Source organism: Microcoleus sp. Z1_A1 (genome assembly GCF_036700305.1).
Taxonomy (GTDB): Bacteria; Cyanobacteriota; Cyanobacteriia; order Cyanobacteriales; family Microcoleaceae; genus Microcoleus.
In genome coordinates this window covers 70,659-115,133 of the sequence record NZ_JAUBOR010000012.1, presented here as the reverse complement: position 1 = coordinate 115,133, position 44,475 = coordinate 70,659, and the positions used below count along the sequence as shown (strand labels likewise).

Sequence of the window (44,475 nt, the reverse complement as noted above, 5' to 3'; positions counted from 1 at the left end):
CCCTGGCGGGCCCCGATGGTGGCGGGGTTTCAACCCCTGGCGGGCCCCGATGGTGGCGGGTTTTCAACCCCTGGCGGGCCCCGATGGTGGCGGGGTTTCAACCCCTGGCGGGCCCCGATGGTGGCGGGTTTTCAACCCCTGGCGGACTCAGACGGTGGCGCGTGAGACCCAGACGCATCTGCATCAAGCCCGATCGCCCCTAAGCTATTGACAAATAAAACATTAAATGATATATAAGGTTGAATTTACTTAGTGTTTTAAGTATTTCACAAAAATTTTTAAAAAACAAGAGTTGACATACAATTTAACCCATGATATTTTTGAAAAAATAACCTAATTATATAAAAACCGCCCATGACAACCAACCCAGCGGATGACCTCGCTATAAAGATTTTAGAAAAAGAAAATAGCGACAGACAGGAAATCGCACTTTTATTAGATAATTATTTAGGAAAGGACGATCGCATTTTCGTCCAAAAAACCCAGATGGGAAACAGCGAAGCATACATCGGTTCAGTCACCCTAGAATGGTTAGACTCTCGCGTCCGTTTCGCCTCGCAAATGCCGCTTTTCCGCCAAAAATTCGACCTCCAAACGAACAACATCGTCCGCGACGACGAAACCATTGACGAAATTATCCAGCGTCCCTTAGATTGGTCGCGGCAAGCCACCCTCACTCAATATTTAGCAGCCCGAAAATCGCACAAATTCCCCGCAGTTTTAGTAGTCGTCAGTCCCCCGTGGGTAGATAATCCTCTAGCCGAGGAATGGGATAAAAATGGCGTAGCAACCAAATCCGCGACTGAATTTACATCCTTTGATAAAAACGAGAACTTAGGGCTTTTGAATGTCTCTCAAAAAGTCTCTATTTTTGCCTTAGACGGCCAGCATCGGCTGATGGGAGTTCAAGGTTTAATGAGTTTAATTAAAACCGGAATCCTGCAAAGATACAACAAAAATAAAAAACCTGTCGGCGCTGCAATTACTCTGGAAGATTTAGCAGAAGAGTATCAAATCGACCCCGAAACAGTGTATAAATTAGCTCACGAAAAAATCGGAATTGAGTTTATCCCGGCGGCGGTAGCGGGGGAAACGCGACAGCAAGCACAACGGCGCGTGCGATCGATCTTTGTGCACGTTAACCTAATGGCCGTAACGCTGAGTCAGGGCCAGCTAGCATTATTAAACGAGGACAACGGATTTGCGATTTGCGCCCGCAAAATTGCCGTCACCCATCCCTTATTAAAAGAACAAGATGACAGAAACCCCCGCGTCAATTGGGACAGCGCCACAGTCGCAGCAAAATCAACTGTGTTAACCACATTGCAAGCGCTGCAAGATATGTCCGAACGGTATTTAGAATACAAATTCCCCCATTGGAAGCCGGAACGAAAAGGTTTAATTCCCATGCGTCCCGAAGATGAAGAACTAAAAGAGGGAATTGAAGAGTTTAAAAAATTGTTCGATCATTTAGCAACTTTACCCAGCTATCAAAGAATTGAAAGCGGCGAAGAAACGACAGAATTGCGCCGATTTAGTTTTGAAAAGCCAGGGGGCGAGGGAAATATTTTGTTCCGTCCCGTCGGTCAAGTTGCTTTAGCTAATGCTTTGGGAATTCTAGTATTTAGAAAGAAACTTTCCCTGAAATCTATTTTCGACAAACTCCGCAGGTACGATGTCGATGAAGGATTTAGCCACATGGACAATCCAGAGTCTGCGTGGTACGGGATTTTGTACGATCCGAACAAAAAGCGAATGCTAGTTTCTGGAAAGGATTTAGCGACGAAGTTAATTGTATATTTGGTGGGGGGAATTCAGGACGATATGGAGCGAGCTCATTTGCGGCAAGCGGTAGCGGAAGCGAGGACTTTTGAGGATAAAGCTGTTAGTTTTAACGGCCGATTTGTGCAGCCGCAAGAGGTAGGATTGCCACCAGTGCTTAGCTAAGTTTTTATTGGGCAAAGCCCACAGCGACGAAGACTGATAAAGTAGGAAACAAATTGGTTTTGTATAATTGAATCTGCACGTTACCTAGAACCACATTATGACCATCGCTGAACAGATTTACGCAATCGTCAAAACCCTTCCCAAAGACCAAGCCAGCGAAATTCTCACTTTCGCTGAATTCGTTTGTGCCAAGCACCTGAGCGCAAACCAACCAACAGACACCGTAGACTCTCTGATTCCTTGGAATGAACTTGTTTTTTCCCTTGCTGGAACTTGGGCAAAAGATTTTCCATCCCTAGAAGATATTCGTGCTGAATCCGGACAAGACATCCTGCGGGAGAGTCTGTAAATGTACGTTTTGGATACCAACACCTTGATCTACTATTTCAAAGGTCAAGGACAAGTTGCTCAAAATCTTGCGAATGTTTCTCCCCTGGAAATAGTCGTTTCTACGAGCGTCCTTTTTGAGTTGCAAGTCGGCATTGCTAAATCCAATTCGCCCGCAAAACGCACCCAACAACTTCAGCAATTTTTGAGCAGAGTTAACGTTATTCCTTTCGATCGCGATGCAGCTCTTGCGGCTGCTACAATTCGCGCCCAGTTGGAGCAACAAGGTACTCCCATCGGCCCGATCGATGTTTTGATTGCAGGGACAGCCGTAGCCCTGCAAGCGACTCTCGTAACCCACAATGTCAAGGAATTTTCTAGAGTTTCGGAACTCGCAATCGCAGACTGGTATTGACTAAAAAACTTCTCACAATCTGGCTTCCTTTAACAAAATAAGTTCGGCTCCTACAGGCAAATGATCTGACTCCGTTGCCTCCAAAACCGAACTAGATTTAGCGCCCCAATGCTTTGAATACCAAATATAATCAATCCGGCAAACGGGATAATTCAATCTCCAATTTAACCTTTTTACCAATAAGTTAAGTTCCCAACCGTGAGGCCAGGTAAAACCAAACCCAAATCCAGATTTTCGGAAAGAATCTTGCAAGACTTTCTTTACCCTGTAATAGTCTTGAGTTTCGTCTGTCATATTAAAATCGCCCGCGACGATGACTGGCAGAGTTTCTCGCTCAACTCGCTGCACTAATTCTTGAATTTCAGGCGATCGTTTGCCATATATGTAAACAGGAAGTTTGAAAAAACGCAATTTTCTAGCTCTGGTCAACCACGGCCCGGTAGCTTGCATATTATAAATCACTACTTCTTGTTCGTTAAATTTAATAATTGCCCGCTGCTGCGTTTCTGGATGGCCGGCTAAGTGCAGTATTTCGCTGGAGACAATCGGATATTTACTGAGAATTCCTACAGGGGGATTGCCAATTTGATAGGGGTAGTCTGCTTTTAACCAGGTGAAAGCTCTTTCGGTATGTTTACTAACGATTTCTTGTAAAAATATAATATCGGGTTTTTGATTCTGAATCAGTTTAGCTAAACTTGGCGACTGAGTTTTATACCAATGGACGTTATGGGATAAAATTTTGATGCTGGGGTGCGAATCTGTGATGTTTATTGGTGTGGGAGAAAAGTATTTAATGTGCAGCCAACTTATTAGGATAATGCAGGCGATCGCCGAAATAATAGTGAACCATCTTTTTTTGATAATTGACAATCCGATGATGGGAAGCAGGAAAGTTGGGAATAAAATTAAGGGAATAAAAGTGGTAATTAAGGCAATAACTCCTATTCTATCCCAAAGGATTAGTTTGAGAATGAAATAGCAGATCATGAATACTGAGTAGCCGTAAGCGAAAAATTTGGCAGATTCCTTAAGCCCTTTCTTTACGATCTCTGCTAGTACATACTTCATTGGGCACCTATTAAAATAAGAACTTGCTTAAATCGAATTCTTCATTTGACCGATGTTGGTTGTCTCTTTCAGAAATCAAAACCAACAACAGGCGATCGGTATAATCCGCCGCACCCCGCAACTCTTCTCGCAATATTTCCAGTCCACCATTAGCATATTCTTCAAAAATTTGCAAGCGTTCTGCTTCCAATTTTTCGTCGAGATGGGAGAGAATTTGAGGATTTTTGGTTTCGGCGATCGCAATTAACTTAATCGCCATATCGTAACCCCTGGATACAAAAATATCAACATCTATCGCCCCTGGTTCTCGTTTAGAAATTTCCCCCAAAGGCGATCGTTTTTTCCGCTGCTTTCCCAAGGATGCGGCGAAGGCGATGACATCGGCGTAAGTCTGGAAAGGGCCAGTGTGGTTATCCGATAAAGTTAATGATTTGACTAACTCGGCTTTATCTTTAGCAATTCTAATTTTGTTAGCAGCCATTGCCATAATATCTAGTTTCTAACTATTATAAATCTCGCCAATATCCAACACTGGGCGCAGGGCCAATTCACAATGTCCGCAACAACATAATTTTTTGTGCAAAACCTCCTCTTGCTTCCCGCCGCTTCATTTGTTCCGCCAAAAGTCGATCGCCCGAAATGCCAAAACTCGCCATCACCGCATCTATCACCTCATACAAATCCGCCAATTCCGCCACCAAATCTTCCTCGTGGGCTTCTGCGGCTTCCCCCGCTTCTTCAATCAATTTCTGCAGCAAAGCTTGACGGTATTCTGCCTCCGACAAAATTACAAACTCGCATTCATTCCCGCTTTTACGAATAATTTCAGGAATGCGATCGCGCACCAACTTATGATACTGCTTTTTCACGTCAAACTCCCTTCAACCTTGACTAAAAGTTTGAATCAACCAGCGATTAATTTCCCCATCATCTTGCGTTTGACTGCGATTCAAAGCTTCCTCAACTAACCGGATTTCCAGCCCCGGTAAAACCCGCGACTCTTGAATTCTCCCGCTACCTCCGCCATTAATCGCAAACGCAAAAACCTCCCGCGTGTTTGCACGTTCAACCCAATATTCACTAATTCCTGCATTTTCGTAAAGCAACCGCTTACTGCCTAAATCATCGTTAAAAGAAGATGCACCAATTTCTATTATCAAATTAGGCGGATCGTATAGATTTAAATCAACAGCAGAATTGCTATCATCAGGAGGCACTCTTAAATCTGAACCAATGTAGTAAGCTAAATCAGGTTGAAACTCGCCGATACCTGCTTTGCGAAAACTGGTGTTAGTAAACTGAACTACTCGGATATTTCTCAATGTTGCAAACAGAATAACTACACAGGCCATAATTGAATTTTGACGCCCGTGCAATGGCCCTACTGGTGACATTTCTACCCTCATGTGTTCTTGATAGTAATAAAACTTGCCCTTTTCCCATGCTGAATCCTCAGCAAAATTTAGAAACTCTTCCCACGTCGCCTTCACCCAAATATCCGTTTCCAAAACCTGCGTAATTGCCGAATTAGAAGCCATAATCCACCTCTACAATTTCCGTATATTCAAATTCATTTGGACTGCGCTTAACTAAAGGATAGCGCGTCCCGCCAAGTTCGATCGCATCTTCTTCACAATCAGCTTTCGGAGAATTGTACACCAGCACGTATTCCCTGCCGGTGCAACTTTCCATTTCTTGAGCAACTTCTCCGCGCCACTGAGTTTTTGTTACCAAAACTACCAATTGATTCGCCAACTTCGGCAGCTTATTCGCGATTTGCTTGCGATAAATCTCGTCCAAACTGCCAAAGGGAGAATCCATCACAATTGGAAACGTACTGCTATCCGGGCCCATCAAAGTATTCTTTTGACTCCACTCCCGCACGCCCTCAATAATTCCCCCGATAAACGATAAACTGAGAATTTGATTTTCTCCCGTAGAAGCGGCCACCAATGATTCTTTACCAGAGGTATTTTCTACTAGAGTCAGTTCGTATTTATCGCTCAGTTTTGGGATATAAGGAGTAAAAGAAATTTGACTAAAAATATCTTGCACCCGCTTTTCCAACTGAGAACAAAACTGTTTTTCTAAGCGATCTCGCACTTCAGTTAGGCGATCGATCGCATCCTGAGTCGCAGCAATCCGGCGCTGGGCTAATACTTGCCTTTGCTCATTCAGTTGCTGCTTATCGATTTGCTTGTCCAAAGCCGACACCTGCACATTCAAACTCTCAATCTGCTGCTGATTAGAGCCTGTTTCCCGGTGCAAATCGCCAATTTTTGCCTCAATTTCATCCAAGCGCTTTTGCAAGCGGCTGACATCCTCGTCAGGAAAATTTCGCAGCTTGTTGTGAATATCGTCTAACTGATTTTCCACCCGAGAAAGTTCGGTTCTGTCGCGGCTGATATTGCCTTGGTGTCGGTCAATTTCCTCCCAAAAATCAGCCACTTGTTTATCAATTTCATTTACCCGATCGCTAATCCGAATAGTTGTTTCTTCCACATCGCCAACACCCGCCTTATCCATCCAACCGCTAACCTGTTGGCGAGACTCAGAACCCTCCACTAATTCCGCACCGCAGATACACCGCTGCTGCGCTAATAACTCTTCCAAAAACGGCCGCTGAATCCCCGAAAGCAACGAGCCGCCTTCCCGCAAACCTTCAACAATTACTTTAAATTCAGCCGCAGCCTCTGACAGAAATACCCCATAACCCCGCATAGAGATTGAGCGTTTGAGAGCATCTGTAGCCTGTACAATTTGTTGCTTCAATAAACTTTTCTGCATTTCCAATTCGTCTCGCAACTTTTGTAAATCCGCAGCACCGCTAAGTTCCAATAAGTTACCATTAACTGCTTTTTTTAACTCCCCTTGGTTGACCAATTCCTGCTCGATTTCTACTTGTCTGCTCGAAAGTTGCTCAGCTTCTTGCTCAATTTTTTGCTTGTCTTTTAAAAGTTTCTTCGTTTCAGCATTCCCAATTATATTTAAATCTGTCTCTAGAGATTTTTTTGCTTCTAGTAAATGCCGGAGCGATCTATTCAACACTTCAACTCCCAGCAACTCCTTAGTAGCTTCCGCAATTTCTGCCTTCTTGTCATAGCGGACAATTTGCTCGATTCGCTCCCCATCAAAAAAGAAATATTTATGTAAACTTTCCGGCAAAATCCGCCCGATAATATCATCGGGATGCTGATCCGGCTTCAGCCACAGACCGTTATCTTTTGCTACATTCAGAAACAATTCAGCCTTACCATGTTCTACAGTATTTTCACTTTTATAAGCACGACAAATGCGTCTTGCTTGGTAGCGCGTGCTGTCATGTTCAAACACAATTTCCGCCCAACAACCTACGGCTTTTCCCATTTCCGCCTCAGCCAAAGCGCGCTTGTTTACTAATTGTTCTTCTGCCGCAAAAGCCGCGCTAAATCTTCCGTAAAGTACCCACGTAAAGGCATTCATTAAGGCAGTTTTTCCCGCGCCATTATTCCCGTGAATTACTGTAATATTTTGCCCGCCCCAAGCTAGTTTAATTTCGGGAGTTTTGCCGTAAAATTGACGAAAGTTGCATAGAGTAATTGAGATTAACTTCATACAATTGCTTCCTTAATGATTTTTAAAATGTCATCGTTAATGTGGCGAGGAGCTCTCATGTACAGTTTATCTTTTTCAATTTCCAATACCCGCTCAATAATTTGTCTAACTTCCGGTGGCGCGCTAGTAATTGGTTGCTGTACGTCGCTGAATTCCTGATGAGTTTGATAAGAAGAACGCTTTTCTGCTAAAATGCTTGTCGGTACGGCTGCGATCGCACTATCTTCATATCTAAATGCCATAATCAGATTTTCATTCAGATTTTCCGTCATATTTTTTTTGCAAATATTAAAATATACAGGGCCTAGGCTCATGGGCGAGAAACCCGGTTTCTACGAGTTTTGCGAACACTCACGAGAAATCTACAAAGAAACCGGGTTTCTGAACTATGCGTGCGATCGCGAACTAAACTAGCAACTCAAACTACGATCGAATAATTCTCTATTCTAAAACATAAACCGAACCTTAATAAATGTCAAATGTCTAATAGCCCGTAACGCCTCTGAATTTGAAGCAATTTCACTCTAGCTTCCCCAGCATTGTCAGCTAAATCGGCAAATTCCAAGAACCGTTTCAACTCTTTTCGTAGCAAATTGCGCTCGACTTCTAAGGTTTCCCGACCTAAATCTGGAGGCAAAACTATCATGTCAAATAAAGTTGCCCTTTCCTTCCCCGGATGCGGCCGCAAAATCCGTCCCCGGCGCTGAATAAACTGGCGCGGATTGCTGCTGCTTGCTAAAATTACAGCATTGCGAATTGCAGGAATATCCACGCCTTCATCCAAACACCGAATCGCTACCAAACCTTGCAATTCTCCACTCTCAAATTGCTGGCGCAATCGTTCTCTTTCTGCTAAAGGAGTTGCCGCAGTATAAGTATTAACTCGGTAGCCTAATTCGGAACCCAATAACTTGGCGGTTTCTGTTAGTTGGCGGTTGTTATTTCGGCGCGCACTTCCTTCGATCGCACCGTCGCCGCAGTAAAATAAAGTATGGGCTGTGTCGAGACGGTGAATCATTAATTCTCGCAACGCTACTAATTTATTAGCCGCAGCCCCAATTAACCGAGCTCGCTGCATTAATAAAGTTGTTAAAGCATCGTTTTCTTCTACTTTTTCATCGCCCCAAAGCGCCCAGCCAATCTTTTGAGTTAAGCGGGAATATTTGCGGGTTTCGGCTTCGGTCAATTCTACTAAAATTGGATAGTATAAATAATGTACTAAGGCTTTTTGGCGGATGGCGTCGGCTAAGGTAAGTTCCGGCTGCAAAACCGGGCCGAAATAATCTAAAATAGCTTCAGTTCCTTGTTCGTCGAAATGCCTTTCTGGGGTGGCGGAAAGGGCGAGTCGCAGTCCAATATTGCGCGGCAAACTTTCTCCTAAACGGGGCGCGCCTAAGTTGTGAACTTCGTCTCCAATAATCAGGGTTTTTTCTGGGAAATAGCGCAGTTGCGATCGCAAACTATCTCCCATTAAGGTAGCATTGGTAGTGATGATTGTGAGAAATGCCCGCTCGCCAGAGCGCACTTCATACAAACCCGCAGCCAGCTTATTCTGCCAACTGCGGGCGCTATCAAAAGCCAAAATAGGTTTTAAACAAAATTTCTCGGATTCCCGCGCCCACTGATTCACCAGGTGGCAGTAAGGGCAAATTACGAGCAGAACTTGCAGGTTAATTTTATTGTATAATTCAGTGGCGATCGCCAGCGCAGTAATCGTCTTGCCACTACCCGTCGCCATCTTCAGCGTACCGCGTCCCTGATTCGCAAACCAATTAGCCACCGCCACTCGCTGATACTGTCGCAATTGCAGCGATGGCGGCATCTTCGGAAATCCAAATTGCGAATTATTAGCCGTTGAGCGATTCACCTTTAAATGCCGTTAGATGCAAAATTCCCTATACTCAACTTTAACTCACGGGCGATCGAAACTTAACAGCGCAAACAAATCATCGGCCGACAGTTGCAAATCCGACAGCACATCGAGCACAGGTAAAATATCCTGATTCTCTTTCGCCTCTGGTTGCTGCTGCGGTTTAAAAACCAGAACTAATTTTTCTTCCGGGTCAATCAACCAACCCAGTTTAGCATTGTGATTTAAGCAAAACAAAATATTATTAATGACCCGAGTTGGATTTTGATCCGGCGATAAAATCTCAATTGTCCAATCCGGGACAATTTTAAACCTGTTTTCTATTTCTCCATCAGCATTGAGAAGAATGCGCGACCACTCAAACACTGCTATATCTGGAACAATAGAACGTCCTCCAAAAGTGCAGCGCAATTCAGAAAAAGCAAAAGCTAACTTTTGCGGTTCTCCCACCTGATTAATTCTATTCCCAAAACGTGTTTGCAACGTGCTGTGTTTTCCTTGCGGCATAGCTTTTTGATAAATTTGACCGTCAACATACTCGCTAGCAGGCTTAGTTTCTGGAAGCAGCAGAAACTCTTCGAGAGAAATCTTGGACGGAGACTGAATTGACGTTACCATAAACAATTAACCCCTCAACAACTCAACTGCCGTCTTAAAAAGGATTCATATCGCTGTCAGTTTCCCAATCAGCACAACTCTCCGATTCCACACCAGTAGGGTGCATCGCACAAACCAACAAATTGCCACCGTAAACTTGACCGTGATAGTTGCGACAACCGCGACAAGCCGGCTGCTGCGTCGGTGAAGGGTCTACATAAGTCACCATCGACAAATCTATCTCATCAAACTCCGGGTCGAAGTCGCGGCAAATTTCAATTATCGGTTCGATAAATTCATTAAATAAACCGTCAAATTCATTGAAATAACCGTCAATGTCGTTAATCAGATTATTTTGTACTTCTTCTGTAAACTCTTCCGACATTTTTGCCAAAACGTCCAGCATTTCGACAAACTCTTCGCCCATTTCGCTGAAAAAATGCTCTACTTCAGAAACAGCATTTTCCATTACTCCAAAAAAATCTTTAGACCAATCTTCCATGAATTTGACAGTTGGCTATTACAAAATATTTTACAGACAGGTGGAGCCAGCCTCATGCGAAGCGATCGCACCTACTTTCAATTCTATTACCTATTGCCTGATATCCGTCCACATCTGACAGGGGAAATATTCAAAAAGGGAACTCAAGATTATTATCCTGAGTTCCCTTCCTGCTTTGCTGAGCGAGCTTTTTCCTGCTTAATCCCGCTTCAGCCGCCGCAATTCCTCTTGTAAATTCTGCACTTGTTCGCGGAGCTTGTCTACGCCGCCTGTCTCTTTAGCATCTTTTGCCGAGACATCTTCTTCCTCAGAAACAATTTCAATCCGCCGAGGTTCAGCGGGTTTTTCGTTCCCAGCCGAGGCTACGGGAGGCTGCTGCTGAGCCTGTTGTACCATATCGTCAACAAAGCGGCGAGCTTCTTCCGTGGACATCTCGCCCCGCTTCACCAATTCGTCTGCCAGCTTTTGGGCTTCAGTGCGTAATTCAGTTAACTTGCTGCCAGCTTTTTCACCAGCGTAGGAAGCTAGCCCGACACCAAGGTAAACTGCTTTCTGTAAAATATCTCCGAAACCAGGCATAGGAGCTACACCTCAAAAAACTGGGTGAACCGGAGACCACGCCTATTACAAGCATCCCGTGTTGCTGCTACCTTCCGGTCCTGACAAGATTTGGGCGTTGGAATCGCGTGGGTCCAGTTCATTTATGAGTATAACACAGTTATTTATTCTTCAACCACACACCAGTGATAAATTTCATAAATAACGCAACCGTTCTTCACCAGCGGGTCTTCAGCGACGATCGCCCTCGCCTCATCCATCGAACCCGCCTCAAACAGCAACATACCGCCGCCCCGCCGCCCCCAGTAGCCAGTTTTCGCTCGGTGTCCTTTAGAAATCAACTCTCGGACATAAGCTCTGTGAGCTGGCACGTATTGGTCAAAGACAGGCTTTTCGACAATTCCTTGCTCAATTTTGACAAACCAAGGCATTTTAAATTTTAGATTTTAGATTTTGGATTTTGGATTGTAGATTGGGAATGGAGTTTTTGGTACAAGCCTTGAGTAAATACTCGATTTTCCATACTCCGCCATTTCTTCCTCACTGCGATGTTATCCCATGAACCCGTCAAAACAGCGATTTTTTATTGCCCTAGTGCCGCCTCCCGATATTGAACAACACATTACTGAGATTAAACTATATTTTGCGGAACATTACAACAGCCGCGGTGCTTTGAATTCCCCGCCGCACATCACGCTGCAACCTCCTTTTCACTCGTTAGCGGAGGATGTTGCCAAATTAGAGGAAAGTTTGAACCAGTTTTCTGCAAATCGGCGGCCCATTCCCGTTACTCTATCCGGTTTTGCTGCTTTCACGCCCCGCGTCATTTACGCTGATGTTTTCAAATCGCCCGAATTGCTGGAGATTCACTCATCTTTGATGAGTTATTTGGAGGCAAATTTGGGAATTGTCGATCGAGTTTCTCAAAGTCGCCCATTTGTACCGCACATGACAGTAGCATTTCGCGATTTAACTAAGGAGAATTTTCAAACAGCTTGGTTGGAATTTGCAGGGCGATCGCTCCACTTTGAGTTTACCGCTTCGGCGTTAACTTTACTGCTTCACGACGGCAGCCGGTGGAACATCAGCAATCAATTCCCGCTTTCCGCCTAAACTCTCTCCCTTCTCTTTCTTTGCGTCAATAGCGTCTTCGCGGTTCCTTTTTCCCAAAAAATCTTGTTAGTAAATCATCATTAATCAACACTTCGGACAGTTTCATGGCTGACTCGCGAGGGGCGAGAAACCCGGTTTATACGACTTTTACCTCGATGAACGAGAACTATTCGTAGAAATCGGGTTTCTGAGGTCACAAGTGAGTCAACAAATTTGATGACTTTAGTCCTCACTACAAATCTGTTGAAATTTAAATGCCGTCACAGCTTACCTATTAATCTTATTCGGAGTTGCAAGTGCCACAGTTCCATAAACCGAAATTCCCGATTGTTCCAAAATTTTAATTGCCGACTTAACCGTAGTACCGCTAGTGTAAATATCATCAACTAACAGCACTCGATCGCGCGGGAGGCGACGACGGAAATCTTTCCCCAAACCTAAAGCATTTTTCATTTCCGCTTGGCGCTGCTGCGGCGTCAGAGCGAATAAAGCCTGAGTATTTTTCACCCGTTCCAAACCGTGCCGCTGCAAAGGCAAACCAGTCAGATCGCAAAAACTTTCAGCCAAAAGTTCCGCCTGGTTAAAACCGCGCTGCTTGAGCTTTTCTTTGTGCAGGGGAATCGGTACAACAGTTAAATTGTCTATAGCTAATTCGGGAAAACTCAGCCAAGCTTCCGCCAGCCAGCCGCCGAGAGGTTTGGCTAATTGCGGATTGCCGTCATATTTCAAAGCTGCGATCGCCCGTTTGAGAGCCCCGCCATACTCACCCCACACAAAAACACGCTGCTGTGAATGCCAAAATCGACCCGGATCGCTTAATTGACATTGCTGAAGCTGCTTGTCACAGTAGGGACAAAACTCTCCGGCGGCCGGTCGCTGACAAAGAGGACAGTTAGACTTAAGAAATAGATTGAGAAAAGATTTGACTAATCCCGTCCATTGTCGCTTGTTCATCCTAAAATTGTCGTAAGTGATTAATGGGAAAAACTATCAAATTCAATCTGTTTCCACGGACAGGCTCGCAGCGTGAAAAACCTCTACTGGTTAGACAAAATTCAACCTTCAGACAGAGATGCAGTGGGAGAAAAAGCATTTTACTTGAGCTGTTTGCTCCAGAAAAATCATCCCGTTGTACCGGGTTTTGTCGTGCCGGCTACTACATTCTGGCAGTTTTTAGAGTCGATCGACTGCCTAGAACCGCTGTTTGCTGACTGGCCACACTCTTCCCTGCACTTGAATGTCGATGAACCCAGACAACTGCAATCGATCGCCCGCAGCATCCGCCACCAAATCCTCACCGGCAAACTGCCCGATTCACTGCTCTCCACCCTAGAGTCTGCTGTTTCTCAACTCAACTCACAGTCAAACTTAAACTCCACAGCCTTAATTTTTCGCCCTTCCCTGACTTCCTGGAACCCGAAAACAGTAGGCATTTTGGAATCTCAGGCAGTACGGGCAGAACCCGAAGCCATTGGGGCCGGACTCAAACGAGCTTGGGCAGAAATGTTCAGAGCCCGAAGTCTATTTTACTGGCAGCGGTGCGGGCTGCGGGTACAGCAAATCAATCCCGCAGTTTTGGTGCAGCCACTTCAAGAAGCCATCGCCGCGGGCGAGGTGAAAACAAAGGCGGGCGCACAGTGGGAAATCCAAGCCACCAGCGGTTTGGGATTGTCCCTGGCTAGGGGAGAAACCATCCCCGATTACTATCAAGTGCAGCCGGAAACAAGCGCGGTTAAATTCCAGCGGATCGGTTACAAAACATTAGCCTACAATCTCAAAGTCGGCGATAGTGAACCGAAAAAAAAACTGCTACTGGGCAAGTTTGCTGCTTTCCCAATTCCCGATTCTCCCTTTATACTTTCTGATTTTGCTGACTGTTGCGTGCAAGTTTTAGCGCTGGGAGAAGAAGCACAAACACAATACGTTTTAGAGGAATCGCAACTGCAAGAAATCATTGAATTGAGTAAAAAAGCGATCGCCGAATTTGACTCAGATTTAATTTTGGAGTGGACGCTAAACCAGACAGAAAACAGCGGCGAACTGCAGTTTTATTTCACTCAAGTTCGTCTTGTCAAAGCGGAAAAAGTCGCGCCGGTAGAGGAAAATCCGAGATACCTCCGGCAGCCAAACTCGATCGCAAGAGCCCGAACTCCTGCCATACTCAGAGGTGTGGCAGCAGCATCAGGAAAAGCCGAAGCAATTGCCCAAGTTATGACTAATTCCCACCCAGAAAACGCGGAATTCCTAGCCGGAGGCATTTTAGTAGCCCGGACAATCGAGCCGAATTGGCTACCTTGGCTGAAGGTTGCTGCTGGGGTGGTTGCCGAACAAGGAGGTATGACAGGCCACGGCGCCATTTTAGCAAGAGAATTGGGGATTCCCGCCGTTGTGGGAGTGACCGGGGCCACGCGGGCGATCGCCTCGGGCGATTCGGTTTTGGTAGACGGCGATACCGGAGAAGTTTTTGCCCTCGCCCAACCCGATGCCATCGAGATAGCAGACAGCCGCCGACTTCTGGACACAGCAAAAAAGGCAGATATATACAGTACAGCAGCCAAAATGTCAATAGCCAAGCACCAATCTTCTACCTCCGATCGATCGTCCAATTCCGATCCTAAATCTCGACAATCTGAGTCTACTCAATATGTTTGGGGCCCACCAACGGCAACTCAACTGCTAGTTAATGTCAGCCAAACAAGTTCGATTGACCGCCTCAAAAATCTGCCAATAGACGGCATCGGATTGCTGCGATCGGAATTAATGGCATTAGAAGCTTTGGACTGTCAAAACCCCAAAGTTTGGCTACAAGACGGCCGCCAATCGGAATTTGTCGATCGCATGGCGGATTGCCTCAGCTTATTTGCTGCTGCCGTTTCCCCGCAGCCAATATTTTATCGCTCTCTCGATTTACGCGAGTCAGGCGACCACGGCAGTTTCAGTTATACCTTTGAACCGGAATTATTTGATTGGGAACTCTGCGTACTTCAAAAAGTCTGCGAGTCAGGTCATACAAATGTTAATTTAATTTTGCCTTTCGTGCGATCGGTTGAGGAGTTTATCTACTGCCGCCAGCGCTTAGAAACTGTTTGGAAAAACCGCTCGCCCGAATTTCAACTGTGGATTATGGCGGAAGTTCCTTCGGTGTTATTTTTATTACCAGATTACGTAAAAGCCGGGGTTCAAGGAATTTCCATCGGCACCAACGATTTAACCCAATTTCTGTTAGGGATTCACCGCAACTCCCAACAGGTAGCAGGTGCATTCAACGGGAGCGATCGAGCAGTGATGAGGGCGATCGAACAATTAATCAAACAAGCCAGGGCCGCCGGCATTCCTTGCTCGATCTGTGGCGACGCTCCCGCATTGTATCCCGATACAGTTGAATCCTTCGTGCGGTGGGGAATTTCGTCTATTTCGGTCAATGTCGATGCCGTAGAACAAACTAGCAGGGCGATCGTCCGCGCCGAACAGCGCCTGCTGCTAGAAGCCGCTCGATCGATAATTAACAATTAACCACTCCCGCACCCACTTTACCTCAGAAATCCGGTTTCTACTCTAAATCATAGCTTTGGCAAGCAGCCACCCGCTCAGCCATCGGCTTTCTAGACAACCCGTGCGTCCAGGACTATTAACAACTACAGAAGCCCGGTTTCTGAGTAGATATAGCAACCGCGCCCGACGGTTAGGAAATTCTTAATTTCTCAAACCCTGGCTTTTATTCCTTTTATTGCTTCTTCCCTCTTCCCTCTTCCCTCTTCCTTATTCCCTCTTCCTTCCACTAACATCGGATTTTAAAGCTAGGATAGAAATATAACCAATTCTTGACCACGAATTTCAAAGGTGGTACCCGCCACGTGATTTATCCGTGGAATCAATCCCAAATCGAAAATCGAAAATCCTCAAGCCCCCGCATTTATCTCGCGCAAGTCAATCCAAAATCTAAAATCTAAAATCTAAAATCGAATGACCCGGAGGTACAAACAGTGAAATCAAAAATTATTGCAACCGCAGCAATACTTGCCGCTCTCGGCTTTCTGCATCCCCATCCAGCATTATCTCAACCTGCAACTGACGGCGGGACAAAACCCGGATTCTGGCAACCTCAAGCGCAGGTTGACAATACTCGCAACATTACCCTCAGACTGTTAAATGAAACGGGATTGAACCTAGAATACGGTGAATCAGGTGGCCGCTTGTCATCCTTGCCCGTCGGAGCCAGCAGAAACATCAGTGTTCGCATCAGCAATCGTACCGGCGACATTGCCAATATTCCGATTAATGCCACAACAGCAACCACAACTTTGAAATACGACTATAACGTTGACTCGCAGACAAACATTTTGACGATTCGCATCACCAGAGCAGACGGCCGCACTAGGCAAGACCGGTCAGTTTATATTGATGAAAAAGGGCGAGTTTACTCTTTTTAAGATTAACGCTCATCAACCCGGTTTCTCCTGACAAATTTTGCTTTTAGCAGCCCGGTATCGCCCAAGAAATCGGGTTTCTAGACTAGCGTGCCTAAATTCTGTCTTGCTCAAAAAGTTATGAATCAAGTGCAGCCCACAAAGAATCGATATTTTTGTGCAGCGGATTTGACATTTCATCCCCAAAATCAACTGCTGCTTGCAATTCCGCCCTACTGGCGCACTGGTGCATCAGGTGGGTTCCGAGAGGATGTCAACCGCCGCACCGCCGACTAATATCCGTCGTTTCTATTGATACCTGCGCCTCGATTTCCCTCTTCTTTCGGTTTAGCTTTGTTCACTCGCAAGGGGCGGCCCATCCACTCTGCACCGTCTAATTCGGCAATTGCAGCGTCTTCTTGGGCATCCTCCATCATCTCAACAAATGCAAAACCGCGCATCCGACCGGTTTCCCTGTCGGTAGGCAAGACAACTCGCTTGACTGTGCCGTATTCTGCAAATACTGCTTTCAGGTCTTCTTCGGTGGCGCGGTAAGACAGATTTCCAATGTAGATAGTCATGTCGATCGAACTGAACTTGTTGTGCTATACATAATAACCTGTTAATTTAACTGTCAAGTGCTATCTAGCATACAACTGGGCGATCGACTCTAACTAAAAGGGTTTGCCGCACTCACCGAAAGCATCCAGGATACAAGCCCCCTGATTTATGCGTGGATAAATAAAAAACCTGTATCCGAGAAACTTGCCGAACGTATTTATCTCGCGCAAGTCAATGCTTCAATTCTAAAATCTAAAATCTAAAATCTAAAATCGATTGACCAACCCTTGGTACTGGCTGCAATAGTTAGCTTAATCAAAACTCATATCCTCACTCGCCCTGCGAATGAGTGAGGATATGAGTTTTGGGGCGACGAGGAATCCCACCCCTGAACAATACTTGATTTTAATCTAATCGCTGATTGGTGGGCGACGAATCACCAAGCATCTTCGGAAACATAGCGACTAACAAGGTATAATATATTAGGTTGCTCTGGGCCACGAGCGTTGATATAGCGGTTGTCAACTTTCGTGAGGTACTTGCCAATTAATTACCAATTCCCCACTTCTGCCATTCTTTAATCTAAAATTCAAATCTATACCTCATTCACTTGAGAATTACTATACACATCTCCCCAACCCTTTCCTAAACGGGGAGATGTCACCTTCAATCCTTGGGCAAAATTTGGAATTGCCAAGTGGAAATGAGGAATTGGGAACATTTTCTCTCCATCTCCTTCATCCCCAGTTTAGGATATTACTTTCTTTTCTCAATTAAACTAAGGATTTGAGATTTAAAGCCGCTTTGTTAAGTGTTTGAGTGCCAATTCGACTTTGGGTAATACCGCTGGCTGTTTCCGCTGCTCCTTTATTCAGAACATTCATCGCATCTACCACTTGCTCAATAGCGATCGCCTGCTGTTTGGTATTAAGATAAATTTGCTGACTGCTGACAACAACACTGTTAATAGCATTAGCAACATTGTTAAAATTATCCGCCGCACCTTCAGTCAATTTCAGGCTATTATCTAAAGTTTTCTTGCCCTCATCTGTTACCATCACTGTTTTATTAATGGAATTCTTAATACCGTTTATCAAATCACTAATCTGATCCGACGATTTTTTGCTTTGATCTGCCAGTCTGCGAATTTCCGTCGCCACCACCCCAAACCCCTTTCCTTGTTCTCCCGTGCGTACTGCTTCCACTGTAGCGTTAATCGCCAGCATATTAGTTTGACTAGCCAAATCGCTGACTAAATTGGTAATATTAGCAATCTGAGTGGTTTGCTGGCTCAAATTTAAAACTTGAGCGGCAATTGCTCCAACTTTTTCCGTCAAACTTAACATTCCCTGCTGGGTTTTATGCACCACTTTACTGCCTTCTGCGGCCATATTTAAGACATTACTGGCATTTTCAAGGGCTGATTGGGCTTGCATAGCTGATTGCCTCGATGATGCGCCCAATTCATCCATTGTGGTGGTTGTTTGATTAACAGAAGCAGCTTGTTGTACAGCAATACGTTCCTGTTGCTCAATTGTAGCCGCTATCTCGGTAGAAGAACTGACAATCATATTAATAATACCTTTGAGCGCTCGATCTAAAGGTTTGGCGATCGCTATGCTTAAAGATATGCCTAAAATAATCGCTATTAGCGGCCCCAATGTCATGCCCAATACTACAGCTATTTGAGTTTTTTTACGATCGTTTTCTGCGCTTTTATAAGCTTCGTCTGCTTCCTTTCGGTTGGATTCAGCTACTGCTAAAGTGGCTTGTTCAGATTTGATAAATCTAACACGAATCACCTTAGCTTGCTGACTAAGTTTATTCAAAAGGTTAGTAGCTGTGTTTGCTCTTGCCATTTCCGGCGAATTACTTTTACCCTGCTTAAGTAGTTCAATCTGCAAAGCCAAAGGATTGAAAATTCCCAGTGTTTCAAATTCTTTATTAATTAGCAGGAGTTCTTGAGCTTCCTGCTGCCACTCCTCCCAATACTTAAGCATTTGTTGATATAGTGCGTCTTCATCTGAGGTACGAGGAAGCACTTCGTATGCTTTAAAGCCATTTTGAATCTGCTGCCAAGCCTTGTCCATTCTGTTTAAAGCATCTTGCCTTTCTGCTTGACTGAGTGCGGGATGAATTAGCGCTCTTTCGGATGACTCAATTTGGGTTTGTCCCTCGTTAATTTTCAATAATGCTTCAATACTCGGTAATTTATTTTTACCGAGAGTCTCTATGTGTTGACTGAGATTGGATGTTGAACTCCATCCTACCCAGGCTACTAAAAATACTAAAAGTCCCATCGTCAGAAAGGCACTGATTAGTCTGGTTTGTAAATTCATTTTTCTCAACATACTATTTCTGCTTACTTCTACTACAGTTATCCTCGCTGCAATTATGGACATATCTTGTATATTATAGCTTCTATCAGGTAGATGAATTACCTATTAAAAGTTTACATTTGAGGTTTTACCTGTTAAAAAAAGTAGTAATGAATTGATGAGTAAGCTGTTCGGCATTTAAAAGACGATAGTAGGGTGCGTCATTACAGAAATGTTTCCCGCATAAGCGCGTAAGTGTTAACTCCTGACCACGAATTTCAAAGGTGGTACCCGCCACGTGATTTATCTGTGGAATCAATCGAAAGCATCTCAAATCGAAAATCCTCAAGAAAGAGCATTTATCCGGGGAGTCAATTCTTTAATCTCAAATCTCAAATCTCAAATCGATTGACGCACCATACAAGCCTCGTTACTGCTTTAAATGCTCCACAGCTTATAGCAATCCTCGCATCAGTTGTACAAATATGTAGGGCTAGTGCCCTGTGCCTACCCCCCACGGATTGGGGCAACCGGGCGTGAGTTTTGCCCCTACAACAATTACACAATTCACTTAGAATCGCTATAAGCTGTTGCGGCCTTTAAATTATATGTCAAAAAACAATCAAACTTTTGTGGGGATTAGGGTTGGGCTTCTAGCCCGCCCCTAATATAGAATTTAAATGCGCGACAGCTTATAAGTTAATTTAATAAGGAAAATGATACAATTATATTTGAGGATTTTATGCTCAGGTAACTTACCGAGATTATGGAAAAATGCTTTGGGAGTGATGGAGAATAATCATAGAAACACACAAAATAATTAAATAAAGTAATCAATAAAAAGGGCGAAAGTAATATACTTGTCGCCCCCTTCGCCTGATTTATCATAAACCTGAAAAATTAGGATCAAAATTTAAAAAATTTTTCAGTTTTATTCAAAAAAAAACATCAATAATTAGGAAATGCGATCGAGTTTGCATTTCGTCAACTTTCTCAGCAAGATATTTGGAACTGGTTTACACACTGGTGTTATTGTACTTCATCTATCTGAAAAAGGTTATACGGGAATCGCTTGTGTCTGTGCAGACTTACTAGCGGGAAGTGAGCAATTCAGTCTAGCCAAATGTGGAAATCCCGTCAGGGAAAAACGCCAAAAGCCAAACTGTGAAGTTTGGAAGCCCACGCCATAACTGTAATCAGTTTGGCGTTGGGATGATGTTACTGCTTTTCCTTAGTCGATCGAGATTGACTGAGGCCCGCTGCTTTTACCGTTGGTGGGTTCGGCTGGGGGAGTAGTGTAGGAAGTTGAACCAGCTTGCTCGTCGATCCAGCTTTTAACGGGATCTTCGTGAAGGTTGAGTCGAAGCAGGCCAGATAAAAATCCGCCCGCGAAGGCGATCGGCTGTTCGATCAATTCTTTCGCCATTGGGATGAGTTCGTCGATGAACATTCAAGAGTCTCCTTGTGTTGCAGGGGTTCTACCTTAACTGTATCGTTTGTACTGCGATGCTGGCAGCAGGCTACCAAAAACCTTGTTGTCAGCGCTGAAGATGGGCGATCCTCTTCGTTGGCGTAGCCCCCGTAGGGGCGGGCTTCGCTAACGGGCAATTTTTCGGCTAATGACTTACAATGCTAATCAAATTGCTGCAAAAATTTTATGTGCCGTTTGCTTGGCTACCTCGGGGAGCCGATTTTACTCGATGCTATTCTGTACAAGCCGGAACATTCCCTAATTGTGCAGAGTTACGATCCCCGCGAAATGACTTCTGGCCTACTCAATGCTGACGGTTTTGGTATTGGTTGGTATCACCCGCACCTAGATACTGACCCGTTTACTTATAAAAATGTACAGCCAATTTGGAGCGACATTAACCTTCCGAGTATCAGTCGATTCGTTGAATCTGGATGCGCGATCGGATATGTTCGCAGTGCAACTTCAGGACAAGCTGTAGATTTGAGCAACTGTCAGCCGTTTCAGAACGATCGCCTGCTGTTCGTACACAACGGCTTCGTGAAGAATTTTCGGCAAACTCTTTACAGACCAATTCGCGATCGGCTCAGCGATACGCTGTATCAATCAATTAACGGTACTACAGATTCTGAGCATATCTTCGGCTTGTTTGTCAATGAATTGACAGCCGGAAATCTGACCGTACAAGCAGCTTTGCAAAAGTCGCTGAAAACTTTGGCAGAGCTAGCAAACTTTCACCAAGTAGAATTTTCAGCTAATATAATTATCAGCGACGGACACCAGCTCGTTGCCTCTCGCTTTGCTTCCCAAAAAACCCCTCCTTCCCTCTATTGGCTGCGGGACGATTTAAATTTCCCGAATTCTGTCATCATTGCTTCTGAACCTTTATTTGCTGGCAATTGGCACTCGTGCCCAGTCCAGAGCATTATCAGTACCGGAGTAGAGCGTGATCTCGAAATCTATCCAATCTTGTAGAGAGGCAATTTATCGCGATTTGCAGCAGTGTCGCCGCGGCACTTTCAAGCTATTTGCCGACATCGACTACGATACTTTTTGTCGTCAAGCTCATCCTGATTTCAGTCCAGTTGGCTGGCACTTAGGTCACATTGCTTATACTGAGGATTTGTGGCTGTTGCAGCGGTGTGCTGGCTTGGAACCGGTCTTTCCTCAGTATCACCAACTGTTTGCTGCTGATATTTTGCCGAAAAAACAACGGGTTTTTCTGCCCGCGTTACCTGAAGTTGAATTATATCTGGACGCGGTGAGAAAAAAGGTGTTAGATTATTTGGAAGTCGCGCCGATCGACGAGCAAGAACGTCTGTGGCGGTTTATTATTCAGCACGAAAGCCAGCACTGCGAAACAGTTGCTTTCGTGTTGCAAATGCACAGGAAGAAGGAAGAAAGGCACGACACGGATTTGGACAGGGATACACGGATTAATTCTCTACAACAGAGAGGAATAAAGCAGCCGAAATTCCCAATTCCCAATGCCCAATTCCCAATTACCGATTCGGCGATTGAAATTCCGGGCGGGGAATTTTACATGGGAAGCGATGCTGCTGAGGCTTTGGATAATGAGCGATCGCGCCACCTATGTTATTTAGAAGCATACTCGATCGATCGCTATCCCGTCACTTGCCGTGAATACCGAGATTTCATGGAATCCGGCGGCTATCAAAACCCTGATTGGTGGTCAGCGGACGGCTGGAAATGGCTGCAAGTCGAAGCCGTCTCTCAACCGCTTTACTGGTCAGAAAATCCAGCTTTCAACAACCATCCAGTCTGCGGCGTGAGTTGGTACGAAGCCGAAGCTTACTGCAACTTTATCGGCAAGCGTTTACCATCGGAAGCCGAATGGGAAAAAGCTGCGAGTTGGGACGCCACAAATCAAACATATCGCATCTATCCTTGGGGAGAAGAACCGCCAAACGGCAGCCTGTGCAATCACGGCAATAATATTGCCAATACTTCGCCAGTTGATGCCTTTCCCAAAGGAGCAAGTGCGGCAGGCTGCTATGATATGTTGGGCAATGTTTGGGAGTGGACTGCTTCAACCTTTGACGCCTATCCGGGATTTGAAAGTTATCCTTATAGGGGATATTCTCAAGTTTATTTTGATGGAGAACACCGGGTTTTGAAAGGGGGGAGTTGGGCGACTTTTCCGCAGGCTCTGCGATCGACCTTTCGGAATTGGTATTATCCGGGCGTGCGGCAAATTATTGCTGGTTTTCGCTGCGCTAAGTAGTTTGCTAGGTAATTATAATTACCATCAAGTTTGTTCGTATTAAGGAATTTAGTCAGCGGATTTTTCAAATCAACAAATTCCTTAATACTTGCCTTAGAAAGCTTATTTGACGAACATCAGATAAAGGGCTGGAGAGGGAATTGGGGACAAAATTTGTTTGCAAAATTCCCAACATTTTTCCATGTGACAAGCTCAAATAAAACAAGTTTGGTTAAGTATTCAATAATTTTTGTGGATAAATTTTAAGTTTTAATTGTGGATGCGAGATCCATCGGGTGAGACAATACAGAACGGAGAGTCACCTGAAAAATCTGACTTGATCGCGATATTTGGCAACGCGACTGCGTGCTATACCCATGTGTGCATCTAAAAATTACTTTATGAAATCCCCAAGACTGTCCGACACAACCAACTCAGCCTCAACAAAAGAAAACCGGCTGCACTTAGAGCGACTGGTGAGCGCTGCGGCACCGACACCCGCAGAAATCAATGCTGGCAGCGATGCAGTTAGCGGGTTGACTCAAACCCCCAAATCCCTGCCTCCAAAGTATTTCTACGACGATCGCGGCTCGAACCTGTTTGAGTTGATTTGCCAGTTGCCGGAATACTACTTGACACGCACTGAGACGGCTATTTTGCAGGGGTGCGCGGGGGCGATCGCCAATTTAACGGGCCCCTGCGAAATCGTCGAACTCGGCAGTGGCAGTTCCACCAAAACTCGGATTCTCCTTGATGCTTACAGTCAACTGGAATATCCCCTGCACTATTTGCCGATCGACATCAGTCCTACTATCCTAGAAAGCAGCGCTTGTCAACTGTTGGCAGATTATCCGTCGCTCCAGATTCACGGACTTGTCAGCACTTACGAATTAGCCTTAGCTAAAATTGCACCGTCGCCGTTGCCAACCCGAATGATTTGCTTTCTCGGCAGTACCCTCGGCAATCTCAACGCTCAAGAATGCGATTTATTCTTCTCGCAAATTGTCGGTGCATTGCAGCCGGGAGAGTATTTTTTGCTGGGAATTGACTTGGACAAATCTAAGGATATTTTAGAGCCTGCCTACGATGACAGTCAAGGAGTAACGGCAGCATTTAACTTGAATATGCTGCGACATTTAAATCGAAAATATCAGGGAAATTTTGATTTAGCACAGTTCGAGCATTGGGCTTTTTACAATCAAGAGGAATGTCAAATTGAAATGCACTTGAAAAGTAAAAAAGCGCAAACAGTGCACTTGCGTTCTCTCAATTTAACGGTTGAATTTGCAGCGGGAGAAACTATCCGCAGCGAAATATCGCGCAAGTTCAATCTCACTACTGTAAAAAAAGAACTGTCGCAGCGTGGTTTAATGCCGGTGCAAGTTTGGACAGATCCAAATCAGTGGTTTGGCTTGATGCTTTGTCAAATTTCTGATGTTAATAAATGAGTTCTTCAGATATTACGCACAGTCAGGACACGGCACTGCCCTGTCCCTGCAAATCGGGCGATGGCGTCGGGTTCTCGCCCGTGCTACGACGTTTTGGGGTAGGGACACGGCACTGCCGTCTCCTCAATTTCTGTGTTGTCGATGGTTCTGAATTCAGGATATCCTCTTAGGAATGAGAATTAAATAACTTCCACAATAACAATTAAAATTGTAAGTTATTTAATTCGCGATCCTTAGCAATTACTAATTACCAATTAACAAATCGGCCGCTGTCCGGGTTTGACGGCGTGAATGTACTCACTGCCCGAGGTTGGCCATCCCCGCTTATAATAAGCTTCCTCCGGCTTCCCCCAGCCCAACTGCAACAAAATTTCTAGAAAATCCAACTTTTCCCACTTGGAGAGATTGGCCCATTCTGTGCGCTGGGCTATAGCTTCTACATCAACCGGCTCGATCGATCGAAAATCCTTCCCGCTGTTAATGCTTAAATACAAATCCATCCCCGCAGTTACCTGCTGCCAGAATTCCAACATAGCAATCTTAGCTGCCTTCAACGTAATCAAATCAACCGGTAGAGCTATTAATTCGTCATCCACTGCCGGATAGCGTAGAGTATTGCCTTTAACCGCCATTTCCCGCCAGACAATCCCAGAAACTTGATGTTCCCGCTGGTATTCGTGCACAGCCGCCTTAAAATTTTGATAAGCAGTGAACTTCTGAACACCCTCAGACTTGAGAAAGCGGTCAATCACGGGGTTGCCTGTAGCAGGAGTTTCAGTCAAGTTGAGACGCCGCCCATACAAGCAGGCTTGGCGCTCTTCTTCGAGGATTTTAATGAGTTCCGCCGTGCTGTAGACCTTGGACATCTTTATTGAGGCAAAATCAAGATATTGGCTGATATTCGGCTGGTTTTCTCGACTAATCTTCGGTAAAGATAGTTTGGCTGTTCTGGGCAATATTCAGTTTTGCCGTTATTCTAACTTTTCTTGCTGCTTAATTGTAGTTTGATAGTTTACAGGAGTCGATCCGCGAAATCCCGACAGCCTCTTAAAAAAAGCAGTTAGGAATGAGAATTAAATAACTTCCACAAGTTTGTGGGATGGGCGTCCCGCCCGTCATGAGTGGACGGGCGGGACGCCCATCCCACAATAACAGTTAAAATTGTAAGTTATTTAATTCGCGCTCCTTAAGAGGGTACGAATCACGAACTAGACTGGGAACCGCACCGCCGACGTACCTCGCGGGATTTTTCGCCAAAAACAAAGCCCCCTCGAAGGAGGGGGCAAAACTGATGCCAGAGGTTTGGGAGTTTTATTCGATGGGTCGATCGAACAACCCGAAAAAAAAGCAGCATTCGCACCTGCCGTCAACTACCAAAACTCAAATTTTCCTTGTCAAAGTTTAGTAGCGTCCGCGTGCAGGGCGATCGTTGTCGCCCCAGCCGCCGCCGCCCGAAGGGCGTCTGTTGTTGTTGTTCTCGCGAGGTTTGGCTTTGTTGACTTTCAAGTCGCGGCCCATCCACTCAGCACCGTCTAAAGCTGCGATGGCTGCTGCTTCTTCTGCCTCGCTTGCCATTTCCACAAAAGCAAAACCCCGCATCCTGCCTGTTTCCCGGTCCACTGGCACTTGGACGCGGCTTACAGTACCGTACTCGGCAAATACTTCGTTGAGGTCGTCTGATGTTACCTCATATGAAAGATTACCCACGTAAATCGACATAAAATCTCCAGAATCATTAGGGTGCAGAGACTTAGATTCGGAGAGACGCTTGTAAATAAACACCAACAAACTACGCAACCGAATTTAATTCTTGGAAAACCACTATAACATGAAGCCAGCAGAATCAGCAATTGGCTGGCATAATTTTCAATTTTGGGTGCCGTCGGGCAATCGCCAACAGAAAGTATTCGTGATAACTGACATCTTACACTCTTGGCCTCATCCACTTGGTTTCTTGCTGCGCGATCGACCTGATATCTGAGATTTTTAGTCCCTGTTACCAGGTTGATTGGGTCTGATTGAGAACAGCGCCTGAGATTCAGTTATAACTGACAAAGTTCATCGACTACTTTAGACATTGACTTGAATATTCGGTTAGTGAAAAAACCTGACGGTCAATTGAGTACATTTAGACCGCAGGCTTCTTTTTCCTTTGTTTCAAAGGCTTTTTATAGTGAGGTAGTTCCACCCCCACTTGCTAATATACTATCAGATTATTTCCAGATTATCAAGGGATATAGCGCTACTTTCTGGGCAGTGCGATCGTCTTAAGCGCCGATCGACGTGCGGTGACTTGTACTGTCTTATTTTTGAGTGAGGTACGACGCTAATTCTGGAATTTCACCGGCGCGCTGCCACTCGGCTTCCCCGCGCCGCACTTTGGTTCGGGCTGTGATTTCCTGAACTTCCCATAATTGCAATTTGGTATAGGGCCCTTTGGCTTCACCGCTGCGAAAGACGTACCATTGAGCAACTTCAGGAGTTGGCTGGGTCGATCGTCTTACTGACTTCATCCGATTCATTCCAGTTGTGGTTTTGAGCTGATTTAGCTCTTGTTCTACCGGATTGGGAGGCGCTGAGTTAGAATTGGGCGATCGCTTTTTCTTAGCTTCCGGCTTACCTCTAGCAATTTCTACTTCGCGCGGCCACCCCCAGAAATGCCACACCGCCACCCACACTAGCGCCACGGCAGATCCTAAAATATCTTCTTGTGTTTCTGACCATTCTTTCGACTCTCCAAACAGCAGAAAACCGATCGCACCGAGTACGATCGCTATGAGGTTTAGGTAAATTAGGTTGGTAGTGTCGTTAGCTGCTAAGTGCCAACTGGTTGTGTGCCGAACAAAAGATTGGCTGGTTGCTGTTTTGTTGTGTTTCCAGGCTTTTCGGGATTGAAGGCGACTGTAACCAGGAGAGTCAGCGGGCCACCAAGTCGCGGCCCAATTAACTAGATGCGCTGACCAATACTGCAAAGCTGCATATCCCACTATCCCGCTTAGCAGTACGCAAATAACTAACAGAAAGGTTGTCAGCGGCAGTAGCTGTATTGGCACGATTTCTGCCGTCGCAACAGTTAGCAGAAAAAACGGAGTACCAGTTAATACTGGAACTAAAAAAAGTTCAAGTATCTTTAGAAGGTATGCATAGAAAATCCCTAAGAATTTAAGAATAATTTTAAGCAGTTTTGCAAAGCGGAAGTGATACAGGTAAGCAGAGGCGATCGCACTTCCTAGAATTACAGCAACGAGGGCGCCCGAAAAGCTTCTGATCGGCAGCATAAAAAAGGCAGTCGGCGGAATTCCCATCAAAATCGCAGCAGGTAGCGTCAGAAATGCGATAATACCTTCCCTCCAGTGGTGCCAAGCTGATACAGTCGGCGGTTGCTGATTGTGTCGGCGAATTTCCACCCACTCTGCAAGCTTGGTTAACCCCCAGTGATAGAAAGCAAATAACCAGATTTGGCAAAACCAAGCAAGTACGATCGGGAATTCCCAGTCAGAGTTCCTGATGGTGTACCAGTACGTCCTGCTAAATCCGTAGGAATAGTAGTAAGCATTGGGCCACAGTAAAGAAACAATCAGCCAAAAGCTAATGCTTAAGGCAAACCCTCTGGCGCACGATCTAGGATCGGGGAGGAATTTCGGCCAATTATTCATGGTTGGGATAATTTGACGGGATATCAATATTGTCCCATTGCGCCGATCGTTCTGGGCTGTGCGATCTTAAGCGCCGATCGCTTGAGACCGATCGCCCGATCTGGGACTATTTAAATTAAGTTGCTGCAATTTACCAACTTTAGAATAAAGATAACTGTGCTTCTCTGAGTTCCTTGTCCATCAAAAAATCATCTATTCTACTAGCGACAATCTGACAGTAATCAGCCCTAATTTCAAATCCAATAACTTGTCGCTGCAAACCCCGATCCACAATTGCTGTAGTCTCGGAACCCATAAACGGATCTAAAACAATGTCGTTTAAATTCGATGCCGACTTGATGATGCGATCGACAACAGCAACAGGAAATTTAGCGGGGTGAGGCGTACGTTCTTTTGAAGCTCGGTTTTTCCCCGACGTAACTTTTGGGAACTGCCAAACATCCGTCGGATTTTTGCCTTTTAAGTTTACTTTAATCTTGCCGTTCTTTTTCTGATTCGGATATTTCACATTTGGGTCGCGCACTTCATCCAAATTAAATGTATACTTGTCTTGATTTTTCACATACCAGAGAAACTTTTCATTGCGGGGTGAAAAGAACTTGCAGCCCGCAACTCCCGCGCCTTAGTTCCAGACAACTTTTTGAATCAGATAAATTAGGCAATTAGGAGCTTGGAAGTACGGTTTACCTAAAATATTCGCGATCTCAGTCAAGCTCATGAAATATTGGGGAGAGATTTTGTTGACAAGATGCAATAATTATAGTAAGTGACTTGAGAAATATTGTCAAACTCATCTGGATTGGCCGATCGCCCTGCCGGATACAAAAGGTTACAATCACAAATAGATTCTATTTCCATAACATTACTGTTTATAGATTGAACTGCTCAGTGACAAATAACAACACCTCAACTCAATCCTTTCAATTTGACTCAATTGACAGCGCCCTCGTAGACCTCAAAGCAGGTCGCCCCCTGGTAGTAGTCGATGACGAAAATCGCGAAAACGAAGGCGATGTGATATGTGCCGCCCAATTCGCCACCCCCGACAACATCAATTTTATGGCCGTGAACGCGCGGGGTTTGATTTGTCTGGCATTGAGCGGCGAAAGGCTCGATCGCCTGGAACTGCCCCTCATGGTCAGCAAAAACACTGACAACAACCAAACTGCCTTCACCGTCAGCATCGATGCAGTCAACGGCGTCAGTACCGGTATCTCCGCCGAAGACCGGGCACGCACCATCCAAGTCGCCATCCACCCGGACACCAAACCTCAAGACTTGCGCCGTCCCGGTCACATTTTCCCCCTGCGGGCGATCGACGGTGGCGTCCTCAAACGCGCCGGTCACACCGAGGCCTCGGTTGACCTCGCCAGACTCGCTGGCTTGTATCCCAGCGGCGTCATCTGCGAAATTCAAAACCCCGACGGTTCGATGGCGAGATTGCCCGAATTAATCGAGTACGCCAAAACCCACAACCTTAAAATAATCAGTATTGCTGACTTAATTAGCTACCGACTCAAGCACGATCGATTCGTCCGCCGCGAAACCGTCGCCAAATTGCCCACTCAATTCGGCGAGTTTATGATTTACGCCTACCGCGACACCCAAGACAACTCAGAACACGTTGCTATTGTCAAGGGCGACCCGGCAGAATTTAAAGACAAACCCGTGATGGTGCGGGTGCATTCCGAATGCCTGACCGGCGATGCTTTGGGTTCCCTGCGCTGCGACTGCCGGATGCAACTGCAAGCGGCACTGAAAATGATCGAAAATGTCGGTTCTGGCGTCATAGTTTACTTGCGCCAAGAAGGTAGGGGCATTGGATTGGTAAATAAACTAAAAGCTTACTCGCTGCAAGATTTGGGATTCGATACAGTCGAAGCCAACGAACGGTTAGGATTTCCCGCCGACTTGCGGAACTACGGCGTCGGAGCACAAATGCTCAACGATTTGGGAGTTCAAAAAATTCGCTTGATTACCAACAACCCGCGCAAAATTGCAGGGTTGAAAGGTTACGGGATTGAAGTAGCCGATCGCGTCCCCTTACTAATTGAAGCCACAGATTACAACTCGATCTATCTGGCAACAAAAGCCGAAAAACTCGGTCATATGCTACTGCAAACTTATTTAGTAACAGTGGCGATTCAGTGGAACGAAAAAGCAGAAGGAAAAGAGGAAGATTCTGCCATTCAAAATCGGTACGAACACCTCGAAAAACTGCGGCATTTGGCGGCTAACCAGCACTTGCTGCTGCAAGAAGAAGCGCGGCCGGTGGGCATAGCCCTGTTCGGAGAAGGCTCTCTCATCGTTCACCTGGGCTTCGATCAAGCCGGACTCGCAGCCCCCGACTGGTACTCGGAGGTAAACCATCCTTACGTCAAGGCGATCGGCCAAATTCTGGGTGAAATCAGCAATGAGCCGAATTTGCAAACATTAGAATTCATGGTTTCCTCCGGTGCAGATCCGCTCAAAACCCTGCAAGTCCAGCTCGATCGCGAGACATTCGTTTTGCCGGAATTAACCGGAATTTGCGATCGGCTCGAACCTCAAAAAATCTACAGTTTTGCTCCTCTTCCCTGAAGGCAGAAGGTAGAAGCCAACCCCCCCCTACCCAGGGCAGTTTCATTCTCTTGTAGGGGCAATCCCCCTGTGGTTGCCCCGATATCTGAAACCCCGACCCGCTCGTCTATGGTGGGGCGGGCACTCTTGGCACCGCCCCTACAAAAGCCTGATTTTCCGTAGGGGCAATCCGACCCCTACTCCCCGTGGTTGCCCCGAAACAGCCTTGCCCCTACCCCAGCAGGGGGGAAGGCTGAAGCCAAGAAAAACTGTCAATTTCAGAACAATACTTGTTGATATCAGCATCTTCCTTTCGTCAGAAAGCAGCCACCAATAAAAACAGTGAATAACAATGTTGATTGCCGTCTAATATTATGTCCGGTCGATTACCAGAAATCAGGTAGGGGCGGGTAAACCTGCCAATATCGGCCCATAATTGACCATCTCAAAAACCCGCCCGGCCGAGATATTATGGTCAATGTTGATTGCCGTCTAATATTATGTCCGGTCGATTACCAGAAATCAGGTAGGGGCGGGTAAACCTGCCAATATCGGCCCATAATTGACCATCTCAAAAACCCGCCCGACCGAGATATTATGGTCAAGCGATCGGACATGATATAACAAGTCGATGCAGCGAGCACTTGAGAGAGCATCGTCGATGGAAATTTATATTATTAAGCAGTATTAATAATTAATAAATTATTCAACTTAACTTTTAGTTAATGTTACATTTTTTAGACATTAATGGTGTACTTATTCCTGACAGAAGACATGAAACATCGAGCTTGCCAACAGACAGAATGAAATTCAATTCAGATTGCCTTAATCACTTTGAGAATGTCCTTCGTTCCTATCTATCATGCGCGAGTAGTAATTTCATCATCCGGGCGTGAAATATTCCCCTTCGAGGTAATACCTCCATTATTTTCACCAGATATCGCTATCCGTATTATCGGATTCACCCCTTTTCTCAACCCCAAAAATATTCACCAACACAAATATTTACGACACCAGGAAGTTCTTGAGTATCTTCGAGAAAACCAAGCACAAAACTCACCTTGGGTAGCCATTGACAATATTCCAGAACACTATCCGCCAGATGCACCAGTTGTGGCTATTGATGATTACAATGGTTTTGACCAGAACTCAGCAAAGGTACTTTCAGAATATCTAACTTAATTTCAAAGGTTAGGAAAAAAGTATCGGAATAGAGAGGGTGAATTTGACATGGAAATGAACGTTGGTGACTTTTTGCACCGACTCGATCTCAGGGGACAAGCACTTAAAGGCACCAACCTTGGCGGTGCGGAACTCCGGGGAGCCAACCTCCGAGGCACGGATCTCCGAGAAACTAACCTCAGCGGCGCTATGCTCAGGTATGCAGACCTGATTGAAGCCGATCTCACAGGCGCTAATCTCAGCGGGGCGGATTTATCTGAATCATTTCTTAATTTAGCTAACCTCACTAGAGCTGATTTGACTGGTGCTGTCCTCCGAGAAGCTAATCTCGTAGGAGCCGAATTCACGGGCGCCAACCTCAAACAAGCAAGTTTGATCAAGGCTAATTTAGTAGGAGCAAATCTCCACGAAGCCAACTTAACCAGAGCCAACCTCAGTGGGGCGGATTTACGCGGTTCTCAGTTGAGCGGCGCCATTTTAGACAAGGCCGTATACAACAACCGGACTATCTTTCCCGATGATATTGATCCGGGTGCAATGGGAGCATTTTTGCTAGCTCCCAATGCTTCGCTCCCTGGCTTAAATCTGGCTATGGTAGATTTGACCGAAGCGGATTTAAAAGGAGCCGATTTGCGGCGGACAAACTTATACAAAGCTATTTTATTTGGTGCAAAACTCGATCGGGCAAACTTAGCAGGAGCCAACCTCAGCGGAGCGGACTTGAGGGAAGCTAGTTTGAGCGGCACGATTTTGGAGAAAGCTGTTTACAGCAACCAGACTTTGTTTTCAGAAGGTATCGACCCCAGTCTGGGCGGAGCTTATTTAATTGCTCCCAATGTATCGCTGCAAGGGGTAAATTTAACCGGAGCCGACTTAAACGGGTCAGATTTAAGCGGAGCTAATTTGAGCGCTTCTAACTTAACTTCGGTCAATCTCAAAAATGTAGACCTCAGCAGAGCTAGCTTAAAAAAAGCTTACCTCAAAGGTGCAAACTTGGAGGGAACTGATTTAAGAGGAGCCGATTTAAGCGGCGCAATTTTACACCAAGTAAACTTGAGTTCTGCTGACCTCCGGGGTGTAGACTTAACAAGGGCTGACCTCAGTGGCGCTAATTTAAGGGATGCCGATTTGAGGGAGACAGATTTCACCGGAGCTACTTTGCTGTTCGCGAACTTGAGCGGGGCAGACTTAAGAGGTGTAGATTTGACAAAAGCTGACCTCAGTGGCGCTAAGTTAAACGAAGCCGATCTCCGAAAAGCAGATTTGATGAGAGTAAATTTGGAGGGAGCAGATTTAACTGAGGCCGACTTGAGCGATGCTCATTTATTCCGAGTTAATCTCAGAGGTGCTAACCTGAAAGGTACTAACCTCAAAGGCGCAAGTTTAAAAGGGGTATTTTTGACCGACGCTTATTTGAGCGAAACGGATTTGACAGATCTAGATCTGAGTCCGAGTTTTTTTGAATTGCCACTAGAATCGGAATGGTAATTAGTTGACTGTTAACAATCAAAAATCTACAATCAAAACTCGCCCCGCGAAAATTGCTCGATTATTAACAATCGAAAATCTAAAATCTAAAATCTAAAATGGATCGACCGTTAGGCTCTGTTATTCAAGGTTCCCTGAGCAAGGGATTAGAAGTGCGACTGCACGCCGATGTTTCGGTGGAAGATATGAGGGTGGGGAAATTTCTAGTTGTGCGGGGGGTGCGATCGCACTTTTTCTGTATGCTCACCGACGTATCTCTGGGAACTTCTAGCGCCCGCATTTTATCGAATCCTCCCAATCCCGACGACGATTTTCTGCTCGCAGTGCTAGCAGGTAGCAGCACCTACGGTACGATCGAACTGTCGCCGATGTTGATGTTGACTGCTGAGAGAGAAAAACAGCAGGCAATTTTCGACCCGACGAAAAACGGCCCAGTTCGCGAGAATAAGCTGGCGTTAGGAAATTTGGCTTCTTTTGAGTCACAAACGGGCGCGGATATTGAGTTGCTGCCGGTCAAAACTATTCCCAGCCACTTTTCGCAGGTGTTTGATGCCAAAGAAAGTGATTTTCGGGCAGTTTTTGGCTGGGAAGATGACCCGTATCGCCGCAATTTTGCGATCGGCAAACCGATTGACATGGACGTTGCTGTGTGCTTGGATTTAGATCGATTTGTGGAACGCAGCAACGGCGTTTTTGGGAAGTCGGGAACGGGAAAATCTTTTCTGACGCGCTTGCTATTGTCGGGAATTATTCGCAAGCAAGCTGCTGTTAATTTAATTTTTGATATGCACTCGGAGTACGGGTGGGAAGCTGTTTCGGAAGGGAAACAGTTCAGCACTGTTAAAGGTTTGCGGCAGTTATTTCCCGATAAAATGCAGATTTATACCCTCGATCCAGAATCGACAAAACGCCGGGGAGTCCGCGACGCTCAAGAGTTGTTTTTGAGTTTCGATCAAATTGAAGTGGAAGATATCTCCCTCGTACAGAGAGAGTTGAATTTGTCGGAAGCTAGTATCGAAAATGCGATCATTTTGCGAAACGAGTTGGGTAGCGGTTGGATCAACAAGTTGCTGGAAATGAGCAATGAAGATATTTCAAGGTTTTGCGAAGAAAAGCGGGGAAATAAGTCTTCGATTATGGCTTTGCAGCGGAAATTAGAGCGTTTAAACGATTTGAAATACATTCGGAAACGCTGTCCCAAAAATTATGTAACTGAAGTTTTGCAGTGTTTAGATGGTGGGAAGAATGTAGTAATTGAGTTCGGTTCGCACTCGGATTTGCTGTCCTATATGTTAGCGGCAAATGTGATTACTCGCCGCATTCACGAAGCTTATGTACGCAAAGCTGAGAAGTTTTTGCAGAGTAAAAATCCGTGCGATCGCCCGCAGCCCTTGGTGATTACCATTGAGGAAGCTCACCGCTTTCTCGATCCGGCGATCGTGCGATCGACTATTTTCGGTACAATTGCCAGAGAAATGCGAAAATACTTCGTCACCCTGCTGATTGTAGACCAGCGCCCGTCAGGAATCGACGCGGAAGTCATGTCGCAAGTCGGAACACGCATCACAGCCTTGCTAAACGATGATAAAGACATCGATGCTATTTTTACCGGCGTTTCGGGAGGGCAGAGTTTGCGATCGGTTTTGGCAAAACTCGACTCCAAACAGCAAGCATTAGTTTTGGGCCACGCCGTACCGATGCCCGTAGTCGTGCAAACTCGTCCTTACGACGAGCAATTCTACAGAGAAATTGGGGATATTGACTGGCAAGAAATGCCCGATGAACAAGTATTTGCCGAGGCAGAATCTGCTAAAATGGATTTAGGATTTTAGATTGACAACTGCTAGATTCCTTACAGAACTTAGGCAAATGTTACTGTAAATTAGTCTTTGCGAACAATTGGCGATCGCTGGCAATGACAGAAATATCTGATTTTTGCCTCAGTTATAAACTAGAAATTGCGATCGAACGTCCAAAAAATTAGGCCCCAGCTTTGAGTCAGAAGCTTTTCCCCTTTCACCCCCTTACCCCTCATCCCTAACGGCCCAAAATTTGCTTAAGCTTAAACATGATGGAGATGATGGAGCCTAGGGGCACAATGAAAGTCAAACAGGGCAACAGCCAGCCTTTATACACCTTGTCGTTACTCGTAGCAGAATTTGCTTAGCATATTTAAATCAAAATGTCAATAAATATTTTAAACAGTTACTGGCATCTAATACGGCGATCGAGTTCGGTTATCTCGCATCCCACCATCTAGGCAGCGAGAAAATTTCAAGCGATGATGGAACAGAGAGCAAAACAAAGCCCTCGAATAGCATGAGTCTGTTTGCATGAGTATTGTTAAGTTGAGTTGCAGTTAAAACTAACAGGGAATTCAAAACCTTAAGGAAAAATGTAGAATCTTGACCTTAAGACAGAGGTTTTTACTCTTTACGATCCTCAAAATTGGGAATAATATTGAGAAAACTAAACTCTTGCTCCACTTCGCCTTGAACTAGCCGTTAAAGCTAGCGAACTACCGAAAATCGACGGCGATTACTGGAAATCAAGCACAAAAGCAATCCCAAACAAAAAGCTTCTACCGATCGTCACCGATAAACAAGAGGGGAAACATCCCCTTTGTCGCAGTCTTTATCCCACTTGCAAAAGTGGGACAGGGTATCACCAACTTTTTATCTGTTGTTACAAGGAGTGCAATACTCACCCATGTCCACCACAACCCCCAAAAACAAAACAGTGAAAGCCGATCGCATGGGCAGCCGGCCATACTCCTCAACGGATACGGTTCGTACCTATCTGCACGAGATCGGTCGCGTACCCCTGCTAACCCGAGAAGAAGAAATTGTTTTCGGGAAGCAGGTGCAGCAAATGATGAAATTAATCGAAGCAAAACAAGCACTTGCTAAAGAATGGCAGCGGGATCTGACAGATCAAGAGTGGGCCGCCGAAATGGAGTTGACCGAACCTGAACTTAGCCGCATCTTACACATAGGGCGGCGGGCCAAGCAAAAGATGATTGAAGCGAATTTGCGGCTAGTAGTGGCGATCGCCAAAAAATACCAGAAACGCAATATGGAATTCTTGGATTTAATTCAAGAAGGCACCCTTGGTTTAGAACGAGGAGTCGAAAAATTTGACCCGATGCGGGGATACAAATTTTCCACATACGCCTACTGGTGGATTCGGCAAGCAATTACTCGCGCGATCGCCCAACACGCCCGCACAATTCGATTGCCAATTCACATCACCGAAAAACTCAACAAAATCAAAAAAGTGCAGCGGGAACTCACCCAGCAGTTGGGCCGGTCTCCCTCCCCTGGGGAAATTGCCGCGGCCTTGGAACTGCACCCTTCCCAAATTCGGGAATATCTGCTGATGGCAAGACATCCAGTTTCTTTGGACTTGCGGGTAGGAGACAACCAAGATACCGAACTGCAAGAACTCTTAGAAGACGAAACTGCATCTCCAGACAACTACATTACCTCGGAATTGCTGCGGCAAGACCTCGATACTTTGATATCAGAACTTACCCCCCAGCAGCGAGATGTAATAATTCTGCGCTTCGGTTTGGAAGACGGCACTGAAATGTCACTGGCGAAAGTCGGAGAACGGTTAAATCTCAGCCGGGAACGGGTGAGGCAGCTAGAACATCAAGCCCTTGCCCACCTGCGCCGCCGCCAATCTCAAGTCCGAGAATACTTGGCTAGTTAGTCACTAAAAAAGTTGAGATTTCTCAAAATCTCAACTTTTTTTTTCGTGTTGGCCCTGCTGGGAAGGATAATTTTATACCAGTTAAAAAAGAATGGACTGTAGGCCGGTGCTCCAAACCCTTATGGAATAGGTCACGCCAAATTATTCAATTCTTTAATATAAAATCTCAAATCTAAAATGGTATCATTTGACAATTCCCGCATCCAGGATACCCGCCACGTGATTCATCCGTCCAGAAATAAAAAACCTGTATCCGAGAAACTTGCCGAACGTATTTATCTCGCGCAAGTCAATGGTTCAATTCTAAAATCTAAAATCTAAAATCTAAAATCGCGCAATCGATTGACGGGTCGATCGCCCGATCGGGGCGGAGGCAAAATTTGTCCAAACTAATCTTAGATTTAAGTTCAGGAACCGGGCGGGCGATCGTTCATTCAAGTTAATAGCCAACATTAAGCCAAGTACCCGGTTTCTCTACAATCTTGGTGAAACTGGTACAAGAGGCGCTTGGAACCAGTTATTTTAAATTTTGGGGTCTGGAGTGGTTTTGACTTATTTGATATTGACAGGAAGTTTAGAAGCGATCGCGATCGTGCTTGCTCTGTTGCCCGGTAACTTGAGCATCGCATTACCCGCAGGCCGATCGCACAACTCGGAGATCAAATCCGGCGTTTTAAGCTCGCAATCTCCCCCAAACCCTCCCCCAGATACAGCTAGCACAGGTTTAGCAGATGGCATTTACCTCTACGGTCAGTCGAGCAAGCCAGAGGAACTTAAACAAGAATATTTTGTATTTGAAATGCGACAGAGTAAGGTGGTCGGCGCTTTTTACCTACCTCGGTCTGCTTTTTACTGTTTTTACGGCACGGGCGATCGAACTCAGTTAAATTTAACAGTAGTGGACACTTACGACGGCAGTCGCTCTCCCTACTCGGTAAATCTGGAACAGTATTACCCAATTTCTACCATCAGCGAGAACGATCATCGCATCTTGGGTCTTTGCACGGAAGCTCACAAAGAGCAGGTGTGGGAAAAGTAGGAAACACGCGCTGCGCCACCAGTCAATCGATTTTAGATTTTAGATTTTAGATTTTAGATTTTAGATTTTAGATTTTAGAATTGAAGAAAGCAACCTCACTGATAAATCGGGCGCCCCCGAACCAAGTTGCTTTCGGTCAGGGTTCAGGAAACAGTAGTAAAATTGCTCTTGATTTGAGATTTGAGATTTGAGATTTGAGATTTGAAGAAAGCAACCCCACTGATACATCGGGGGCGCCCGGACCAAATTGCTTTCGGTCAGGCTTCAGGAAACAGTAGTAAAATTGCTCCTGAGTTGAGAATTTCTTCGGACGGACACCACACACATGGCAAAATGAAACTGCGTCGGAAAACACTATCGATAATTGGCATTACCATCGCTGGATTGACTGGCATTCTGTATGTCGCCTCCTCAAGCATCCTCTTGGGCAGCCTGATCAAAGCAGAGGAACAAGAAGCCACACAGGTTGTCAAGGGAGTGCTCAATGTGTTCGGGCAAACCGCAGATGACTTTAACTCGCGCTTTGCCGACTGGTCGTCCTGGGACGACACCTACAATTTTATCCAAAACCGCAACTCAGAATTCATTGACTCCAATTTAATTCCAGAAGGGCTGGCTAATATAAGAGTTAATATAGCCCTATTTGTCAATACTTCTGGCAAAATAGTTTACGGTACGGGTTTAGACAGCGAAAAGCTGAAATTAACGCCTGTTCCAGAAGCATTAAAACAGCGTATTTCTCTCAGCGACCCGCTGTTGCAGCACCCCAACGCCAAAAGCAGCCTCGCTGGTATCTTGCTGCTACCGTCAGGGCCAATACTGATTACTTCTCGGCCTATTCTCACGACTAAAAGCACCGGCCCGATCCGAGGTACGCTGATCTTCGGGCGCAATTTGGATGCTGCAGGCATTGCGAAGGTTTCTAAAATTACTCGCTTGCCGCTAATCGTACACAGCGTGAATGAGGCTAGGTTGCCTGCAGACTTTGAGCAAGTGCGGGAGAAACTGTCGGAAAAAAAACCGATTTTGGTGCGTCCTTTAAGCGAAGATTCGATCGCAGGTTACGCCCTGATCCGCGATATTTACAACCAACCTGCGCTGCTATTGCGGGTGGATATTCCCAGAGAAATATATCGGCAAGGTCAAATTAGTTTGCTGTACCTGCTGGTGTCTGTAGCGTTAGTGGGAATTGGGTTGATCGGCTGCACTCTGCTACTGCTAGAGCGTCTGGTGCTGTCTCGGTTGAGCGGTTTAGCGAAAGCAGTCAACCGCGTCAGCAGCAGTCAAGACCTCTCGGTGCGACTACCGGTGACGGGGGAAGACGAGTTGTCCGACCTTGCCCATACTATCAACGGAATGTTGAGTGCGATCGCGATCGCCGACAGCGAACAACTTGAGGAAAAAGCCCGCTACCGAGCCGTAGTCGAGCAAGCTACAGATTGTATATTCCTGTGGGACGCTCAAACCAAACGCCTTTTGGAAGCCAATACAGCGTTTAGAGACCTGCTAGATTACAATCTTGATGCGATTTCGCAACTAACTATTTACGATATCATCGCTTACTCTAAAGACCTAATTGACAACAATATCGAGTTACTGCTGACGGACAAACAATTCAGAATTGGCGAAGTTCTCTACCGCCGCCGAGACGGTTCCTGCGTGGATGTAGAAGTGAGCGGGAGCGTGATTTCCTACGGTGGCCGCGAGATTATTTGCACGGTTGTCCGTGACATTACCGAGCGTAAGCAAGCCGAAGCCGAACTACGAGCCTCGGAAGAACGCTACAGACTTTTGTTTAAAAATAACCCCCATCCGATGTGGGTTTACGATTTAGAAACTCAGGAATTTATAGCCGTCAATCAGGCTGCTATCCAACACTACGGCTACACTCGCGACGAATTTCTCAACATGACCGTTGCGGACATTCGTCCCCCCCAATATCTGCCGAAATTGCTAGAAAATATATCCCAAGTAGATGCCGGTATTGAGTTTGCAGGTGTGTGGCAGCACCAGAAAAAAGACGGAACAATTATTGATGTAGAAATTACTTCTTATGCTCTGGTATTTGATAGCAGAAATGCTGAATTAGTGCTGGCTCACGATGTGACCGACCGCTTGCAAGCCGAGGCAGAACTCTACAAGGCAAAGGAAGCAGCAGAAGCAGCTAATTTGGCTAAAAGTCAGTTTTTGGCTAACATGAGCCACGAACTGCGAACTCCTCTGAATGCGATTATCGGTTACAGCGAGATCCTGCAAGAAGAGGCTGTTGATTTAGGCGAAGAAAATTTTGTGTCGGATTTGGAGAGAATTCACAATTCAGGCCAGCTTTTACTTTCCTTAATTAATGATATTCTGGACTTGTCGAAGATTGAAGCTGGTCACGCCGAAATTGAATTAGAAACTTTTGACGTGTCGGAGGCAGTTCAAGATGTAGCCAAAACTGTTGCACCGCTATTTTTGCGAAACACTAATCGCCTGAATGTGGAGTGTCCTAATAATATTGGCAAATTGTATTCCGATCAAATTAAGTTTACTCAAATTTTGTTTAATTTGCTCAGTAATGCAGCTAAGTTTACTCATAAAGGAACAGTTACACTCAGCGTTGAAAGAATTAAAAATGACGAGAATAGTTGGGATTCGGAACAGTTGATTTTTAACTGTACTGATACGGGGATTGGGATTACTCCTGAACAGCTACAAAAGTTATTTCAACCTTTTACGCAAGCGGATGCTTCGACTACCCGCAAGTACGGAGGAACGGGTTTGGGTTTGGCAATAGCGCAGAAATACTCTCAGATGCTGGGGGGAGAAATTACTGTGACTAGCGAGTTTGGCAAGGGGTCAACTTTTACTCTGATGTTGCCAGCATAGCTCGATTTTAGATTTTAGATTTTAGATTTTAGATTTGGTAAAAAGTCCTGACTAGAAACAACATAAATACGGTTTGTAGTCAGGGCTTCATATCATGTCCGATCGAGTTACCGCGATTAAAAGGGCGGGTTTTTGAGATTGTCAATTATTGGCAGATATTTTTCGTGAGGGGATCCCCTACCGTATTGGGGGTAATCGACCGGACATAATATCAGTCCACTCCCAATCAGCTTTTAGCTAATTAGGACTAAACTTTTGAAGACCAACAACATTAATACTCAATACCTGCTTGAGCTTTAATCCCTTGTTCTCGGAATGGATGCTTAACTAAAGTCATTTCTGTCACCAAGTCGGCCCGTTCGATTAGCGCGGGCGGGGCGCCTCTGCCTGTTAAAATAATGTGGGTTTCTTCGGGTTTTTGGTCTAACCCAGAAAGCACTTGCTCTACTTGCAAATAACCTAGTTTTAATGCTATATTAACTTCATCTAGAAGAACTAATTTAAATTCGGGATTGCAGATAAAAGTTAGGGATTTTTCCCAGGCTTTTTGAGCTGTTTCGATATCTCGATCGCGGTCTTGCGTGTCCCAAGTAAAGCCTTCTCCCATTGCGTGGAATTCTAGCTGTTTTTCCCAGAGTTGAAAAACCGCTTTTTCTGCGGGTTCCCAAGCTCCTTTGATAAATTGTACTATGGCGACGCGGTATCCGTGACCGAGCGATCGCACAACCATTCCCAAAGCTGCCGTGGTTTTGCCTTTCCCGTTACCCGTATTGACAATTATTAAACCTTTGTCTTTGGAAGCCCCGGCAATTCGCTGCGCCTGTACTTCTTGTCGGCGCTGCATTTTTTGTTTGTGCTGTTCGGCTGTTAGGGAAGTTGTTTCTTTAGTTTCCATTAGATTTTTTTAACGCAGATTAGGGACTCAGAAACCGGGTTTTTTAATACATACTTCGATGCCACCCGCAGATTCGGGAAAAAACCCGGTTTCTCGGCTTCGGATTTAGCTATTATGTCCACAGCGATCGCAAGTTTAGCACGAAACCGGGCAAAACATCTTCTCCTGAAAGTTCTGTTGGACATTCCAAAACTTCTATTTCTTGTCCTTGGCGATAGATTTCGACTCTCCGGGTTTTGCGGTTGATTAACCAGCCTAATTTGACTTGGTTATTCATGTATTCTTGCATTTTGTCTTGAGTATCTTTGAGGCTGTCTGTCGGCGACATTAACTCTAAGACAAAATCCGGGGCAATGGGAGGGAATTTTTGTTTTTGTTCGGGAGTGAGTGCATCCCATCTTGATTTTTCAATCCAAGAGACATCGGGAGAACGGTTGGCACCGCTTGGCAGTTTGAAGCAAGTTGAAGAATCGAAACAAATTCCCAGTTTAGTTTGTCGGTTCCAAATCACAAAATCCGCATTAATTTCTGAATTGTAATTTCCGGTTTCTCCTCCTGTGGGTGGCATAACGATTATTTCTCCTTCGGCGTTGCGTTCAAATTTGACATCGGGGTTTTCGCGACACAGTTGATAAAATTGGTCGTCGGTTATTTTGGCGATCGAGTTGAAGTTAATGGTAACTGCTATCATGGTATTTTATCAGGATGCGTTGGAAGTTTTAAGCCAGATTATGTATATGAAGGCGGCTCAAGGCCGAGCGATGCAGATGCTGTAAATATTATTAAGGGTTAAGAGGATTTAATGGATATCTTTTTATGCACTTTTGCTCATTATATCACATCCTTATAACTAGCTATTAATAGTTTTATCAAACGCTTTTTGGATGCAACACTTACAGACATACCAATAATAAAATGCAATGTTGATTTCGCTGAGCAGTTTAGGTACTCCCTCTAGTAAACTGGAGAAAATTTTGTTTTTTATATGCAGGGAATCCACGCCGATCGCAAAAAACAACAAGCCTACACCCGCTAACAATATTTGGTAGGGAGTTAACTGTAGTTCTCGCCGAAAAAACCATCCGTAGGAGGACAAAACCACGGCGTATAAAAGACTTACTCCGAGCTTAGGAATTCCCCCTGCTACCATATATATATGAATTCTGTAAATTTCATTTAGTAAAAATCCACCTGTTAACAAAGCCGAAAATAGAATAAATCGATTTTCTGAAGTGCGCGGTTGAATACTTTGAGCTAATTTATAGGTGAAAGTACAAATAATGACGGGTACAGAACATAAAACTTGAAAAGTCCGAGTTAACAAAGCGACATTGGGATGGGGATAAGCATAAGGCGGCAAGAATAAATCGCTGACTTTTAACCCGGAAAGTTGAGTGAAAAATATCAGTATCGCCACCACAAATAAGGATAAACAATTGAGTCTAACAACCAAACGAGAAATAGTCATAAGCAATTAATCCCCAAAATTAGGTTTACTGCCCAAATCAAAAAAAATTATATCACCAATATCTCTGGATATTTTGCTAAACTTAATCATGAGTGTTATCAAAACAAGGAGACAGTCATGCTGTCAGTGAAAGAAGCAGAATCGATCGTTCTAAATTTGGCGCAACCCCTCGACAGTCAGCGGGATGTAGAAACTGTAGACTTGCTGGCAGCATCGGGGCGCATTTTGGCTGCGGCAGTCACTGGTTCCCTTGATTTTCCTTATTGGGATAATTCAGCAATGGATGGGTACGCGGTGCGGTTTGCGGATGTGGAAAACTGTAGCGCCGAAAAACCAGTGGTACTCGAAGTAGTTGAAGAGATTCCAGCCGGATATCAGCCTCAAAATACCGTAAAATCGGGGCAAGCGGCGCGAATTTTTACGGGGGGGGTGATGCCTGCGGGTGCTGATACGGTGGTAATGCAGGAAGAAACAAGGCGTGAGGGCGATCGTATTTTTATCTTAGTTTCTCCTGAAAAACCGCAAGCATTTGTTAGGCACAAAGGCGCTTTTTATCAAGCAGGAACAACTTTGCTAACTCCCGGTACAGTTATCAATGCCCCAGAAATGGCAGTGTTAGCAACTGCCCAGTGCATTCAAGTTCCAGTTTATCGGCGGCTGCGGGTGGCAATTTTTTCTACTGGTGACGAATTGGTATCGCCTGACGAACCTTTGGCACCGGGGAAACTGGTAGACTCGAATCAGTATGCTTTGACAGTTTTGTTGGCACAAATGGGATTTGAACCGATTCGATTGGGCATTGTTCCTGATAATGAAGATGCATTAAACAAGGCGATATCCGGGGCTGTTGCGACGGCGGATGTGGTGCTTTCTACGGGCGGCGTCTCGGTAGGAGACTACGATTATGTCGAGAAAATTTTGGCAGATTTGGGAGGAAAAGTTCACATTAGTTCTGTGGCTATTAAGCCGGGGAAACCTTTAACGGTTGCTGAGTTTAAACGAGGTGAAAAAAATTCGGATAGTCTCTATTTTGGTTTGCCGGGAAATCCGGTTTCGGCTTTAGTCTGCTGTTGGCGGTTTGTTGTGCCTGCTTTGAGAAAGATGTCTGGGCTTGGCCCGGATGCTTGGGGGCCGGAGTTTGTCAAAGCTAGGTGTAATGCTGAATTGCGATCGCACGGCCG

General features: G+C 45.3%; 42 protein-coding genes, 1 other RNA gene and 1 pseudogene (1 of these 44 cut by a window edge). 20 read left to right on the top strand and 24 right to left on the bottom strand.

Translation table 11 applies throughout. The features are described from left to right. The 4 genes from QT973_RS10685 to QT973_RS10670 all read left to right on the top strand — a co-directional run. A partial coding sequence (locus QT973_RS10685) for a hypothetical protein (protein ID WP_333240539.1) occupies window positions 1–203 on the top strand: 203 nt, incomplete at its 5' end. Window positions 204–354: 151 nt separating this feature from the next. Next, window positions 355–1,947, top strand: a complete 1,593-nt coding sequence (locus tag QT973_RS10680; protein WP_333232622.1) for a DGQHR domain-containing protein — start codon at window positions 355–357, stop codon at window positions 1,945–1,947. 97 nt (window positions 1,948–2,044) lie between these two features. Beyond that, on the top strand, window positions 2,045–2,296 hold the full coding sequence (locus tag QT973_RS10675) for a DUF2281 domain-containing protein (RefSeq protein WP_333056133.1): 252 nt from the start codon (window positions 2,045–2,047) through the stop codon (window positions 2,294–2,296). Next, complete coding sequence (locus QT973_RS10670) at window positions 2,297–2,689, top strand: type II toxin-antitoxin system VapC family toxin (RefSeq protein ID WP_333208460.1); 393 nt, start codon at window positions 2,297–2,299, stop codon at window positions 2,687–2,689. A gap of 12 nt (window positions 2,690–2,701) precedes the next feature. On the opposite strand, the gene QT973_RS10665 is transcribed toward QT973_RS10670, so the two are convergent. From QT973_RS10665 to QT973_RS10610, 12 genes are all read right to left on the bottom strand, one after another. Beyond that, entirely contained in the window at window positions 2,702–3,760 is a 1,059-nt protein-coding gene (locus QT973_RS10665; protein WP_333056135.1) for an endonuclease/exonuclease/phosphatase family protein, read from the bottom strand. A gap of 10 nt (window positions 3,761–3,770) precedes the next feature. Further along, window positions 3,771–4,241, bottom strand: coding sequence for a DNA phosphorothioation-associated protein 4 (locus QT973_RS10660; RefSeq protein WP_172193123.1), 471 nt, complete (start codon window positions 4,239–4,241; stop codon window positions 3,771–3,773). A 67-nt stretch (window positions 4,242–4,308) separates the two neighbouring features. Then, window positions 4,309–4,629 carry a nucleoside triphosphate pyrophosphohydrolase gene (locus QT973_RS10655; RefSeq protein ID WP_333391300.1) on the bottom strand — a complete coding sequence of 107 codons (321 nt, stop codon included), beginning with the start codon at window positions 4,627–4,629 and terminating at the stop codon, window positions 4,309–4,311. 12 nt (window positions 4,630–4,641) lie between these two features. Further along, entirely contained in the window at window positions 4,642–5,298 is a 657-nt protein-coding gene (locus QT973_RS10650; RefSeq protein ID WP_333056138.1) for a Uma2 family endonuclease, read from the bottom strand. Beyond that, a complete protein-coding gene (locus tag QT973_RS10645) occupies window positions 5,288–7,354 on the bottom strand; it encodes an AAA family ATPase (RefSeq protein WP_333056139.1) in 2,067 nt (688 codons plus the stop codon). Before QT973_RS10645 ends, QT973_RS10650 begins: the two co-directional genes overlap by 11 nt. Next, entirely contained in the window at window positions 7,351–7,626 is a 276-nt protein-coding gene (locus QT973_RS10640; protein ID WP_190660639.1) for a hypothetical protein, read from the bottom strand. Before QT973_RS10640 ends, QT973_RS10645 begins: the two co-directional genes overlap by 4 nt. Window positions 7,627–7,829: 203 nt before the next feature. Continuing rightward, the gene (locus tag QT973_RS10635; protein ID WP_333391311.1) at window positions 7,830–9,176 is read right to left on the bottom strand and encodes a DNA phosphorothioation system restriction enzyme; all 1,347 of its coding nucleotides are present in this window, start codon (window positions 9,174–9,176) and stop codon (window positions 7,830–7,832) included. Window positions 9,177–9,266: 90 nt separating this feature from the next. Beyond that, on the bottom strand, window positions 9,267–9,842 hold the full coding sequence (locus tag QT973_RS10630; protein ID WP_333056141.1) for a Uma2 family endonuclease: 576 nt from the start codon (window positions 9,840–9,842) through the stop codon (window positions 9,267–9,269). A gap of 34 nt (window positions 9,843–9,876) precedes the next feature. Further along, complete coding sequence (locus tag QT973_RS10625) at window positions 9,877–10,323, bottom strand: hypothetical protein (protein WP_333056142.1); 447 nt, start codon at window positions 10,321–10,323, stop codon at window positions 9,877–9,879. Between the two features lie 198 nt (window positions 10,324–10,521). Beyond that, complete coding sequence (locus QT973_RS10620) at window positions 10,522–10,902, bottom strand: phasin-related domain-containing protein (RefSeq protein WP_333056143.1); 381 nt, start codon at window positions 10,900–10,902, stop codon at window positions 10,522–10,524. A 23-nt stretch (window positions 10,903–10,925) separates the two neighbouring features. Then, window positions 10,926–11,022: signal recognition particle sRNA small type (gene ffs, locus QT973_RS10615), an RNA gene on the bottom strand. 23 nt (window positions 11,023–11,045) lie between these two features. Next, a complete protein-coding gene (locus QT973_RS10610) occupies window positions 11,046–11,312 on the bottom strand; it encodes a YciI family protein (RefSeq protein WP_333056144.1) in 267 nt (88 codons plus the stop codon). A 127-nt stretch (window positions 11,313–11,439) separates the two neighbouring features. On the opposite strand from QT973_RS10610, the gene QT973_RS10605 reads away from it, so the two are divergent. Continuing rightward, a complete protein-coding gene (locus tag QT973_RS10605; RefSeq protein WP_333056146.1) occupies window positions 11,440–11,994 on the top strand; it encodes a 2'-5' RNA ligase family protein in 555 nt (184 codons plus the stop codon). Window positions 11,995–12,261: 267 nt separating this feature from the next. On the opposite strand, the gene QT973_RS10600 is transcribed toward QT973_RS10605, so the two are convergent. After that, window positions 12,262–12,948 (bottom strand): ComF family protein, encoded by a 687-nt coding sequence (locus QT973_RS10600; RefSeq protein WP_333056147.1) that lies wholly within the window; start codon window positions 12,946–12,948, stop codon window positions 12,262–12,264. 72 nt (window positions 12,949–13,020) lie between these two features. Here QT973_RS10600 and QT973_RS10595 point away from each other — a divergent pair, with 72 nt between their 5' ends. The 3 genes from QT973_RS10595 to QT973_RS10585 all read left to right on the top strand — a co-directional run bounded on the left by QT973_RS10595 (window position 13,021) and on the right by QT973_RS10585 (window position 16,697). Next, window positions 13,021–15,507, top strand: coding sequence for a putative PEP-binding protein (locus tag QT973_RS10595; protein WP_333391298.1), 2,487 nt, complete (start codon window positions 13,021–13,023; stop codon window positions 15,505–15,507). Window positions 15,508–15,977: 470 nt separating this feature from the next. Further along, on the top strand, window positions 15,978–16,424 hold the full coding sequence (locus QT973_RS10590) for a hypothetical protein (protein WP_333056150.1): 447 nt from the start codon (window positions 15,978–15,980) through the stop codon (window positions 16,422–16,424). A 117-nt stretch (window positions 16,425–16,541) separates the two neighbouring features. Next, entirely contained in the window at window positions 16,542–16,697 is a 156-nt protein-coding gene (locus QT973_RS10585; RefSeq protein WP_333056151.1) for a hypothetical protein, read from the top strand. Here the strand turns inward: QT973_RS10585 and QT973_RS10580 are convergent. The 4 genes from QT973_RS10580 to QT973_RS10565 form a co-directional block, all read right to left on the bottom strand. Next, entirely contained in the window at window positions 16,694–16,981 is a 288-nt protein-coding gene (locus QT973_RS10580; RefSeq protein ID WP_333056152.1) for an RNA-binding protein, read from the bottom strand. The two genes, QT973_RS10585 and QT973_RS10580, sit on opposite strands and share 4 nt — an antisense overlap. Before the next feature lie 575 nt (window positions 16,982–17,556). Continuing rightward, the gene (locus QT973_RS10575) at window positions 17,557–17,682 is read right to left on the bottom strand and encodes a hypothetical protein (RefSeq protein WP_333208465.1); all 126 of its coding nucleotides are present in this window, start codon (window positions 17,680–17,682) and stop codon (window positions 17,557–17,559) included. Between the two features lie 52 nt (window positions 17,683–17,734). Beyond that, on the bottom strand, window positions 17,735–19,300 hold the full coding sequence (locus QT973_RS10570) for a methyl-accepting chemotaxis protein (protein WP_333208466.1): 1,566 nt from the start codon (window positions 19,298–19,300) through the stop codon (window positions 17,735–17,737). A 1,210-nt stretch (window positions 19,301–20,510) separates the two neighbouring features. Further along, on the bottom strand, window positions 20,511–20,729 hold the full coding sequence (locus QT973_RS10565) for a hypothetical protein (RefSeq protein ID WP_333056154.1): 219 nt from the start codon (window positions 20,727–20,729) through the stop codon (window positions 20,511–20,513). 207 nt (window positions 20,730–20,936) lie between these two features. Here QT973_RS10565 and egtC point away from each other — a divergent pair, with 207 nt between their 5' ends. The 3 genes from egtC (at window position 20,937) to egtD (ending at window position 24,422) form a co-directional block, all read left to right on the top strand. Then, window positions 20,937–21,725: an ergothioneine biosynthesis protein EgtC gene (gene egtC, locus QT973_RS10560; RefSeq protein WP_333056155.1), complete on the top strand. Its 789-nt coding sequence runs from the start codon at window positions 20,937–20,939 to the stop codon at window positions 21,723–21,725. Next, window positions 21,697–22,995, top strand: a complete 1,299-nt coding sequence (gene egtB, locus QT973_RS10555) for an ergothioneine biosynthesis protein EgtB (protein ID WP_333391296.1) — start codon at window positions 21,697–21,699, stop codon at window positions 22,993–22,995. Before egtC ends, egtB begins: the two co-directional genes overlap by 29 nt. Window positions 22,996–23,375: 380 nt before the next feature. After that, complete coding sequence (gene egtD, locus QT973_RS10550) at window positions 23,376–24,422, top strand: L-histidine N(alpha)-methyltransferase (protein WP_333056157.1); 1,047 nt, start codon at window positions 23,376–23,378, stop codon at window positions 24,420–24,422. Window positions 24,423–24,676: 254 nt separating this feature from the next. Here egtD and QT973_RS10545 read toward each other — a convergent pair whose 3' ends face one another. Beyond that, window positions 24,677–25,288 (bottom strand): hypothetical protein, encoded by a 612-nt coding sequence (locus QT973_RS10545; RefSeq protein ID WP_333232612.1) that lies wholly within the window; start codon window positions 25,286–25,288, stop codon window positions 24,677–24,679. 535 nt (window positions 25,289–25,823) lie between these two features. Beyond that, window positions 25,824–26,141 carry an RNA-binding protein gene (locus QT973_RS10540; RefSeq protein WP_333208470.1) on the bottom strand — a complete coding sequence of 106 codons (318 nt, stop codon included), beginning with the start codon at window positions 26,139–26,141 and terminating at the stop codon, window positions 25,824–25,826. A gap of 109 nt (window positions 26,142–26,250) precedes the next feature. On the opposite strand from QT973_RS10540, the gene QT973_RS10535 reads away from it, so the two are divergent. After that, window positions 26,251–26,403 (top strand): hypothetical protein, encoded by a 153-nt coding sequence (locus QT973_RS10535; protein WP_333056160.1) that lies wholly within the window; start codon window positions 26,251–26,253, stop codon window positions 26,401–26,403. A gap of 322 nt (window positions 26,404–26,725) precedes the next feature. Here the strand turns inward: QT973_RS10535 and QT973_RS10530 are convergent, their stop codons facing one another. Beyond that, on the bottom strand, window positions 26,726–28,078 hold the full coding sequence (locus QT973_RS10530; protein WP_333056161.1) for a DUF4339 domain-containing protein: 1,353 nt from the start codon (window positions 28,076–28,078) through the stop codon (window positions 26,726–26,728). A gap of 139 nt (window positions 28,079–28,217) precedes the next feature. Continuing rightward, window positions 28,218–28,670, bottom strand: a pseudogene (locus tag QT973_RS10525) (site-specific DNA-methyltransferase); the annotation flags it as partial. A gap of 296 nt (window positions 28,671–28,966) precedes the next feature. Between QT973_RS10525 and ribBA the strand changes: the two are divergent. The 7 genes from ribBA (at window position 28,967) to QT973_RS10490 (ending at window position 40,931) form a co-directional block, all read left to right on the top strand. After that, the gene (gene ribBA / locus QT973_RS10520; RefSeq protein ID WP_333208471.1) at window positions 28,967–30,658 is read left to right on the top strand and encodes a bifunctional 3,4-dihydroxy-2-butanone-4-phosphate synthase/GTP cyclohydrolase II; all 1,692 of its coding nucleotides are present in this window, start codon (window positions 28,967–28,969) and stop codon (window positions 30,656–30,658) included. A gap of 819 nt (window positions 30,659–31,477) precedes the next feature. After that, window positions 31,478–31,819 carry an HAD domain-containing protein gene (locus tag QT973_RS10515; RefSeq protein ID WP_333056163.1) on the top strand — a complete coding sequence of 114 codons (342 nt, stop codon included), beginning with the start codon at window positions 31,478–31,480 and terminating at the stop codon, window positions 31,817–31,819. A 48-nt stretch (window positions 31,820–31,867) separates the two neighbouring features. Next, window positions 31,868–33,307 (top strand): pentapeptide repeat-containing protein, encoded by a 1,440-nt coding sequence (locus QT973_RS10510; protein ID WP_333056164.1) that lies wholly within the window; start codon window positions 31,868–31,870, stop codon window positions 33,305–33,307. Between the two features lie 98 nt (window positions 33,308–33,405). Beyond that, the gene (locus tag QT973_RS10505) at window positions 33,406–35,139 is read left to right on the top strand and encodes an ATP-binding protein (RefSeq protein ID WP_333056166.1); all 1,734 of its coding nucleotides are present in this window, start codon (window positions 33,406–33,408) and stop codon (window positions 35,137–35,139) included. 877 nt (window positions 35,140–36,016) lie between these two features. Next, the gene (locus QT973_RS10500) at window positions 36,017–37,021 is read left to right on the top strand and encodes an RNA polymerase sigma factor, RpoD/SigA family (protein ID WP_333056169.1); all 1,005 of its coding nucleotides are present in this window, start codon (window positions 36,017–36,019) and stop codon (window positions 37,019–37,021) included. A 541-nt stretch (window positions 37,022–37,562) separates the two neighbouring features. Then, complete coding sequence (locus QT973_RS10495; RefSeq protein ID WP_333056170.1) at window positions 37,563–38,060, top strand: hypothetical protein; 498 nt, start codon at window positions 37,563–37,565, stop codon at window positions 38,058–38,060. 333 nt (window positions 38,061–38,393) lie between these two features. After that, window positions 38,394–40,931, top strand: a complete 2,538-nt coding sequence (locus tag QT973_RS10490; protein WP_333391294.1) for a CHASE4 domain-containing protein — start codon at window positions 38,394–38,396, stop codon at window positions 40,929–40,931. A 271-nt stretch (window positions 40,932–41,202) separates the two neighbouring features. Here the strand turns inward: QT973_RS10490 and cobO are convergent, their stop codons facing one another. The 3 genes from cobO to QT973_RS10475 all read right to left on the bottom strand — a co-directional run bounded on the left by cobO (window position 41,203) and on the right by QT973_RS10475 (window position 43,294). Continuing rightward, window positions 41,203–41,826 (bottom strand): cob(I)yrinic acid a,c-diamide adenosyltransferase, encoded by a 624-nt coding sequence (gene cobO, locus QT973_RS10485; protein ID WP_333056172.1) that lies wholly within the window; start codon window positions 41,824–41,826, stop codon window positions 41,203–41,205. A 112-nt stretch (window positions 41,827–41,938) separates the two neighbouring features. Beyond that, the gene (locus tag QT973_RS10480; protein WP_333056173.1) at window positions 41,939–42,517 is read right to left on the bottom strand and encodes a Uma2 family endonuclease; all 579 of its coding nucleotides are present in this window, start codon (window positions 42,515–42,517) and stop codon (window positions 41,939–41,941) included. Window positions 42,518–42,676: 159 nt separating this feature from the next. Then, window positions 42,677–43,294 (bottom strand): hypothetical protein, encoded by a 618-nt coding sequence (locus QT973_RS10475; RefSeq protein ID WP_333208475.1) that lies wholly within the window; start codon window positions 43,292–43,294, stop codon window positions 42,677–42,679. A gap of 117 nt (window positions 43,295–43,411) precedes the next feature. On the opposite strand from QT973_RS10475, the gene QT973_RS10470 reads away from it, so the two are divergent. Further along, window positions 43,412–44,475 carry the 5' portion of a molybdopterin-binding protein gene (locus QT973_RS10470; protein WP_333056175.1) on the top strand. It continues 190 nt past the right edge of the window, so 1,064 of the gene's 1,254 nt are visible here — the first part of the coding sequence; the start codon lies at window positions 43,412–43,414; its stop codon lies beyond the right edge, outside the window.

Coding starts and splice junctions, on each gene's coding strand:
- QT973_RS10680 (WP_333232622.1), top strand. CDS start 355: ATGACAACCAACCCAGCGGATGACCTCGCTATAAAGATTTTAGAAAAA.
- QT973_RS10675 (WP_333056133.1), top strand. CDS start 2,045: ATGACCATCGCTGAACAGATTTACGCAATCGTCAAAACCCTTCCCAAA.
- QT973_RS10670 (WP_333208460.1), top strand. CDS start 2,297: ATGTACGTTTTGGATACCAACACCTTGATCTACTATTTCAAAGGTCAA.
- QT973_RS10665 (WP_333056135.1), bottom strand. CDS start 3,760: ATGAAGTATGTACTAGCAGAGATCGTAAAGAAAGGGCTTAAGGAATCT.
- QT973_RS10660 (WP_172193123.1), bottom strand. CDS start 4,241: ATGGCTGCTAACAAAATTAGAATTGCTAAAGATAAAGCCGAGTTAGTC.
- QT973_RS10650 (WP_333056138.1), bottom strand. CDS start 5,298: ATGGCTTCTAATTCGGCAATTACGCAGGTTTTGGAAACGGATATTTGG.
- QT973_RS10645 (WP_333056139.1), bottom strand. CDS start 7,354: ATGAAGTTAATCTCAATTACTCTATGCAACTTTCGTCAATTTTACGGC.
- QT973_RS10640 (WP_190660639.1), bottom strand. CDS start 7,626: ATGACGGAAAATCTGAATGAAAATCTGATTATGGCATTTAGATATGAA.
- QT973_RS10635 (WP_333391311.1), bottom strand. CDS start 9,176: ATGCCGCCATCGCTGCAATTGCGACAGTATCAGCGAGTGGCGGTGGCT.
- QT973_RS10630 (WP_333056141.1), bottom strand. CDS start 9,842: ATGGTAACGTCAATTCAGTCTCCGTCCAAGATTTCTCTCGAAGAGTTT.
- QT973_RS10625 (WP_333056142.1), bottom strand. CDS start 10,323: ATGGAAGATTGGTCTAAAGATTTTTTTGGAGTAATGGAAAATGCTGTT.
- QT973_RS10620 (WP_333056143.1), bottom strand. CDS start 10,902: ATGCCTGGTTTCGGAGATATTTTACAGAAAGCAGTTTACCTTGGTGTC.
- QT973_RS10610 (WP_333056144.1), bottom strand. CDS start 11,312: ATGCCTTGGTTTGTCAAAATTGAGCAAGGAATTGTCGAAAAGCCTGTC.
- QT973_RS10605 (WP_333056146.1), top strand. CDS start 11,440: ATGAACCCGTCAAAACAGCGATTTTTTATTGCCCTAGTGCCGCCTCCC.
- QT973_RS10600 (WP_333056147.1), bottom strand. CDS start 12,948: ATGAACAAGCGACAATGGACGGGATTAGTCAAATCTTTTCTCAATCTA.
- QT973_RS10585 (WP_333056151.1), top strand. CDS start 16,542: ATGAATCAAGTGCAGCCCACAAAGAATCGATATTTTTGTGCAGCGGAT.
- QT973_RS10580 (WP_333056152.1), bottom strand. CDS start 16,981: ATGACTATCTACATTGGAAATCTGTCTTACCGCGCCACCGAAGAAGAC.
- QT973_RS10575 (WP_333208465.1), bottom strand. CDS start 17,682: ATGTTCCCAATTCCTCATTTCCACTTGGCAATTCCAAATTTTGCCCAA.
- QT973_RS10570 (WP_333208466.1), bottom strand. CDS start 19,300: ATGAATTTACAAACCAGACTAATCAGTGCCTTTCTGACGATGGGACTT.
- QT973_RS10565 (WP_333056154.1), bottom strand. CDS start 20,729: ATGTTCATCGACGAACTCATCCCAATGGCGAAAGAATTGATCGAACAG.
- egtC (WP_333056155.1), top strand. CDS start 20,937: ATGTGCCGTTTGCTTGGCTACCTCGGGGAGCCGATTTTACTCGATGCT.
- egtD (WP_333056157.1), top strand. CDS start 23,376: ATGAAATCCCCAAGACTGTCCGACACAACCAACTCAGCCTCAACAAAA.
- QT973_RS10545 (WP_333232612.1), bottom strand. CDS start 25,288: ATGTCCAAGGTCTACAGCACGGCGGAACTCATTAAAATCCTCGAAGAA.
- QT973_RS10540 (WP_333208470.1), bottom strand. CDS start 26,141: ATGTCGATTTACGTGGGTAATCTTTCATATGAGGTAACATCAGACGAC.
- QT973_RS10535 (WP_333056160.1), top strand. CDS start 26,251: ATGAAGCCAGCAGAATCAGCAATTGGCTGGCATAATTTTCAATTTTGG.
- QT973_RS10530 (WP_333056161.1), bottom strand. CDS start 28,078: ATGAATAATTGGCCGAAATTCCTCCCCGATCCTAGATCGTGCGCCAGA.
- QT973_RS10515 (WP_333056163.1), top strand. CDS start 31,478: ATGTCCTTCGTTCCTATCTATCATGCGCGAGTAGTAATTTCATCATCC.
- QT973_RS10510 (WP_333056164.1), top strand. CDS start 31,868: ATGGAAATGAACGTTGGTGACTTTTTGCACCGACTCGATCTCAGGGGA.
- QT973_RS10505 (WP_333056166.1), top strand. CDS start 33,406: ATGGATCGACCGTTAGGCTCTGTTATTCAAGGTTCCCTGAGCAAGGGA.
- QT973_RS10500 (WP_333056169.1), top strand. CDS start 36,017: ATGTCCACCACAACCCCCAAAAACAAAACAGTGAAAGCCGATCGCATG.
- QT973_RS10490 (WP_333391294.1), top strand. CDS start 38,394: ATGAAACTGCGTCGGAAAACACTATCGATAATTGGCATTACCATCGCT.
- cobO (WP_333056172.1), bottom strand. CDS start 41,826: ATGGAAACTAAAGAAACAACTTCCCTAACAGCCGAACAGCACAAACAA.
- QT973_RS10480 (WP_333056173.1), bottom strand. CDS start 42,517: ATGATAGCAGTTACCATTAACTTCAACTCGATCGCCAAAATAACCGAC.
- QT973_RS10475 (WP_333208475.1), bottom strand. CDS start 43,294: ATGACTATTTCTCGTTTGGTTGTTAGACTCAATTGTTTATCCTTATTT.